Genomic DNA, 57,671 nt, shown 5'->3' with positions numbered 1-57,671 from the left:
AAGGCAATGGTCTCCCCCTGCTCCTGCAGCGTTGATCCCGCAAACAGGGCGGATACGGCTTCCGCCAGCCACTTGGCTTGCAGGAGGATGGCCATGCTCTGTGCCAGGGTACATACGGCGACAAGGAAGAATACCGTCTTGGCGCCTTTGTATCCCAGCAGGTCTTTTCCCATCAGTACTCCAGATGCTCCTTCTCATGTACCCGTTTGTGGAAAACGAAGTAACTCCAAATTTGATAGCCTAATACGAATGGCAGCAGCGTTACCGCCACAATCGTCATAATCTTGAGGGAATACGGTCCGGAGGCCGCATTATAAATAGTCAGATCAAATGCAGCATGGATGGAGCTGACCATCACGCGCGGGAACAAGCCCACGAACACGGACGTTACCAGCAGGGCGATAACCGCCCCGGTCATCCCGAAAGCCCAGCCGTCCCGCTTGATATTCATGAAATATCCGCCCAGCAGGAATGCGAGCAGAGCCAGTACCAGCAGCACGGTTAACACCACGCCACGCTTCTCGAAGATATCGGTCATGAAATACGTCATCACACCAAAAGCCACGAACAGGGCCGCTACGGGAAGCAGGAGTCTCCGGGCCATACGGCGCGCGCGTTCCTGAAGATCCCCCATCGTGCGCAGTGTTGTGAACATCAAGCCATGCAGCAGGCAGAGCATCACCATCGTCAGTCCGCCAACAACAGTATAGCCATTCACAACATCGAACAATCCGGCATGCAGCTGCATCTCTTCGTTAATGGGGAGCCCCTGAATCAGGCAGGCAAAAACAACGCCGAGCAGGAATGGCGGAAGCACGCTGCCGGTGAAGATCGCACCGTCCCACACCCGTTTCCAGCGGACATCGCCCACCTTGCCGCGGAATTCAAAGGCCACCCCGCGGCCGATCAAGGCCAGCAGAAGAAAGACAAGCGGAATGTAGAACCCGCTGAACAGCGTGGCATACCAGTTCGGGAAGGCGGCGAACATGGCGCCGCCCGCCGTCAACAGCCAGACCTCGTTGGCATCCCAGAACGGGCCGATCGAGTTGATCAGCACCCGGCGCTGGGTATCATTTTTGGCCAGCAGCTGCGTGGACATCCCGACCCCAAAGTCGAAGCCCTCCAAGAAGAAGAACCCGATAAACAATACGGCAACAAGCACAAACCACAGTTCGTTAAGAGACAGCATTGTAGCCCTCCTTATTAAACGGATCGCTTGCGTGGTGGTCGTCTTCCTCCGCCGCATACGGTCCTTTCTTAATGACTTTGATGAACAGATACGCCATGACGGCTGCCAGCACCGCATAAATGGCGGTAAACATGATGAGCGAGAACAGAATCGAGCCTGCGCTCACGTTCGGTGAAACACTGTTCTCCGTAGTGATCAGCCCGAATACCGTCCACGGCTGTCGTCCGATCTCCGTCATAATCCACCCCGACGTGTTGGCGATGAACGGCAGCGAAATACCGAACAGCATCAGTCTGAGGAACCATTTGCCAGCCTTCTCGACCTTTTTGCGCAGCATCAGCCATGCTCCGTACAATCCCAGCAGAATCATGATGCTGCCTGCGGCCACCATAATCCGGAAGCTCCAGAACGTGGTACGGACCGGCGGGATATAGTCTCCAGGGCCATATTCCTGCTCATATTGCGCTTGCAGCTCTTTCATTCCGATGACTTCGCCGGAAAATTTGCTGTAGGACAAAAAGCTGAGCAAATACGGGATTTTGAACTCCATCGTGTTCTCCTGCTTATCCGGATCGATGGCTGCAATGACCGTCCAAGGCGCAGGATCGTCACTCGTTTCCCACAGGCTCTCCGCAGCGGCCATCTTCATCGGCTGCGTATCCACCAGATACTGCGCCTGCTGGTGACCGAATACCGCAACCAGAATGGAGGTGATGAGGCCAATCACGATGGCGATGTGAAATGATTTTTTAAAGAAATCCAAATCCTGCTTCTTCATCAGCTTGTAGGCACTCACACCTGCTACGAGGAACGCCCCGGTTGCCAAAGCTCCGAAGATCGTGTGCGGGAACTCCACCAGCAGCTGACCGTTCGTAATCAGTGCGAAGAAATCGTTCATCTCCGCCCGCCCATTGTTTATCTCGAACCCGACGGGACGCTGCATGAACGAATTCGCTGCCAGAATCCAGAAGGCGGACATCAGGGTGCCGAAGGACACCAGCCAGATGCTGAGCAGATGGACCTTCTTCGATAACCGGTCCCACCCGAATATCCACAGCCCAATAAACGTCGACTCAAGGAAAAATGCCAGCAGAGCTTCGATCGCAAGCGGTGTGCCAAACACGTCCCCGACAAAGCGCGAGTAATCCGACCAGTTCATGCCGAACTGGAATTCCTGCAGAATCCCCGTCACAACCCCGACCGCAAAGTTAATCAGGAACAGCTTTCCCCAGAACTTGGCCATTTTCTTGTAGACTTCCTGGCCTTTGACAACATACATCGTCTCCATGATGGCAATCAGAAACGCCAATCCGATGGACAACGGTACGAAAATAAAGTGAAAAATGGTTGTCGATGCGAATTGAATTCGCGCCAGCATAACCGGATCCATATCAGATACCCCTTCCTTTAGCTCACGTGATCACTTCAAATTTGATTCTTTTTGTATTGTCGCAGACCGCGATGCAAAGGATTGTGATAAACATCACAATATCAGGACTGAAACCGGGGCAAAAAGTTATAAATTTGTGACGAAAATCACTAAGTGGACAACGGTATAACTGAGCATCGAAAAAATGGAAACGGCTCGCTGCCTCTGCCGGCGGTCAAAACGTTGTATTTACGATACAAAAAAGCAGGTTCGCCATCAGGCCAACCTGCTTCGGTATGTCTGCAACCTTATTGAACCGGGCCAATCTCGGTCTCGATGAGCTTGAATTCCGTTACGTCCGCGATCCCGCGGTTGGTAATGCGGATTTCCGGAATCACCGGCAGCGCAATGAGCGAGAAGGTCATGAACGGTGCATGGATGTAGCATCCAAGCTCCTTCCAAGCTTCCTCCAAGGCAGCGACTTCCTCCGCTACGATCTCAACCGGACGGTCCGCCAGCAAACCAGCAATCGGCATCGCCACCTTCGCCAGCACCTTGCCGTCCCGTACCACGATCATGCCGCCTCCGCACGCCGCCAGCTCATTCGCCGCGAGTGCCATATCCTCGGCATTCGTGCCCATCACGAGCAGATTGTGGCTGTCGTGCGCAACCGTGGAAGCAACCGCGCCGGTCTTGAGTCCGAAGCCGTTCGCAAAACCGAGCGAGATTTGCCCGGTTGCGCTGTGGCGCTCGATGCATGCCAGCTGAACCACATCTTGATTCAGGTCCGGCTGGATGACGCCTTGCTCCACAGAGAGCACCGCGGTCATTTTAGCGGTACGGGCACTGTTCTCGATGACGCGCACCACATTCACTTCCGTACGCGTCGCATCGAACTTGCTGCGCTGCAGAAAGTCATCAGCGGTAAGCGAACGCTGCAGCCGAACCGATTGAAAGGCTTTTTCCGGGTATTGATATACCGGGAACTCCTTCACGAGCCGGCCGTTCTCTGCAACCACTTCGCCATCCGTGATCACGACTGAAGGTACCATGCTCAACAGATCATCAATCAGCAAAATATCCGCCGTTTTGCCAGGTGAAATGCTGCCCAGCTCCATGTCCATGCCGAAATAACGAGCCACGTTGATCGTTCCCAGCTGGATCGCCGTAACCGGGTCCACGCCCTCTTCTATAGCGCGGCGGACCACATGGTTCATGTGACCGAGCCTCAGCAGCGTCTGTGGATACACATCATCCGTAACCAGAGAAATATTGTCTGTTCGCACCTTATCTTCCGTTATGACCTTAACAACTTCCTTTACATCCTGCCAAGCCGAACCCTCGCGGATCATCAGGTGCATGCCGAGACGGACCTTCTCCAGGGCCTGTTCTCTCGTTACCGTCTCATGGTCGGAGCTTACGCCGGTTGCCATATATGCCTGCAGCATCCGGTCATCCTCGGCCGGAAAATGCCCTGTTACGGTCTTGCCTGCACGCAGCGTAGCTTCAATCTCCCCGCTCATGGTCGGATCGCCGTACACGACGCCCGGGAAGTTCATCACTTCGCCAAGCCCGGCGACGCCAGGCCAGGTCAGCCCTTCCTCGATGTCGGCTACGCCCAGCTGCGCACCGGCATCCTCCAGATCAAACGTCGCCGGTACGCAGGAAGGAATGGTGGTGAACACCTTCATCGGCAGCTGCTGCCCTTCCTCGTGCATCCAGCGCACGCCCTCCATGCCGAATACGTTGGCGATCTCATGGGGATCCATATAAACCCCGGTCGTTCCGCTAACGATAGCCGCCTTGGCAAACTCGGTCACGGTGAGCATCGTGCTCTCCACATGCATATGACCGTCGAGCAGACCAGGCGAGATAAACCGGCCATTCGCTTCGATCACCTGCGTCCCTTTCCCGATCGTATGATCGGCGTTGCCGATATAAGCGATGCGCCCGTACGCCATCGCCACGTCTACCCGTTCCTGAAGCTCACCCGTAAACACATTGACCAGCGTGCCGTTTTTGATAACCAGATCGGCTGGCTCTTGTCCTAACGCAACCTTCCCCAGCTGCCGGCTGACCTCGTATCGTTTCTGTCTTTTAATTGAACTCATGATGAATGCACGCTCCCCTTTTTTTAGATATCAGAACGTATAAACTTCGAAGCTCGTAACTTCCTGATATCGCAATAAAAACTTCATCTAATCGCGGTCTGTCATCTGTGAAAGTGCGTCGATAGACGTTTTTCTTATAGATATCAGAACGTATAAACTTCGAAGCCTGTAACTTCCTGATATCGCAATAAAAACTTCATCTAATCGCGGTCTGTCATCTGTGAAAGTGCGTCGATAGACGTTTTTCTTATAGATATCAGAACGTATAAACTTCGAAGCTTGTAACTTCCTGATATCGCAATAAAAACTTCATCTAATCGCGGTCTGTCATCTGTGAAAGTGCGTCGATAGACGTTTTTCTTTTAGATATCAGAACGTATAAACTTCGAAGCCTGTAACTTCCTGATATCGCAATAAAAACTTCATCTAATCGCGGTCTGTCATCTGTGAAAGTGCGTCGATAGACGTTTTTCTTTTAGATATCAGAACGTATAAACTTCGATGCTTGTAACTTCCTGATATCGCAATAAAAACTTCATCTAATCGCGGTCTGTCATCTGTGAAAGTGCGTCGATAGACGTTTTTCTTATAATGAACCGGTAAAAATACAAAATCGATCCGCTCTATAACACGCCAAACACCCCGGGCAGCGTATCTGCCCGGGGTGCCTGTACTATATCCATAGAGGAAGAGAAGCCCTGTGCATCAGCAATGTATGCTATCAGTCTGCACATCACCTCAGCCGTTAAAACCTGCCGGATTCCAATCAAGGTGATCTTCCAGCCCGGCCTCCATCATTATGCGAAGCTGGGCGGGGTGGTGGGATTCTCAACCTTCATGTAGTCAAGTCATTTACGGTAACCTGGTAGAAACGCCTGGGCCCTATTCCCCGGCATATACATCAAGATTTGATTTTGAACAACATTACCCTTCGATTCTTTGGTCATTTCATTTGTTGTATGAATTATAATCCTCCTGCCCGAGAAGTCAAGCCATTGGAAGGAACTGTACATCGCCGGCACTGTCCAATCACGCCAGTTTCCGTCCCATTCCTTGCACACGCTCGAGCCATTGCTTTCTTGCGGCCTCGGGCATTTTGCGAAGCTGGGTAATGTTCGTGGAACGGACCGTGCCTACGCCGCAGAACTTCAGAATGGAATGCTTCATCATCTGATGCCCCGGCTGGCCGAGGTAGAAACGGTAGTAAACGTAAGGCGAATCCATCGTGACGATCAGACGGGCCGTTTTCCCTTTGAGCAGCTGCTCCGGCAAAGGCGAGTTCCGGCGGTACTTAAACGCAAAGCCCGGCAGAAAAACCCGGTCGATGAACCCTTTGAGCAGCGCCGGCATGCCGCCCCACCAATTCGGATACACAAACACCAGGTGATCCGCCCAAGCGATCAGTTCTTGCGCTTTTTGCAGATCGGGTTCGAGCGGTTGTTTACCCTTATAGCCGCCGGACAGATTCAGGTCGAACTCCATCTCCGCAAGCACGAGCTCACGCACCTCCGCCCCGGATTCGGCCGCCCCCCTCGCATAGACCTCTGCCAGTTGACTGCCATAGCTGTTCTCAATCGGATTGCCTTGAATAATTAAAACCTTTTTCATATATTTCTTCCCCCTCGTAATTTGGTTAACGATCACTAACCTGATGGCAAAAAGAAAAGGTCACGCCGGACCTTTTCCCAAACCTGTTAATGCCAATAGATGCGCCGTCACTTCAGGTGCCAGCAGCGACAAAGGTTCCTCCAGCTCCCCTTGCATCGTTGAGATCGCCAGCTGGCTGAAGGCACCGATAATCAACACGGCGGTTAAACGCGTATTCTGCGGCGGAATATCCCGCTGCACCACCGCCTGCTCAAGCAGATCATGCAAAGCGTCAAGCGGCTGGCGTCCCCTGCTCTTGAGCACCTCCGTAAACAGCTCGTGATGCTGGGACAAGAGCAGCAAGCCGTATTTATCCTCGTCATACGACGCCAGTACCCGGACGACGAGTGCCGACAGCCTCTCTGCAAATAAGCCGGGCCGGGACGCATAATCATCCACCAGACGCGTATAGCTGCTGCAGTATTCCTCGAACGCTTCCGCAGCCACGGCATCCTTATTCGTAAAATGCTTATAGATCGCCGCATCCGTTACACCCGCCGCGGCGCCGATCTCCTTCACCGATACGCCGTCCACGCCCTTCTCGGCGAAGAGCTTCATGGCAGCCTGCAAAATATCCTTCTTCTTGCTATCGTAATGGGGTTTCTTTTTCATGCTCATATCATAAGTGAACGCTAACCAAATTGCAATCACCAACGCAAAAAAAGAGGCTCCCCCTTACTTGGAGTGCCTCTTCCATTCCTATTCTTACGCCTCCCGCAGCTTAAGGCGCGCTCCACCTTTGTTAGCCTTTGCCATGGGTTTAATCTCCATGCAGAAGCTAAACTCCGGCTTCGATCGGAGCTGCTGCCTTTACCTTTTTGCCATACAGCAGCATAAGCGGGATGCTGATCACAAATGCGCCGGCAACAAGCAAGAACGGAATTCTCGGGTCGATGCCATATGCCCAGCCCCCAATGATGCCGGAAGGCGAAATGACAATAAGAATGAGCACCTGGAGCAGGGCGAATATTTTGGCGCGGTTCTCATCGTCGATGGCATTGGCCACCGCCGTTTCCAGATACGGATACGTCATCATCGTGCCGATTGCGGCAATGACGGTGCTCAGACTCAGCACCAGCAGATCTCCTTGCGGCGCAAACACCAGTATGACATTGGACAATACCGATATAACAAATCCCCATACCATCGTCCGGTGTACATGCTGCTCCCCGATCCGGGGCATGATCCACCGCATGAATATCAGCATAATGACGGAGGAGAATGCCGGAAAGACCGAGATCAGGCCGCTGCCCAAATGCAGATATTCCACCATGAAGATGGAGACGTAGGTTGTCTTCACCGTCATCTGAAAATTAAACAAAATATAAACGCCGAAGATCATCAGCAGCAGCGGATTTCCGAGCATGCTCTTCATCACCAAAGCATAGTCGGTCATCCCTTCCCGCAGGCTCATCGCCTTCGTTTCTTTCATCTTGCGGTATCCGATATCCGTCTCCCTTGTCGCATAGTGACGCCCAATGAACTGGATCGTCATCAGGATACAAGCCAGCACGAACATGATGCGCACTCCGGGCACCAGCGTGAAATGATACACCAGCAGCCCGCCGATCGGTGCAAACAAGCCGCCTACGACGCTAATCAGCTGCAGCAGCGTAAAGACATAGGTTCGCTCCTTCGGTGCGGTGTCCTCCACCAACAAACAGTAAAAGGCGGTATGCGGCACCTTCTGAAAGCCGTTGATGACGGCCGCGATCACAAAAAACCAGAAGTTCTGCGAGACCGCCCAGAGCAGCGTTGCTACGGTCCAGCTTAGTACGTCGAAGTAGAGCAGCGCCTTTTTTCTGCCTAAACGGTCTGTTAAATACCCGCTGAGAAACGAAGAAAGCACCTGTACAAGCAAACCGATGGAGGTAATCCAGCCGATACCCGTCTCGGTTACCCCAAGTTGGTACATGTAGATGGAGGTGTACGTCGTGAACATGCTGTAAGGGATAAGAAACAGCGGCTCATAGACGAGACAGCCCCGCGCGTTGCCAGTCAATTGCCGAAACGAAGTTGAACCCATAATATCCTCCGGACCTAATGTTATCGTTGTTTAGCCATTATAGCGCAACCGGGCCGGCAGCAGGATAGGAATCTTGAAGGATTTTTTGAGATCATTCCGCTCATGACAATCCAAATCCAGGAAGAACGTCAACCTTTATCGCGTTGAGCAGCCCCTTCACCTTCTTGTGCGGCAGCCTCAGGCAATAGAACGGTGATGGTCGTCCCTCGACCCACTTCAGACCACACATTTACCCGGCCACGGTGCGCTTCGACAATCGCCTTGGCGATGCTCATCCCGAGTCCCGAGCCGTCCATGCTCTCTTCGGTATTCGTTCCCCGATAGTAACGCTCGAACAGATTGCAGCGGGTCTCTTCGTCCATCCCCACGCCTTGATCCGCCACCACGATTGCCGCACCGGCAGGGCGTCTCTCCACCCGGACCTCAACGTTTACCCCATCCGGATTATGCTTCACGGCATTCGTGATCAGGTTATCCATCAACCGCTGCAGCCACTTGGCATTGCCGTCGACGAGCAGCGCCCCTTCGCCGCCAATATAGTTAAAATTCGCATCCAGCGTGGCATCGTTGACGTATTTGAGCACGCAGCGGCGCACCAGCTCATTCAGGTCAAACCGGGTAAGCTCCTGGGGGCGGATCTCGCTTCTCAGACGGAAGACGAGCGAGAAATCATTGATCAGCTCCAGCATGTAGTCCCCTTTTTCCCGAATCACCGTTCCCATCTCCCGCAGTTCCTCCTGACTCCAATCCTGCGGTGCATTCTCAAGCATATAGCCGTAACCCTGGATGGAGGACAACGGAGTACGCAAATCATGCGATATCCCGGACATCCATTCTTCCCGGTTACGATCCAGCCGCTCCCGTTCCCGTTCGGTTTCGGCAAGCTGCTCCGCCATCTTGTAAAAAGAATGAATCACTTCCTTGTACAACTTGAAGCGCGTGCGCAGCTTTCCGTTCTTACGGAATACCCGCTTCCGGTCCTTCGGCGTCAGCACTTCCTCGTAAGCTCCGCTGCCCATCCGCTCAAACCACCCGGTAAACAGCAGCAGCGGCCGGCTGTATCGATATCCATGCCATATGGCGACCCCAAGTGACAACACAAGCACGCAAACCATCGTCCATAACGCCACGCGGATCAGTTCGTTCATCATCGGCCTTTTCTCCAGCGCCTCGTCCTGCGGCGTATGATATACCCAGGTGTTGCCGCTGGCCGCATCGCGATAGACCGCGATATGCGTGGAATACGTGCCCGGCTGCTCCTGCATCGTGATGATCTCCAGCGGGTGGTAGCTTACCTTATTGTCTGAATCGGTTCCAATCGCTTGGACAACGCGGCCCTCCCGGTCAATGACATGCAAATAACCGCCTAGACCGGCTAATTCGCGTTCGAGCTCCGCTTCATCCTCCGGCCTCACCCTGCCGCCGTTCTGATAATGGGCATACCATTCCCGAAGATGGTCCGAACCCTCATCAATACGTCCGATCAGATACAGCAGCGGTTCTTCATAGGTCAAATCCATCTGCCAATCCATCGTATACTCGCCGAGACGGCGCTCCTCCTTGATCTGAAGCAAGGTGCTTACCGAGTACTCCGACGGAACATCCAGAGCCGTATTGGTGGAAAGAATCACGTTTCCGTCCATATCCACCACTTGCAGCCACATATCCTTCTCTTGAAGCAGGAGCTTCCACTGTTCTTGCAGCAGGACCTCCCCATTCTCCGTCACCGTCTCGGTCACGATGCTGTTCAGGACACCTGTCGGAAAGTTCCGTTTGATCTCATCCTCGCTGATATGTTTGATCAGGAAGAATAAGAGCACGATCAGGAAGCAAAACATAAACGCCGAGAACGCAATCAATTGGTACGTAAAATGAAAGGCCAGCCTTCTGCGCAGTCTCATCGGGCTTTCTCCTTAACCAGCTTGTAGCCGAGCCCCCGGACCGTCAGCAAGTATTGCGGGTTGCTCGGATCCTCCTCGATGCGTTCACGGATGCGGCGGATATGTACCATGACGGTGTTGTCCTCGCCCATGCCGTCAATGCCCCACACGGCTTCGTACAGCTGCGACTTGGAGAATACGACCCCCGGATGCTTGCAAAAATAAAGCAGCAGCTGAAAGACCTGCGCCGGACAAGGCACAGGCTCTCCCAGCACCGTTAGCTCCCCGGCGGATTCATCGACCTTAAACCGGCCGAAATCCCATGCGCGCTGTATCACCGGCGGCTCGGCCGACACGGTGGCCCCGATGCCGCCACGACGCAGACGCGCCTTGATCCTTGCGGCAATCTCCAGCGGATTAAAGGGCTTGGTGACATAATCGTCCCCGCCCATCGCAAAACCGGTCAGCACATCCAGATCCGACGCTTTGGCCGTCAGAAACAGGATGTGCGGACTGCCATAGGAACGGATCTGCGGACAGAGATCAAATCCCGTGCCGTCCGGCAGCATGACATCGAGCAGCACGATATCCGCTCCATGTGCAGCGATTTCGCGAAGCGCCTCCTTACAACTGGAAGCCGTATATATGCGGTTAAAGCCTTCCTTGCGCAGCACCATCTGCAGCATTTTCACAATGGAAGGTTCGTCATCTACAATTAAAATTCGTGTTTCATCCATTTTATCCTCACCCGACATTTATGCTAGCACAACAACCTTAACAGGAGTTAAACAAATGCGGGAAGAGTTAAGAAAAAGTTAGGTTGCCGTTTCCGAGTTATTTCATTTCGAGCTTTATACTTGGTGTCAGAGGTGATTGACATGAATTCAAATAAACGTTCCACGGCCGTGGATGCGATTCGCGGCTTGAGCTTGCTCGGCATCCTGATGGCCAATATGCTTATTTTTCAATACGGCATGTTCGGCAAAGACGAGCTGCATTTCTTCCAGCCATCCACGCTGGATCTGATTAGCCATGACATGCTGAAAGTATTCGTAGAGGGCAGCTTCATGCCGATCTTCACGTTCCTGTTTGGTTACAGCATGATCAAGATGCGGGAAAGCCTGATCGGCAAAGGGCTCAAATACGGACGCAGCTTTTTCCGCAGGTCCGTGCTGCTGATCGTTCTCGGTTTGCTCCATTCGACCTTCATCTGGGAAGGCGATATTCTGCTGTTTTACGGAGCGATCGGACTCTTCCTGGTGCTGTTTGTGAAACGGAAGGCCAAAACAATCCTGATCTGGGGGATCCTCTTACTGGTGCTGATGTCCCTCCTCGGATATGGCTCCATGGAGCCTACGGCAGGTGAAGCCGAGCGTATGGAGAATTATGTGAAGCAGTCTATTGAGGTGTACGGCAATGGCACGTACAGCGAGATTCTGAACTTTCGTTCAACTGAGGAAATGCCCATCGACCTTCCGGACTGGTTGATGCTGCTGGTCATTCTGATTGCTCCGCTGATGAGCGCGCCAATGTTCCTGTTTGGTATGGTCGCCGCCAAACGCGGGCGCTTCCTCCATCCCTCCATGGAGATCAAGCTGTATCTAAGATGGTCTCTGCTCATACCGGTCGGGCTTGGACTAAAGACCGCAGGGGTTATGCTCGGTTCCACCAACGGCTGGAGCGGCATCTTTACGATGCTTGGCGGACCTCTGCTCGCGCTGGGCTATATACATCTGTTCGCTTCCCTATATGCCTTCTCATCTAAACAATCGGTCATCATCCGGGCGTTTGAAGCGGTTGGGCGAATGTCATTAACGAACTATCTGACGCAAAGCGTTGTGTGCGTACTGATATTCTACGGATTCGGGCTGGGTATGTTCGGCAAGCTCGGCGTGCTGCAAGGAGCGGTGCTGGCCGTCCTGATCTATGCTGTACTGGCAACGGGCAGCCTGCTCTGGTTGAAACGGTTCCGCAGCGGACCCGTTGAACGGCTGCTGCGCATCGGCACCTATTGGTCATGGAGCGGCAGGGCGAAACCCAAAGCGGTAGTGCCGGCTGCCGCCGTACCAGCGGCAGAGTTTCCGGCGGAAGGTCCTCCGGCGACCTGAGAATTCCATAGCTTTCGGCATGAAGCACGGTTCCTCCCAAGATGAAATCAGGACGCTCGTTCATGTATAATGGACATATCTGCAAGGGGCTGAACATTTCCGGAATTTATCCGGTCATCACCGAAGGAGGAATCAAGCATGCTGGTTGTTACCAACTCGATTAAGATTAAACCGGGCTTCGGACAAGAAATTGCGCAGCGATTCGCTGAAGCGAAGGGCGTACAGGAGATTGAGGGATTCGTGCGGATGGAAGTATGGCACGAAGCCAAAGAAGGCGCAGAGGCTGAGGAACTGAAGGTCTCTACGGTATGGGAAGACGAGGAGGCGTTTAAACGCTGGACTTCCAGCGAATCGTTCCGGCAATCCCACGGTCAGGGCCGCAACGAGAATATTTTGGGCGCATCCTTGAACAAATATGAGTTGTTAATCAGTCATAAGAAGTAATATATAAAAACGTCTATCGACGTACCCGGTATGAAAAAGAACCTAGTTCCGAGATCGTCATACCATTATACGGGGTCCCCATCATAAATACCCTGCCCGGGCGTTTGCCTGTGGCAGGGTATTTTTTTGCCGTGATATGTCACACGCCTTCTCCGTTCGTTCACGATCCCTGTGATACCAAAGAGACCTACCTCAAGGCTCCTGATCGTTTATCGTGTAACCCGGCAGCAATTCAGGGTTGTGGGAGCGACCCAGCTCGACCATGTAGCTGTTCAGATCGTTCAACTCGGGACCCGTCAGTACATACGATTGTCCATCCACCTCAAACTCGTTTGCCACGCGAACCTCCTGCTCACCTTGCACGACGTCCATAAAGAACAGAAACCCCGGTTTCTCCTTCCCTGTGATCCGCTTGGCTTGAAGACTGTCCACTCGCTTCATAACCGGTTCTATGTCCTGTTCCTGATCCAGCACCATTCGTGTGCCATCCCCGTAAACCACATGAATGGCCCTCACCTTCGCTGCATCCAGCTTCATCAGTGTCATGACGGAGTACAGGCTTTGGTCTGCAGACTCCGCATCCTCGTCGAATCGGCTGCAGCCGGCCATACCCAGAACAACGATAATTGCTACCATCATGATGAACGCGAGCTTACTGGACATCCTTTCATCCCTCCAAACGAAAATCTCACCATCCGTATCCGTTCCAAAGTCACCAAATATGATCACGCCGAAATGGTTATATTAAGCACGATCAGGCAAAGCCATACATTCTGAGCAAAAGGAGCTTACGTCCTATGGAAAGCACGCACGATTTTGTGGAAAAAATGAACGAGAATGCGGAGAAGGCCCGTCGCAACAAAGAAAATCACGGCAAAGGAACGCCAAGCGACAAGCTGCCGACCAAGCAGCACGGCACCAAGAAGTAAAATGAAACATACCGCGATCCTCATAGGATCGCGGCTATTCTATCAGGAACGCTTCGAACACCGGTTATCCGCGCTTCCCTATTCCATATGATTTACAGTCCTTCGGATGCCTGCTTCAGCAGAGATCCAAGCGCATCATAATCGACCTGCTGCCCGGATGATATTTTGATGGTCTTTCGTTCAGGCGGTCCTTCAAACAACGCTTCAGGCCAATCCAGGCCATCCGCATTGAAAATCGTAAAGCTCACGGCGCTCTTCGCGACGCTGATCACCGCCGCATATTTTCCATTCTTCAGAAAATGGGGCTTTTTATATTGAAGCCGTTCCGAAACATCCGGGATCGTGCCGTGCACGAGCTCCCGAAGCTGCTTGCTGACCTCCACCTTCCAGGTATCACTGATGGCTGCAATGTAATCCGTTACTTCTTGATTCATCTTATGGACTCCTTCTGTATCATAGTATGGTATTTTTCAGCTCAGCCCTGATGAACCATCTGCCAGGTCATGCCGTACCGGTCCACCACTTCACCGTAGTAGGCTCCCCAAGGCTGCAGGGCAAACGGATATTTCTCGGTACCCCCATCGCTAAGATGGCGATAGGCGGCGCGGGCTTCTTCCTCGTTATCAAACGTGATGGCCAGACCCATGCTCGTGCGCTTGCCGGTTTCCTGAAAAGCGTCGGTGAGGATTAGCTTATTGCCGTCAGCCAGCGTTAATGACATATGCATAACCTTATCCTGATGGGCTTCCGGTATGCCCGGCATGTCCTTGAAGGTAGTCAACAAACCGATCTCTCCACCCAGCGCTTGCATGTAGAAATCAGCCTGACCTCTTGCATCCTCCGAAATAATAAAAGGTACCATTTGTGCTTGCATGTTCATCTTCCTCTCGGTTTATTTTTTTGGTTTATATCTAAATGACGAACGAGATTTTATGTAATCGACACATCTTCATATTTTTCCGAAAAAATTTTTAAAAAATTTTCTCCAGCTTGTCTTAACACTCCGCTGACAGGCATTCTGCCGCACGGTCAAGCAGCAGAGAACGTTCCCTCAGGTTATCCGTCAGCGATGCGGCCAGCTTGAACTCCGCGCAGGCTTCGTCCAGGCGCCCCACCTTAAAGAGCAGGTCTCCCCTTACGCTCGGGAGGAGATGGTATCCCTTCAAGGCGGGCTCGCCACGTAAAACATCCACGATCTCAAGCCCGATCTCCGGACCGAAAGCCATGGAGAGGGCCACGGCCCGGTTCAACTCCACGATGGGCGAAGGAGAAACCTGGGCCAATGCCTCATACAGTGCGGAAATTCGAATCCAGTCGGTCTCTGCGGCACTGGGCGCTCCGGCATGACATGCGGAGATGGCAGCCTGTATGGCATAAGGACCCGTCATTCCGCCCAACCGCTCGATCCGATCCAGAGCGGCAAAACCGCGTCGAATCAATAAATAATCCCACAAGGCCCGATTTTGATCCATGAGCAGGACAGGCTCCCCCTCCGCGTTGACCCGGGACTTGAATCGGGAGGATTGAAATTCCATTAACGCAACCAGTCCATGCACCTCGGCTTCCGTCGGCGCGATCTCTGCCAGCACCCGCCCGATACGAAGCGCTTCCTGACACAGCAGCGGACGAATCCACTGGCTGCCCGATGACGCTGCATACCCCTCATTAAACATGAGGTAGATGACCTCAAGGACCGATGACAATCGCGGTTTAAGCTCGGCTCCCTGAGGAATCTCGAATGCCACCCGGGTCGCGGACAGCGTCCGTTTGGCACGAACGATTCGCTGCGCGATCGTCGGTTCAGGCACAAGATAAGCGTGGGCAATCTCCGCTGTCGTTAAACCGCCGAGCAGACGCAGCGTCAGGGCCACGCGGGCTTCAGGGGAAAGAACCGGATGACAGGTCATGAAGATCAACCGCAGGAGATCATCGCTCACTTCCCCCGGCTCCGGTACCTGAATATCCGATTCCATCCGGGAATCCATTTCGCGTCCCAACAGCTCATACTTCTGATCGCGCACTTTATTCCGGCGCAGCAGATCCAGTGCTTTGCGCTTCGCAGCGGTCATGAGCCATCCACCGGGATTGTCCGGTATTCCGTCTATCGGCCAGCGTTCCAGCGCAGTGATAAGCGTATCCTGAGCAAGATCCTCGGCGATCCCGACGTCACGGACCATTCGAGTCAGGTAGGCAATGATTTTAGAGGATTCGATTCTCCAGATGGCCTCGATCGTACGATGGGTATCTGCCGCTGACATTACGGATTCTGCCTTTGAATGTGTTCTCGCATTTCGTATTGTTTGGCCTGTGCTTCAGGGTCCTGCGTTAAGTCAGTCGGTTCAAACACCTGGCGAAGCTCAATCTGGCCTGCACCGAAGCCGTGTGGATCCGGCATGCGTTTAGCCCACTCGATCGCCTCTTCCCTCGTCTTTACTTCGATCAAGGTATACCCCGCGATCAGTTCCTTCGCTTCCGTAAAGGGGCCATCGGTAATTTTCGGCTTGCCCCCCGGCTCCGGATAAGATATCCGGATGGCGCCCGAGCTTGGATGGAGCCCATCGGCAGCAAGCAGCACGCCCGCTCTGGCCAGCTCCATGTTGTACCTCATCATGGCATCCAGCTGCTCTGCGCTTGGCAGCACGCCTGCCTCGGAATCCTCGGTTGCCTTTACAATCATCATAAATCTCATTCTTATTCCCTCCTGGTTATCGAGACTAAACTTAAAATTTTCGTTCTATGCTTAATCAACGAATAGAGAATCCCCTAATCGACAAAGACGTCAACATTTACAAAAAAATAATAGGTTACAATCATTTCGTTACGGAATCGTTTATTCCTGTTGGAATGATTCGGCTCTATAAAAAAAGACCAACCAAGGCAAACACTTGATTGGTCGATGGAGGGGCGATGATCCTAATCCAAGCCCGTTCCTATGGCAGGCAGTTCATCCCATGGACTTGGCTCGCCCCATTGCCGAGCAAATCGCGGCATTCTTCAAGCAGCTTTGTGATACGCCGCAGGAAGCACTATAATTTTACGACTAACGAAACAAGGACATCTCCGCTCCGGTACCGAAGTGATTAGCTACCATTTCTCATGAATGCGGTGATCTCTTATGGACACTAAGATCCCGAACCGGATCCATATTATCGGCTCTGTCGGCAGCGGCAAAACAACGCTTGCCCGGAAGCTGTCCGCCCAGTTTAATCTCCCTTATTACGAGCTCGACAATGTCGTATGGGAGCGGGCCGAGCCAGACGATATTAGAAGGTGTGAGGCGGATCGCGATGCGCTATTGTTAAGTATCGTGAACACGAATGGCTGGATCATCGAGGGCGCTCATCTGAAATGGGTCAGCCCCAGCTTCCACCATGCGGATCTTATCGTTTTTCTGAACCCGTCCTACTCCACAATAACCTACCGGATCATCACAAGGTTCATCAAGCAGCGACTGCGACTTGAAGAAGCGCACTATACCCCCAGTTGGGATATGTTCAAAAAAATGTTCGAATGGAGTGCCGCCTATCAGCGGGAGGGTAGGTATCAGATTCAGGACACGCTTGCGGATTATCCCGGCAAAGTGGTCGTCGTGAAGAGCCATGAACAACTCATGCAGGAGCTTAAGCAGCGGATGCCCGCCATAGAACAGCAAGAAAGGACCTCCGGTTAACCGGAGGTCCTCTTCTCTTAGAAAATATCCATGCTCAAATACCGCTCTCCCGTGTCCGGGGCAATGCAGACAACCCGTTTCCCTTCCCCCAGCCGCTTCGCCACGCGAAGGGCCGCGAATACCGATGCGCCGGAGGACGGTCCTACCAGTATTCCTTCCTTGCGGGCCAAATGCCGGGCGGTCTGTAGTGCATCCTCGTCGGCGATCTGGATAATCTCGTCATAAACGCCCGTATTCAGAATCTTCGGTACAAAACCGGGGCTCGTGCCCACCAGCTTGTGAGGTCCCGGCTGTCCGCCGGAGAGCACGGGCGAGCCCTTCGGCTCGACCACCGCGATATGCAGGTCCGGCAGAGACTTCCTCAGCTCTTCCCCGGTTCCGGTTACGGTGCCGCCCGTTCCCGCCGTTGCCACAAAGGCGTCCAGCCGCCCTTCCATCTGCTCCAATATTTCCGGCGCTGTCGTCACCCTGTGTATGTCCGGGTTGGCCGCATTCTCGAACTGCTGCGGAATGAAGCTTCCGGGAATCTGCTCCCTGAGCTCAAGCGCTTTGGCAATGGAGCCCGGCATGCGTTCGCTGCTCGGTGTCAGCACGACCTCCGCACCGTAGGCCTTCAGGATGTTAATCCGTTCCTTGGACATGTTATCCGGCATAATCAGGATGGCCCGATAGCCCTTGGCGGCCGCAATCATCGCCAGACCGATGCCGGTATTCCCGCTCGTCGGCTCGATAAGGGTGCCCCCAGGTTGGAGCAGACCCTGCTCCTCCGCGGTATGAATCAGATTGTAGGCCGCGCGGTCCTTCACGCTGCCGGAAGGATTGAATCTCTCAAGCTTTACATAAACGTCTGCTGATCCTTCCGGGACTAGCCGCCGAAGTTTCACCATTGGCGTCCGACCGATCATATCAACTACACTATTATAAATCTCCATGATGTTGATCTTCTCCTTTTATATATGAAGTGAAGTCATTCTCCGCTAAACCATATGACTCACAAAGACAATAAGCTTACTCGGATTATAACAAAAACGTTGATCGACGTACATTCGCAGATGACAGACCGCAGTTAGAGGAAGTTTTTCTTGCGATATCAGGAAGAACATGCTTCGAAGTTATACCTTCTGATATCTAAACAAAAACGTTGATCGACGTACATTCGCAGAAGACGGCCGCGTTTAGTCGATGTCTTTCTTGCGATATCAGGAAGAGCATGCTTCGAAGTTTATACTTTCTGAAATCTAAACAAAAACGTCGACCAACGTACATTCGCAGATGACAGAGATCGACGTACATTCCCGAAAGACCGCCGCGTTTAGTTGATGTCTTTCTTGCGAAATCAGGAAGAACATGCTTCGAAGTTTATAATTCCGATATCGAATGGGGGTTCCTCGCTCACTGACAATGAACCCTCGTTAAGCGCTATTAAGCTGTCAGGCTGACGCCGCCGATTGCCGGATGCTAGCTCAAGGAGCGAAGCCCTCGCACTGCCAGGCTAGGCTCGCCGCTTCATTATGAATTTGTGGTATGCTGTTCATTGAAAAAGATTCGATCGGGCTTTACTTTACCCTACCCCTATTTCAAGGAGGCGCAACAAGCGTGAACATTCCGCTGATACTACCTGAAGACCAACCCGTCCTGCTGCTCGACCGGACCGATAATTTATCGCATCAGGACGTGCTGTATCATTTTGCGCTGGACGAGCTATTATGCAGGCTGACCGGAGAAGGCGGGCCCGCCATCTGCCATCTGTGGCGGCATCCGCGCGCCTTTGTCTTGGGCGTGCGGGACAGCCGTCTGCCCAAGGCGCCGCAAGGGGAAGCCAACCTTCGCTACCTCGGCTATGATACCGCCGTGCGCCATTCGGGCGGTGCCGCGGTACCCTTGGACGCCGGCGTGGTGAACCTGTCCCTCATCCTCCCCTTTTCCTCCGCCGGACCGGCGCCAGATTTTCATCAAGACTTCGAGATCATGGTGGAGCTCATCCGGGAAGCCCTCCGGGACACCGGGCAAAGGGTGGATACCGGCGAGATTGCCGGCGCCTTCTGCCCCGGAACGTTTGATCTAAGCATCGGCGGCCTCAAATTTTGCGGCATTGCCCAGCGGCGGCAGCGGAAAGCCTTCATCATCCAGGCTTTCATCATTGCCGAGGGTTCGGGCAGCGAGCGCGCCCGGCTGGTTCGTTCCTTCTATGATATCGCTGCTGAGGGAGCCGATCCCAAGCAGTACCCTCTGGTAGAGGCCGACAGCACGGCCAGCCTCGAGGAGCTGACCAACATCGGCAGCGGCTTCGAAGCGGTACGTCAATTTACGGCAGCCGTCAAAAAAGTCATTCGAGGATGGCAAGCAGGCAAGGATATGGCCGAAGCAGCTTCCAGGTTTACGATGCCTGGGGACGAGGATATCCGCTTTATGGCTGACCAGATGCGTCAGCGGTATAACCTTAATTAAACATAATAAAGAACCATATAGGCTGATTAATCAGTCTATATGGTTCTTTATACTGAAAGGGGAGTCCCCTTATTATTATATATTGGACCCGCACTTAGTTTGGATCCTCCGTCCTCAAAACGTTGCACCAGTCCAACACAAGCCCGTACCTATAAACTCCGCTTGTATTGCAGTTCTGCCGGGAGCATGTAACAGTTCTTGCAGTTCTTGCAATTCTTGCGGTTCTTGCAGTTCCTGCAGTTCTTGCAGATATCCAAGAGACGAATAAACAAACCAATGGACAATAGATCCGTTATTTCGAAAAAACAGCAACTTTCCCCGGACTTCCGGACTCAGAATCCGCTATCTACTATAAATACCACGATTAACAGCCCTATTCTATGTAATAACGGATCTGATGTCCTCATTAAACACCAAACCCACCAATCGAGACGTAATAGCGGAACCCCTGTCCTCAAATCATTACAACAGTCAACACGCTCAAGCAGCGCCTGGTATTCCGCGGACAAACAAACCTCGCCCTATCGATACAATACGTCCATCAATCCATTCGCGTCCTTCGATTCATTCTATCCGTACGACACAGTAGGTTAATCGTTACAAATCGGACCGTCGGACGGTCGGACGGTTCACACAATCCATCCATCCGTCGATCGATCCACACAATCCATCAATACAATCCAATCAATTCACCCTAAAGCCCAAACTGAATCTGTTCATTTTGGCACCATCACCTGGCAGTTAGCCAAGTTATTAAAATTAGAACCGTGTATCACACCAAGATGACTTTATTTTTACAATTCCACCATTTACCGATGATATTCCCTTAACACTTCCCCTATAAACTTGTCCTGATGGCAACTTATACATTAGGGGTGGATAAGCTTGAGTAAAACGATGGACCGCAAAACGTTTCTGTCTTATCTGGGTACGGGCGCAACCGCATTGGCAGCCGCTTCCGCAGGCTTAGGTGTACTGGAAGGGAAAGCTTCCGCCATGTCCGGAACCGCAAATCATCTGTTCGGATTCAAAACGAATCGGGTCAGCGGCTACTTCGAGCCAATCGAACCAACCAAAGCAGACCAGCTCGTCCTGCCTAAAAATTTTAAATATGATGTCATTGCGGCTTTCGATGACGTGATCAATCCGGCTGGCGAAAAATTCGGCTCCGGCTGCGATTACAACGCGTTTTTCCCGATTAAGGGTTCCAATGTCCGCGGCCTCTTGGTCAACAATCATGAATACTCCACCATCTTCTCGATCGGACCTGTGAAGGACGGGAAGATGACGGCGGATCAAATCCATAAAAACCTGTATTACCAAGGCATGTCGGTCATCGAGGTATACCGTGACGAGAAGGGCGTATGGAAAATGGACACCACGTCCACCCATGCCCGCCGCATCAACGGCTTCAGCAAATTCGATATCACCGGCCCGGCCAAAGGCATCCCTGCCTTGAAAGGCGCAACGACGGCTACCGGCACGTTTGCCAACTGCTCCGGCGGCGTGACGCTTTGGAACACGGTCTTGTCTTGTGAAGAGAATTTCGAGGACACCGCAGCGGTCTCTAACCTGCCGGATACGCATTACGGCTGGGTCGTTGAGGTCGATCCGTTCGATAAATCCTTCTTGAAAAAGCACACCGCTCTCGGCAGATTCAATCATGAAAACACCGCCATGGGTCTTGCCGCAGACGGCCGGATCGTTGTCTATATGGGCGACGATAAGAAGGATGCCTGCGTCTATAAATTCATCAGCAAGAACAAATATGACAAGAGCAAAGGCCGCGCCAACTCCGCGCTTCTGGAAGACGGAACCCTGTATGTCGCCAACCTGAAGTCGGGCAAATGGATGCCGGTCACCTTGGAAGCCGTAGCCAAGGCCGCCGCAGAGGATAAAGAGGCCCAAGCAAAATTCAAATCCCAAGGCGATGTGGTCACTTACTGTCAGGAAGCTGCACGTCTTGTCGGCGGAACACCAACGGACCGTCCGGAGGACATCGAAATTTCGCCGTTTGATAACACCGTGTTTGTCTGCCATACGAACAACGACAATCACGGCAACATCCACGGTCATATCACGCGTATCTTTGAAGCGGGCAACGATCTGGCCGCCATGGAGTTCGACTTTGAGATCTTTGCTGCAGGCGGACGCCAATCCGGATTCAGCTCGCCGGACAACCTCGCGTTCGACTCGAACGGCGATCTGTGGGTCGTAACGGACATCTCCAGCAGCAGCCAGAACAAAGGCGTTCACAAATCCTTTATGAACAACGGACTGTTTGTGATTCCAACCAGCGGACCGGATCAAGGGGTCGCACTGCAATTCGCCTCCGGCCCGGTGGAATCCGAGCTGACAGGTCCTTTCTTCACACCCGACGAGCAGACGCTCTTCCTGTCCGTTCAACACCCGGGCGAGAATACGGAGGACATCAGTAAACCAACCAGCACATGGCCTCACCGCTCCGGCGAAAACATGGCGCGCTGCGCCGTCGTGGCGATTAGCGGCTTCAAACTGGAATAATACCAATCGAAAGGAGCGAGGATCATGCCGTTTGGCAATATCGGAATCGGTGGTTTAATTCTTATTTTGATTATCGCACTCATCATATTCGGTCCCTCCAAGCTTCCCGAGCTCGGTCGCGCTTTCGGGCGGACCTTAAGCGAATTTAAGGGCGCAACCCGCGGCTTGATGAACGGAGACGACGAGAATGGGAAAAAAGACGATGCTCCGCAAACTGCTGCAGCGGTCAATAAGCAGCACAGCTAATCCGAACGACCAGAGCGCGATCGAGCATCTGGAAGAAATGCGGAAGCGCCTGATCCGCACCCTGCTTGCGTTTCTCGTCGCGATGGTGGCCGCCTTCATCTACGTCGAGAAGATCTACCACTGGCTGGTACGAGGCATGGACAAGCAGCTCGTTCTGCTCGGTCCCTCCGAAGTAATGTGGGTGTATATGATCATTGCGGGCGTTGTGGCCGTCACCGTCACACTTCCCATTGCCGCTTATCAAATATGGCGGTTTGTGCAGCCGGCGCTGCCTGATGGGAATCAACGCTCGGCTGTGCTGCTCATTCCCGTAATCAGCGTATTATTCATTGCTGGCATCTGTTTTGGATACTTCGTGCTGTTCCCGATGGTGCTGCAGTTCATGCAGCGTATGGCCGAAGGAACATTCCAAACGATGTATACCGCGCAAAAATACTTCACGTTCATGATCCATATGACCGTACCGTTCGGATTCCTGTTCGAAATGCCCGCCATCGTCGTTTTTCTGACGAAGCTCGGCATCGTGAATCCGCATCGGCTGGCCAAGATGCGCAAATCAGCCTACTTCCTGCTTTGCATCGTGGCTGTCACCATCACGCCGCCGGATATCATGTCCGATCTGATCGTGATCGTCCCGCTGTTCCTGCTGTACGAAATCAGCGTTTCGATCTCCAGATTCATCTATCGCAAGCAGCTGCAGCTCTCTCAAGCGGAGGGCAGCGCAACCTAATCCACGTCCGTTTCCCCCGAAGCTGGACGGAACCTTCAAGAACCCGTGACTAGACAGCCTAAGCAAGCAGGTTGTCATGAACACGGGTTCTATTTTGTGTAAGATTATCTAACATAATATTTTATAAAAATCTCATAAAACGATTGACACCTTCAAAAAAAACCATTAACTTTACTAATTAACAAAGAATTCAACACCATCTTGTCATTAATATGTTATGAATCAGGAGGTGAAATGTTCTAAACCACTTGTAATTTGTCATATTTATGTTATAAACACTTACATTCACGCGGTTCAGTTCCTTGATAGCCTCTAAAACCGCATGGGAGATGCGAGAAAACGACGAATGGGGGAAATGATGAATGATGAAAAAACAAACCAAGATGTTCAAACGCGTGTTGTCCATGGCGCTCCTGCTTGGATTGGCCATGAACAGCATAACCGCTGCGGCAGCTGAACGGTTTGCCTATGAGGAAATTACATTGAAAGAGCTTGAGAAGGGTTACACGGAGGGAACGTTCAAGACCGAAGAGGTTGTGAAGGCATACCTCGACCGGATCGGCATCTACGAATCCAATTACAATGCGTTCACCATGATGAATGCCGGCGCGCTTCAGGAAGCCCGCGAGGTTGACCGGCGCCGGGCGGCGGGCGAGAAGCTCGGCCCCCTTGCAGGTGTGCCGATTGTCATCAAGGAAGCCGTCGACGTCGCCGGCTTCCCGTCCACCTTCGGCTGGGCCCCGCTCAGCAAGGAGCTCGGCGGAATCGAGCTGATCCCGGAGAAGGACGCCCCCGTCGTTGCCCGCTTGAAGGCGGCCGGCGCCATTATACTGGGCAAGACCAATATCCCGGCATTCAGCTCCGACGGTACGCGCGCCAGCTCCAGCTGGGCTGGCGACACCTATAACGCCATTGATCGGAAGCTGGTCCCGGGCGCCAGCAGCTCCGGCACGGCGATGTCCATATCAGGCAACTTTGCCGTGCTCGGCATTGCCGAAGAAACCGGCGGATCGATCCAGAATCCGGCGGCAGCGCAAGCGCTGGTCGGCATCAAGCCAACCTTCGGATTAGTGCCAAATGCCGGGGTCGTCCCGCTCGCAGGAAGCACCAGAGACGTTGTCGGCCCACATGCCCGAACGGTTCACGACGCCGCCGTCATGCTGGACGTCATCTCAGGCTACACGGCCGAGGATGCCAAGACCGTTGCATCGATCGGCAACATTCCCAAGAAAGGCTACACCTCCAAGCTGAATCCGTTGGGCCTCAAGAACAAACGCATCGGTCTCTATGGCCCGGGGTGGCTTGGCGAAGAACTGACGGCGGAGACCCAAAAACTATATGACCGAGCCGTGAAGGAACTGGAGAGCCAGGGAGCCATCGTGGTTACCGATCCGTTCGCCGACACGGAATTCGCCGAATTTGCCAAGTCGTCAGGCTCCATCGGCATTGAATCGATCGTGTACGATATGGAGCAGTATCTGAAGCGTCTGGGTCCGAATGCCGCCATTCAGTCGGTGGATGAGCTGATCGAGAAGACGGGCGAGACCCCATCGGCGCTCGCCAGGTATCCGGAAGCCTTGAAAAATCCTGGTGCCGTCCCTGATCTCTCAAAATTCACGGAAATCCGAACGAAATATCTCCATATTTTTAACGACGTGATGGATCAACACAAGCTGGACGCACTTGTATTCCCTCAAATGTATAAGGAAACGCCGCTGCTTCACAGCGAGGACAAAATCGCTGACACTACCGTTCCCGAGATCAACATCGCAGGCGTTCCTCTCATCACGGTGCCGGCTGGATATTATAAGAGCGGTTCTCCGTTCTCCATCGCCTTTGTCGGCAAAATGTGGAGCGAAGCCGACTTGCTCGGCATGGCCTACGATTACGAGCAGGCGACGAAGCATCGCGTCGCGCCAACGCTTGTCGCCAAGCCTTAATCCCTGCCTGCTCAGCCTAAACCAAATCAACCGGAGCCGCAGCGGCTCCGGTTTTTTCAAGCAACGTATGCAATGATAAGACAAGCCCGTCCATTGAAGCAACCCGGCAACGGCCTATAAGCATGCATTACCTTCGTTATTTACATTCCGATTTTGAATTTTTGGCATGTTTCCAATTAATTTTAGCAATGATCCATTGATTTATTAGTCAAGTTCTCCTAGTATTTTCATTAGGAACATCCGGCGGCTCATTATGAAAGCTACAGCCTTGCCTTTATTTATGATAGCGCTATCAGATGGTGGAAAAGGTCAAACGTCTATCGACGTACCTTCACAGATGATAGACTTATGCCCAGAGGAGTTTTTCTTGCGATTATCGAATGGTTCAGCTTCGCTGTAAACTTATCATTCCATAATCTTAAAATACCGGGAGGTTGCAGATATGAAATGGAATCACTTCAAGTCCAAGCTTCTGCTTAAATACACACTGTCCTACATATCCATTTTCCTGATACCTCTTGTTATATTAACCATCATCATTTACCACAATGCCGTGGATACGCTCCGTTCCGAGATCGAGCAGACCAACGTCAATCAACTGACCCAGGCTAAAACCGTCATCGACGAGCGCATGAAGGAGCTGCAGGACATCGCCTTTCGAATCGCCTATGACGAGCAGCTGACCCGCTATTGGACTCACCATCCTTACTACAGCCGGGAATCCATCGGAGCCTTGGTCAAATACAAAGCCACCAGTTCCATCATCGATGAGCTGTTCCTCTTCTTCCGCGGAGATAACAGCATTTACTCGTCCCAGGGCTTTGAGAACCTGAACGTCTTCACCGACCGCTACAAATTCAAGAGCTGGAACGAAACGGAGATGGTCCGGGATTTAAACTCCGTCCAGATCCCGACCATGCGTCCGGCGGAACAAGTCGTGCAAGGCACCAAAACCCAGAATTCCATGCTGGCATACCTTGTGCCAATCGCACCCAACAATACGCCGGCTCACGGCACCGTCATGTACTTTATCCACGAATCCAATCTAACGGGATTGATCGACTCCATCCTCAGCGATTATCATGGGATGACTTATATTTTCGATAATTACGGACAAGTCCTGGCTGCCAATTACAAAGGAGAGACCATTACCGAGCAGGAAGTCAACGCGCTGTTCTCGCTTGAGCCGGGAACGCACAGCCTTTCGTTGAACCAAGAGCCCCATTCGGTTGTGTCCGTCAAATCCGACGCGGGCTGGACTTATGTCACCGCGATGCCAAGCAACCAATTTTTCGGCCGCATCGTTCATATTCGCACTTTTATCGTTCTGGTATTCTCCTTCGTGGTGATGATGGGCACCATTCTGGCGATTATGCTGGCCCGCAGGCAATACCATCCGATTTCGGATTTGATGGAATTCATTCGCTTGAAGAATGATCCCGAACCGTCCACACCCAGCAACGAGCTGGAATGGATCAAGAAGACGCTGCATGATTACAGCCAGCGCGTCGATCTCCAAGAGCCCTATGCCCGAAATCATATTCTGCTCATGCTGCTGAAGCACGGCCATACCGGGGAATTCCCGGCCGAGTATACGGAGAAGCTGGGCATTCGCTTCAGCCGCTCCCATTATTTTGTTGTAACCATGGGCTGGGAGGCGCACGCCCTTCCCATTGGAGACAATCCGGAACGGCGGCCTGTCATGCAGCTGATGAACGATGTGGAGCTGACGGCATTTTCCGCATACGCCTATGGAGTGGAGCTGCCGCAGCCTGATCAGTTGGCCCTCATCGTCGGATTTGATGCGGAAACCGGGCATGAGGCGAGCCTTAACGCCCGGATGGAGCCGATCGCCCTGGCCCTGCAATCGATCGCTGCCGAGCACACCGGCGTCTCTCCCGCGATTGGGGTAGGCAACCGCTACAGCTACCCGGAGCAGTTGAATCAATCCTTCATTGAGGCAACGACCGCGCTGGAAGCATCCATGCTGCATGGACAGGGCAGCAGCACCTTCTTCAACGCTCTTTCGGGTTCCGGTGCGCAGGATTCGTCCTTCTGGGTCCCTAAGGATGTGCTGCTGAAGCTGGTTCAGAGCTTGAAGCAGGGCAGTTACGATGTGGCGGTTCAGATGGTATCCACCGCATTGAATAACCTGAAGACGGAAATGCCGTCCGTACCGCTGCTGCGCTGCATTTGCTTCGATATTCTGAATACGATGCTGAAGACCGCGTCCGAGCTTGGCATCCATCATGTAGTCAATCAACTGCCACGGGTCACTTCCTATGACTCGCTGGAGGATTTGGAGAAGAAGCTGGCAGGCCTTGCCGCGGAAATCTGCGCCCATGTCGAGGCGAAAAGCGAGACGGAAGAGAGCTCCCTGATGGATGAAATCGTCGCTTATATCGACGCTAATTTCACCGATTACGACCTCAGCCTGGGTACGATCTCGTCCAAATTCTCTATCTCTTCATCGTATTTCAGCCGCTCCTTCAAGGAGAAGATCGGCATGAATTTCACCCAATACATCTGGCAGAAACGAATCGATGAGGTCATCCGGCTGCTGCTGCACACAACCGATCCATTGAAGGATATCATCACCCGGGTCGGTTACCTGGATACGCCGAACTTCATTCGTAAATTCAAGAAAGAAACAGGTTACACGCCTGGCCAATATCGCAAAATGCACAGCCCCAACGCTGCCGACTCCGCGGATGATGACGACGAGGAGTACATCGGATAACGGTTTCCGACGTTGGCGTCGAGGAATGCGTCGGATAACGACTTCGGACGTCGGCGTCGTGGAGTGCGTTGGATTACGATTCGGACGTCGGCCTCGTGGAGTGCGTTGGATTACGATTCGGACCTGGCGAATAAGAGTGCCGGTTTTGCCGGATAAAACAGAAACCTCCCCTGAGCAATCAGGGGAGGTTTTCGTATGTTTTAAACTCATATCGAGCGATCCGATGATCACGCACCGCCAGCTTTTCCTATTTCCCAACAGGGTTGCTCTGAAGTCCTTGATGCATAGCGCCCAACAGGCGATGGGTCGGGTCGCATCCGTATTCCCAGAACATAATCCCGGCCAAGCCTTGTTCCTTCACATAATCGCATTTGCACTGAATCGATTCCTCATCGTCATAAGAAATCAGGCTGGAGCCATTAAAGAGGTACGGTGCACAGGCTTCCTCATCCCAATAACGAACGTAGCCGTTCTTGTTGATGTAATCCGCAGTTAGCTCGGCAAAGGCCGGACCATAGCCGCCCGTGCTGCCGGCCATTTGGTGAAGGCCGTTGTTCCGGTCCGGCACTTCATTCCATACGCGGGAGTAGAATGCGGCACCGATGACGATCTTCTCCTTCGGGACGCCGGCTTGGACGAACAGGTTCACGGAAGCATCCGTACTGATTCGGAACAAATCACCGGTTGGCGTATACAGATTCGTATGATGTCCAGTCAGGACCTGAAATCCGCCTCGCATATCATAGGTCATCAGCTGTACAAAATCCAGGTACCGCTGCACCTCGGCCATCTCTGTGCCATCTACATAGTACTGGTCAGCCCCCGCCGCAATCGTAAGCAGATAATGCCGGCCATCCTGGGAGCCCTTGGCATCCAGCGCCTCCCGGATCGTCTGGAGCAGCAGGGTGAAATTCCGTTTATCGTCCGGGCTGGACGCTATGCCGGCCTCGCCGTAACAAGGATACTCCCAGTCCAGGTCGATCCCGTCAAAAGGGTATTCCTCCAGCACCCGTATGGCGGAAGCGGCCATGCTGCCCCTTCCCGTTTCGGTTGAGGCAGCTTCCGAGAAACCGCCCGCACTCCAGCCGCCAACGGACAGCAGCACCGTAAGATCCGGGTGGTCCCGTTTGATGTTCCGGACAACCTCGCCATTCTTCAGATGCTCGGTCGTGATCTCATCGTTCTTGACATGGCCGAAAGCCACGTTCAAATGCGTCAACTTCGATAGATCCTCATGTGTCATGTCGGGAAGAACCGAATCGACGGCGTATCCCGCCGTAATATACTTCGTCATTACTCTTCACTCCGATCCCTTCTAGGGTTGTAATATCGCGGATGCAATCTGCAGGGCTTCCTTCCCGGTGCCGATCTTGTATCCGGAAGCCGTGTAACGGATTTGATCCTGACGGTCCAGGACGAACAGATGAGGATAACCGGCTTCATGGGCTGCAGGATTCGGGATGAAACCCGACAAGGAAGCGTAACTGGAATCCCGTACAAACATGGTGCGTGCCGGCAGCTTCGGATAGCTTGCCGGATCAAAGGAAGCCGTCCATTCCGCATCCCCGATTACCAGCACAATCGGCAATCCCAGCTTATCCAGCGGCTCGGCCAGCTCGCTGAGCTCGCGGAACAGATGCTTGGTCGGCTCCCGCTCCGGTTCGATCCAGGCAGCGATAGCGCCCTCGGACCCCAGAAGATCCTTAAGATCCGCTCCCGTTCCGTCTAATCGGGTAAGCGTACTGCCCGGCGCCAGTTTGCCCAGCACCGGAATGTCGACCGCCGTCTCACGATAGGTCAGCGCCACGCGCGTGGTGTCTCCGGCACAAACGGTAAAGTACGTGAAGCGCACTCTTACCGTTCCGTCCTTCAGCCGGATGCCCGACGTTAGACGGTACGAACCCGGCTCAACCTCATACGGCTCGTCGTAAACGTCGGTGCTGCCATAAGGATACACCAGCGTTTTGTACACGCCGTCTTCCAGGCGGGCGAAGGTAAAGTTCTCGGCATAGGATGCGGCCGGCGTATCCTGCGAAACCTCCGGATCCCTGAGAAGCTGCAGCATCCCCCAGCTTGAGCTCTCCTGATTCCGAGGGGAGTCCAGACGGAAGGCTGCATCTTCCCAGCTTCCATCACGTAAGTACTGCGGCTTCTGCTCGCTCGGATGCAGTCGGGCGGGAATCCCCAGACTACGGCATACAGCCACAAACAGAATGTCCAGCGACTGCTCGTCTCCCTTCATGAGACTGTACGTGCCTGCCGGATTTCCCTTACCCTTCAGGTTGGGAAGGTCCTCAGCATAGGCATAGCCCTGCTCCAAATGCCCGGCAACCGTAGAAGGATCCTTCCTGAATGCCGCAGTCTCCGCCTCCGTAAAGGCATCAACGAATACACGGCGATACGGAACCAGCATTTCATAAGAAACCCGCGGACACAGGATGTACTTCACGAAGGTATCCTCATCCCACTGTCCACGCTGTGAGAGGGCACCCATCAGATGATCATCCAGCGTAGGCCGGAAGGTATCAATCAAATCCTTTTCGTTCAGCGACTCCAGCAGCCGCAGCGGCCACTCGCCATATTCGCCGGAACGCTCCTCCAGGAACGCGGCGATTTCCTTGCTGTTGCCTCTGGCTTTTCGAAGGACGTCCCACACCCGCTCGGGAGGCAGTCCTGATGACTGGGCTAGTGTGAACGCCTCTTCTTCGCTCAGGAATGTACCCTCATATTCAGTCCGGACCTTCGTCCCTTCCTCCAGACGGTGGTTATGAGCCTGGCTCTTCTCCTCGGATAACGCCGTCGCGGCGTCCCCTTCTCCTTCCGGTGGAGGAACCATATCGAAATCCACGATCCCTGACGGCTGTTCGGATGAATCAAGGACAAGTTCGATATGTCCGCCGTCCTGGGCCTTGAACAGGACTTCACTCCACTTGCCGCCGCTGACCGCACGAACCAAGAGGTCGCCATAACCGGTCTTAAAGGAAGCCTTCCCTTGCTCATCGGTCTTGATTTCGGCAATCGGATAAAACTCAGCCATATTATACAGCTCAAATCGAATGCTTGCGCCGGATACAGGCTCTCCCTGCTTATCCTTCACGCTCACGTAAAGGGTTCGAGCCGGTGCATAGTTCTCCAGCAAATTAATCTCCGTAAACCCCTTTTCGCATAGGGTAATATCCTCCGGACCGGGGTAATCGGCAAAAATTCGCGTATTGATCAGCATCGCCCTGCGTGCCGGCGGACTGAACCAGCCTTGATTCAAGCGGGCTTCCGGTTCGCATGCCCCGATGTAATACCACTGGCCGTCTGCCCATGCTTCCACCCAGGCATGGTTGCTGTCGCAATGAGCCCAGCGCGGCGTATAGACCTGACGCGCGGGGATGCCGATGCTACGAAGCGCGGCCACCGCCAGGGTGGACTCCTCGCCACAGCGTCCGCGTGCGTTCCGGATCATCGTCAGCGGCGAAATGGTTCGCAGATCGCTGCCGATGTAGGTTGCCTTCTCATGGCACCAATAATTGGTTTCCAGAATGGCATCCGCCATCGATAACTTCGCCGTCCGTTCGGCCAATTCGTTGTAGAGAATACCACGGTAATCCTCAATATTCTCCGTATTAACCCGGTAAGGAAGCACAAAATGCAGGAACAGATGATCCGGCACGCGCTCGCCCCAAGGCACGCGCTTACGGATGTCCAGGGCTTGGCGCACATGATTCAAGAACAATTCTCCATCATAGTCGGCCATGTCGTTCACCGGCATGTAAGCAAACAAATATTTCAGGGCCCAAATCTCTTCATCGGTCAGTTCCTGCTCAAAAACATGAAACAGCTTATCCTTGCGGGCTTCCGCAAAAATGATCTTCTCCTGAAACTTGTGCTCGATCCGCTCCAGCGTCTGCGAATCCAGCGAGAACACCATGGTTTGGCTGGTCATCCTCCGTTCACTCCCTCCATAACTTTCCGTCTTCCCGAATGCAGATGATAGCCGTTCCGTCCGATGAAGGCGCGCTAATCTGGAACAGGCTCCGGGTCGTTTCAATCACGGGCTGGATGCTCCATGAATCCTCGCCCATGAGCTGCTTCGTTTCCTGCGTAAATTCACCATGGGCTTCATAGTAATTACGCAGCCGGTAATAGAGCCTGCGCAGCTCCCATTTGATCCGTTCGTCCTCCGGAAGCTTAAACGGCTGGTGCCCCTCGCCATCGGCGAATACGACGTAACCCCACAGCTCCGGGTAATGCATATTGATGATGCCCATCGGCGACCATACCCAATTATCCTCCGGATAAGGCTTGCCTGTCTCCGGATTCAGCACCTTGCGATATTCGCCGTCCTGTACCTCGGTCTGCCATTCCACGCGCGAGAAGTTGACGCGCCAGAACTCACCCGGCGCAGGACGGCGGCCGCCTTCGGCACATTCCTTGAGACTAGCCCAAGGAATCGCCACCTCCACGCTCCATTTCCGGTTATCGGCGCCCGGTCGGTTCAACTCCCCGTCGATAAACACCGCCGTCTTAAGACCGCTGATGTCCCAGCCGTTGACCGGAGGTCCGCCATCCCGGTACGGTTTCACGAGCAGCAAGTCCCACACGGTGTTCAAGGCATTGATCTCGAATTCATAATATTGATGGCTGTCTCCGTCCGGATCAATGAATATTTCAAAGTCATTATCATAGAAAATAACCGAATCGCGTTCCGTCAACGTCGCCCATATCTGATCCTCGATCAGCTCGGCGGCAAAATAAAAATAGTCGTCGTCCCACAGCATTTTGACCCGGGTCCGTTTTCCCGGCTTCGGACGAAGATCCCCTTCGATATCAACGAAATCGTCGGTCCACTCCGCCGCATCCCAGAACGCCTTATCCACGCGGCCGTCCAGCACGAGCGGCTGCCCCGCACGCTTGCATATATAATGCTTGGGAGCATACTCAATCCTCGGCTCCGGCACTCCACTTCTGTTCATGTCATTCTCTCCGCTTCATGAGGGAGGAATGCGCACTTATCAAGCGCTCCCTCCCCGTGATGGTTAGTTATGCGTGACTACGGCTCCCGAGCCGCCGTACATCTCCAGCTCTTCGTCAAACTCCAGCTTAAGAACCGTCACCTGCTCATGCGCGTCTTCAGGAGTCATCTTGATCCACGTCGTCCCCGGGATATTGAACCAAGGCACACCCCCATGGATCTCGTGGGTAAGCTCTTTGCCGGAATGCAGCACGGTAATTTTCTTGATCGGGTTGCACAGCCCCTTGATGCACACATTCTCTTTCGGATCGTCATAAACAAACAGGTACAATGTCTTTCTGTCCTCGGAAATCGTGCTTCCCCCCAGATAATAGCGGGTCATAATGCCCTCGCCCGTTCCGAATACGGCCTCCTCATGGGTCCGGATCCATGCTCCCAGCCCAAGCAGAATGTCCTCCTGCCTTGGATCGATGGTGCCGTCCTCGCGCGGACCGATATCCAGCAGCATATTGCCGCCCATCGAGATGCAGTCGCAGAACATCCGAATGATCTGGTTCAATGATTTGTATTTATGATCGGTCGGCACATAACCCCACGAACTGTTGATTGTCGTGCAGAATTCCCAAGGTCCCTGCGGTCTCGTGATCGGAATGCCCTGCTCCGGCGTTTTATAATCACCGTGGCCCTGCAGGCGCGAGTTGATAATGATGTCCGGATTGAAGGATCGCAGGTAATGCTTGAACTCCGGCAGATTCCACTGCTCGGCACTCCGTTCCCAATCGCCGTCGAACCACAGCAGATCCACCTTCCCGTAATTCGTCAGGATCTCCCGCAGCTGGTTGTTATTAAACTCCAGGAATTTCTGCCACTTCTCCTGATCCTGAACACCGTCCACGGGACTGGTGTGCGGGTTGACCCCGCTGAGATCCTCCGGTACCCTGCCTCCTTCGAACACGCTCGGATAATCCGGATGCGACCAATCAATCAGAGAGAAGTACATGCCCAGGTGAATCCCCTTCTCCCTGATCGCTTCGGCATACTCCCGCACGATGTCCCGATTTGCCGGCGTCCGCTTGACCACGTTGAGATCGCTGTACTGCGTATCCCACAGCGCAACGCCATCATGGTGCTTCGTTGTCAGCACGGCATACTGGGCACCGGATTTCTCGATCAAATCCGCCCATTTCTCCGCATTGAATTTCGATGCCGTAAAACCGTCCAGCTGCTTCATGTACTCGTCGTAAGTGATCCTCCCATTATAGAAGGACCAGGATTCCGAGACCCCCTCCACAGCATAAATGCCATAGTGAATGAAGATGCCCAGCTTGGCTTCTTCGAACCATTTCTGCATTTTTTGTCCACACCTCTTCTTAAAGTCCTTGGTAAGTGAAAAATACGTTTATATAAACCGCTTCTTAACGAAACCGCAGTACGTGCGCAATCGGCGCCGGTCCCTGACGTTCCTGATCCGGAAGACGAACCGCAACGCCACCGTCCGTGCGGCGATAATCCAGCGCCTCCTGACCCCCGACCAGATCAATGCGGCTGAACGCCGTTTGAATTGGAATGTGCAGCTCCTCAGGGACGGCTTCTTGCTCATTTCGATACAGATGGATGGCATAGGTCGTATCGTCTTTTTGGGTAAACTGGACCGCGCCGGAGGAATACGGCTCGCAGATACGTGTGCCATAAATGGCTTCTCCATAAACTTTCAGCCATGCGCCCATGCCCTTCATTCGTGAAATAGCCGTCTCGGGCAGCCTTCCGTCCGGCTGCGGACCCACATTGAGCGCGAGATTTCCGCCTTTGGCCACGATCTCGACCAACAGATGAATGAGCTGACGCACCGTTTTATAACGATCTTCGTAGCGGAAAGAGAAGGAAGTTCCCATCGTGATACAGCTCTCCCAAGGCACATGAAGGGCTCGCTCAGGGAGGGTCTGCTCCGGCGTAATCAGATTCTCGTAAGGCCCGCCGACCGTACGGTCCGCCGAGAGGAGCCAAGGCTGAATCTCACGCGCCTTCTCTACCACTTCACCCAGCCGGATATTCTGGTCCCGGTAATCGTTCACCCAGCCTGCATCCAGCCACAGCACATCGATGCGGCCGTAACGGGTCATCAGCTCCATGATCTGCTCATGGGTAAACTGGACAAACTGTTCCCACAGCCACGGGTATTTCTTCGGGTCGTAGCTTGGACCGCGTGACGTAAAGCTTCCGGCCTCCATTCCCGGGGCCCAGTAGTATGGCGTATGCCAGTCGGCCTTCGAGAAATAAGCGGAGATGCCGAGTCCCTTGGCACGAAATGCCTCGAACAGCTCCTTCGTGATATCGGCGTATTTATGCCTATGGAACGGACATTCCGTTCCGGTGACACGGTAATCGGTTGTATGCGTATCCCACATGCAGAATCCGTCATGATGCTTGGTGGTAAAGTTCAAATATTTGAAGCCGTTATCGGCTGCCAGGTCAGCCCACAGATCAGGCTGAAAGCGAAGCGGGTTGAACGTCTTGTTCAGGTCGAAATACTGCCGCTTAAGCTCCTCCGCTTCGATATCCCAGTCAATGCCGTCACGCGACCAATCCGCGTCTTTATCACTCAGTGCCCATGATTCAACAAGGCCCAGCTGGGAATACGGTCCCCAATGCATCATCAGGCCCAGCTTCTGGTCCTTGAACCATTCCAGGCGTTCCAGGAGCAGCGGATCCTCCGGCTTGACCCATTTGTCCTCACTGCTGAAATTGTGCACGCCCTGCTCCACTACCGCTTGTTCTTCCTCTACCAGCTTGTTCTCCGACATGGTGTACCTCCAATAGTCATTTGTTGATAACGATATCTTTGAAGACCGTTGGAACGGGCCTTCGCCTGCCCCCTAAAAACAATAGCCAACCCCCGGTCATGAATCGACCGGGATACGTTGGCTCTTTGTTTTTCATCTATGCATCTGATTATTGCTCGGCATTCCAGCGATCATATGCGCCTTGATAAAGCTCGACGAGACGGTCGCTGCCCATTTTCTTGACTTGTGCTACGTATTTATCCCAATTTTCAAGCGGCTCTTGGCCTGTCACGAATTTGGCTTCCATCTGTTTCACGTACGTTTCCAAATCGGACAACAGCGCGGTTGCCTCGCTCTGCTCTTCATTCGTCAAATAAACGTTAGGGAACGGTGATTTACCGATCGGCACCAGCTTCTCTTGATTCTGCTGATCGATCCACTCATCAAATTCGGTGCGAAGACCTTTCGCAACATCCGGATCATTGACGCCAGGCGTCAAAATACCGTAGTTCGGCGTGATTTTGCCGCGATATTCTTCACGATCTCCGCCGCCTGGCACTGGGAGCCATTCTTTCACGCGGTTTGCCTCATCCTTGAATTTCCACAATGTGCCTTCAGGCCCTTGGTTAAACAGCGTGGCGCCTTCATAGCTGTACAGGTAATCGATCCAGCGCATGGTCGCTTCCGGAGCCGGGTTGCTGCTCGAAATGGCGAAGGTGCCTCTTGCCGACATACCAGGGTGCATACCGTATACAGGAGAGTCGGCGATTTCACTCTTCACCGGCGTCATGAGCGGATGCTCGCTGCTCGGCTCGCCACCGAGCGTGAAGTACGCATGGTAGTCGTTAAACAGGGCCAGCTGATTGTTTTCTCCCTTGGCTTTTTTCTGATCGCCTGTTTGCGAGAAGGTTTCATGATCCAGCAGTTCTTCCTTCCACAGACGGTTCATGAACGTCAGATAGCCTTTGTAGCCTTCTTCCTGGTAAGGATAGTGCACTTTTCCGTCCTTGTCGGAATAGATGCCTTCGTTGTACATTCCCCAGAAGCCGAAGAAGTACATACGCAGGTCATCCAGCTTGACCGAAGTCAGCGGAATTTCGTCTTTCTTTCCATTTCCGTTAGGATCTTCTTCCTTGACGCGTTTCAAGAATGTATATAATTCCTCGGTAGTCTTAGGTTCGGACACGTTTAATGCTTTTAGGAACTTGCCGTTGTACCACATCGGGCCTCTGTACCATACGGCAGCCTTATCGACAAACGGCAGGGCATACATATGCCCGTCCGGGGTCGTAAAGGACTTGCGGACATCCGGATTTTCATCCAAAATCTTTTTGATGTTCGGTGCATAGCCTTCGTCAATGTACTTCTCCAGCGGAATGAGGATGCCTTGGCTGCCGTAAGTTACCTGCTCAGCCGGCTTCAGATCCGCCGCATAAAACATATCGGGCAAATCTCCGCTCGCAAACACCAGATTTTTCTTCGTTTCAAAGCTGTCTATCGGAGAAAGCTGATATTCCAGCTTGATGCCTGACAATTTCTCCATCTCTTGTAGTACGGGCATCGTATTCCAATCGGCTACACCGGCATCCTGTGACATGACCGTCAGCGTGATCGGCTCATCCACAATCGGGAAACCTTCCTTTTTTACCCCTTCCGTACTGGCCGTCCCGGACGGTGCTGTAGCAGCGCCGTCTCCTTTCGGTGAACCACAGGCTGCAAGCATGGTTGCTGAGAGGGTGAGGCAGAGTAAAATAGATGATGCCTTGCGAAGCTTTTTCATGACAACAACTCCCCTTTTTTGGTGTGGATTGTATGGTTTAAGATCAGCCCTTAACGGAACCAATCATAACACCCTGCACAAAGTAACGCTGAAGGAACGGATAAACCGCAATAACCGGAAGTGTCGCAACGATAATGACCGCATATTTGACCAGTGCGGCAATTTCCGCTTTGGAATTCATCGCTGCTGCGGATGAGGCGTCAATCGCCCCGCCGCCCTGTGCCGCCATCTCCTGAAGAACCAGGATTTGACGCAGGAAGAGCTGCAGCGGGTACTTCGCGGCATCGTTCAGATAAATCATGGCACTGAAATAACTGTTCCAATGTCCGACGCCGTAGAAAAGTGCCATGACGGCAATAATCGGCATCGAGAGCGGCAGTACGATTTTGATGAATAACCGGAAGTTCGTACAGCCGTCGATATGGGCCGCTTCCTGAAGCTCCTTCGGAATGGTCGATTGGAAGAACGTCCGGGACACAATGATATTCCATATGGACGCAGCTCCCGGCAGAATAAGCGCCCACATGCTGTTGACCATGCCAAGATCTTTAACGAGCAGGTAACTCGGAATCAGTCCCCCGCCGAAAAACATCGTAACCAGGAACACCGCCATAAAAAATCCTCTGCCTACAAAATCGGAGCGGCTTAGCGCATAGGCTGCAGGCAGCGTGACAATCAGATTCACGATCGTACCTATCACTGTATAAATAATCGTGTTCTTGTAGCCAATCCAAATGTTGGCATTCTCAAACACCCGGGCATATCCATCAAACGTGATCCCTTTCGGAATCAACCACATTTCACCTGAGCTTACGTACTTCGGATCACTGATGGAGGCGCTGACAATGTACAGCAGCGGGTACAGTACGATAATCAGTGCAATCGTCAGATAGATGTAGTTGCATAGCAGGAATAATTTATCCCCTTTGCTTTCCCTTACCGTGGATGACATATGTTATTCCCCCTTCTACCACAGGCTGTTTTCGCTGGTGCGACGAGCGATTTGGTTCACCGCAATCAGCAGAATCGCATTAATGACCGAATTGAACAATCCGACGGCGGTAGAGAAGCTGTACTGTGCGTCAACCAGACCGGAGCGATAAACAAAAGTCGAGATGACATCGGAAGAGCTCATATTCAGCGGGTTCTGCAGCAGCAGGATTTTCTCGAATCCGACGCCCAAAATGCTGCCCATGTTCAGAATCAACAGGATGGTGATCGTAGGTACAATCGCCGGAATGTTAATATGCAGAATGCGTTTGAATCGGCTCGCACCGTCCACGACGGCAGCTTCATGCAGCTGCGGATCGACACCCGACAATGCAGCCAGATAGATAATGGTACCCCAGCCCGCGCTCTGCCAGACGCCAGACAGCACGTACACAGTCTTAAACCAAGCGGGATCTGTCAGGAATTGCGGCGGCTGAAAGCCCAGCATTTCCACAAAATTTACGATCATGCCGGACGAAGGCGACAAGAAGGTAATGATCATACCGGACATAACCACGACGGAAATAAAATGCGGCGCATACGTGACGGTCTGTACCGTACGCTTGAAGAATGAATCCTTCACTTCGTTGAAGGCCAATGCCAGAATGATGGGCAGCGGAAATCCGATGGCCAGCTCATACAAGCTGATGCTGAGCGTATTCCAGAGCAAGTCCCAGAAGTAATAAGAGTTAAAGAAGCGTTCGAAGTGGTCGAATCCGACCCACGGACTTCCCGTTATTCCCAACGTCGGGATGAAGTTTTTGAAGGCGATTTGGATCCCGTACATCGGACCATAATGGAAAATGACAAAATACAGAAATGCCGGAGCTATAAACAAATACAGCTCCCAGTTTCGAATCATCCTCCTCCATAATGTATTTTTCTTACGATTCGGCATCGTGTTAACCGATAAGCTTTGCGACAGGGCGGATTGACCATCTTGCTGCATAGGTTGCCCCCTCCTTTTCTAATGAAAATCCGGCCATTTTGTTCGGAAAAGCACCCCTGTTTAATGTATAAGAAAGAGCCTTTCTGACCACTCCTCAGCGTGCGGCTTTCGCCCGCTTTATAAATGTTAACGCTTACATCCCAAGTGTATGGACCGCGGCACCATCCGTAAATATGTCATTTTCAATGGTCTACTCGAAATGGCTCTATGCATTGATATGACGGGCTTTTCACGCCCTTCCCACTCTTGTCATTGTCGTTTTCGGGTAAGAAAACATGTGGTTTTTGACCCCGTTTCCTCCGGTAAATTGTCATCTAGACTATTGGGATGATCCTTGACAGATGTCAAATCTGACCGTAAGTTGGAAAAATAAGCCGTAAAAGCAAAACTGACATATTCTAAAAGAAATGAGGTATTACGCATGCAGCCATCATCCTGGATTTTAGCCGGCTACGCTGGACGCAAGATCTTATCCGAGATCACGGCCGAAGATGCCAAGCGGCTCACTCACTTGAACATCGCTTTCGCCCATATCCAAGAAGACAAGATTACGTATACCGATACGAACACCATTCACGAGACCCAACGCCTGAAATCCATCAATCCCGAATTAACCATACTATTGTCTGTTGGCGGCTGGGGCTCCGACGGATTCTCGAAAGCTGCAGCTACTCCGGAAGGAAGAGAAAGCGTATGTGAATCGGCGATCAAGCTGCTGCAAGAGTTTCCATTCGACGGCATTGACCTGGATTGGGAGTATCCATGCTACTCGATCGCCGGAACGGCGGCATCGCCAAGCGACAAGGAGAACTTCACGCTGCTGCTGAAGGAGCTCCGGGAAACGCTGGATCAATACGGACGGGGCAAGAAGCACTATCTGTTGACCATCGCGGCCGGAGCCGATCAATATTATATCGATGGCACCGAAATAGGCGACATCCACCCCTATCTCGACTTCATTCAGCTGATGACGTACGACATGCGCGGCAATTTCCAGACGCTGACGGGCCACCACACCAACCTGTACACCTCCACCGGCGATCTGTTCCGAATCAGCGTTGATGCTTCCGTCCGTTTGTTTACCCTAGCCGGTGTGCCGCCCGAAAAAATCGTGATCGGCGCCGCATTCTACTCCAGGAAATGGAAGGATGTGCCGGATGTGAACAACGGCTACCTCCAGCTCGCTCCATCCTCCGGTGGTTATGGCCCTACCTATACTCAGCTCGCTGCCGAATATCTCAATAAACCTTCATATAAGCGGTACTGGGACGACGAAGCCAAAGCGCCTTATTTATTCGACGGCAGCAGCTTCATCACTTACGATGATGTCGAGTCCCTGACTCATAAATGCAAATACATACAGGAGCAGGGACTGGCCGGCATCATGTTCTGGGAATACAGCTGTGATGCGACGCACAGCCTGGTGGATGCCATGTACAAAGCATTCCGCGCTCCTAAATAGAGCGGGAACCTGCCTGAGTCGTAACAGCCTCACTCCCCTCCATCATCTCTCTTTATCTAGCTAATCGTTCCGGACTCTTTCCTAATGGTGAAGGAGTCCTTTTTCACTGCTCACGCAAAAAAGAGGCTGACGACAGGTGACGTGTTATGTTATCTGTCATATCATTAACTTCTGATGCTTGCGCTGCAATGGCTTGGCTTTATTTTATGAGTTCCTTCCGAACTCCGTAAATATGTCGTTTTTATCTTTAACTATAGAGCATGCAAAGCCTTATAAACACTGGAAATTTCATACTGTATATGTTGATCTTGCACCTTACATGAGAGTTCCAACTCACCGACAATCTTGGAATTTGACAGAAAAAAAGCCGTTCCCGAATACGGAACGGCTTTTTTTCATCTATGAGAGTATGGATTTTTCTCTTTACTTATGTCATTTATATGTCATTAAATGTAACTTATCTGGCTGTATTTCGATCGTCATTCGTAACATCACCAAAGAAGCGGATCGAGTACAATGCACACAGACCGACAATCGTATAGATAATGCGGGAACCTACGGAGCTCTGTCCTCCAAATAATGCAGCTACCAGGTCGTACTGAAACAGGCCGACCAAAAGCCAGTTAATGCCCCCGATAATCAATAACAGCAAAGCAATTGTATTAAATGTTCTCATCGTTTAACCCCCCTTACGTCCGATTTTCACATCATTCGTTACATGGTTTGTTTTTCTAGGATTTTAGTATCTATTTTTAACCAATTATTGCGTTTGTAATCATGTCCGAATAAAAAAACATCCCCTTAATGGGGATGCTCTTGCACCGAGATCATTCTCTCTCTTTAGACTTCTTTGGGGAAACCGCGTTTATGGTGCAAAAGCTCGAGAAATACCTCAACGGCCTTGGTATGATAAGGTGTCCTCTGTGTAATCCAGGAGAACTGCCGGGCCACCGGCTTGCCGTTCGGTACCAGCATATGCAGCGTCCCAAGCTGAACCTCCTTGCGCACCGCCCATCGAGACAGCAGCGTTACGCCAAGGCCTGCCTCCACGGATTCCTTGATCAGCTGGGTGCTTCCGAACTCCACGATATGCTGAGGGTGAATATGATACCGTGAGAACATCCGCTCCGTTGCCTCGCGGGTGCCTGATCCGGCTTCCCTGACAATCCAGGTCTCATTCGCAAGCTCGGACAGCGGCAGCTCCTGGAGATGGTCATACCGCCCGTCTCGGGGAACCATCACCACCATGTCATCCTCTGCAAAAGCTTCGATATGCAGCTTCTCATCCTGATAATCCCCCTCCACGATCCCGATATCCGCCTCATGGCGCAATATCATCTCCGCCACCTCCGTGGTGTTCCCGATCGTGATCGATGGGCGGATCAAGGGATAATGCTCCCTCATATAAGCGATCATATGCGGCAGCATATATTCCCCGAAGGTGTAGCTGGAGCCAATAGACAGATTGCCGCTTGCCCGATGCATCAAATCGTCCACAAGCGTGTTCATGCGGGTGTACAGACCCAGAATGTCCTTCGCATGATGATACACAATCTCACCGGCTTTCGTCAGCCGGACATATTTATTGGTTCTCTCCAGCAGCTTGGTGCCGACGGACCGCTCGAGCGCTTGGATATATTGACTTACCGCGGGCTGTGTCATCAGCAGCTCCTCGGCTGCACGGGTAAAATTCCCCTTCTCTACCACCGTAACGAATACCTCCAATGGTTGATCCACGCTTTTGGCCTCCTTCGTTCGCAATATTCACGAATGGTTAAGAGTTATATTATCATAACTTTTTACTTATGATGATCATCATAATGATTTATTTTTCTTATCCAATGGAATGAGCTACGATGGGATCATACCAACCGAACGAATCGGAGGTTACATCTTATGACAGAGCCAGCCTATTCCAATTCACAAGAACACGTCCATCGCCTGATCCGATGGACACAGCATACGCTGCCCGCCGCCGCAGGCGGCATTGCCTTTACCTTTGTCATCGCCCTTATCGGTTACGTATTAGCAAGCGTGCCGGGCCTTGGCTACCTTGGCCAGCTCGCCTGGGCGATTCTCATTGCCGCGTTATACCGGCAGCTGCGCGGTTACCCGGAGAGACTGCGCATTGGAATCCAATTCACGGCCAAACGGCTGCTTCGCCTAGCGATCATTCTATATGGCTTAAAGCTGAATATCGGCATCGTGTTCCTGCAAGGCCTCGGTTTAATGATGAGGGATGTAATCAGCGTCGTATTTGCCATCGCTCTTACCCTGCTGATTGCCAAATGGCTGAAGGCCGATATGTCCCTATCCCTCCTGCTCGGCATTGGAACCGGTGTATGCGGTGCGGCGGCCATTGCTGCCGTGTCCCCGATCCTCAAGGCAAAGGAGAAGGACACTGCGCTTGGGGCAGGGCTGATTGCCTTTCTTGGAACCATTGTTGCTATCGGTTATACCGTCGTTCAGCCGCTGCTTCCCTTAACAGACACCCAATACGGCGTGTGGTCGGGCGTAAGTCTTCATGAAATCGCCCATGTGGCACTCGCAGCCGCTCCGGCAGGGGAGGACGCCCTTGCGATTAGCCTGCTTGCCAAGCTGGGACGCGTATTTCTGCTCGTACCGCTCAGTATTGCGCTCATGGTCTGGATGAAGCGTACCGGGCGCTTACAGAGTCAAACACGGATGGAGTTTCCCTGGTTTCTGCTGGGCTTCATGGCAGCGAGTGTACTGGGAAGCTGGGAATTTACCGGACAACCGATCATTCCCCTGCCGATCAAGGATTGGATTTCTCAGGCGGCCTCCTTCATTCTTGCCATGGCCATGGTCGGACTTGGCCTGAATGTCCACTTGAAGGATGTACGCGGTGCCTGGCGTCCGCTGCTGGCCATGTCCATCACCACCGTGCTGCTGATCCTGCTTACTTATGCCATGGCATAAACAAGCGGGATGCGCGGTCGGTATTGTACCAACAGAAAACCATCCCCTGCGTCGGATTCCCCGGCTGGGGATGGTTGTTTGTGATGAAAACCGATGCCCCATTCCTATCCTCTAACGCTGGACCCAAGCTATTTTAGGATGGCTGCCAATACGACAATCCCTGTCTTTTTCTTTCCATTTTAGGGTAAAACTAAATGTATGCGGTCCACCCATTCCAGGTGGAAGGTTTAGCTCCCCTGCTTTCTTGGGTATTTGAGCTTAGTATGCAGTAAATATGCAGAGCTATCATGATAGAGGAGATGGAAGTATGCAACGAAATCATACGATTATGCAATTCTTCGAATGGCATGTTGCAGCCGATGGCTCGCACTGGAACCGACTCAAGAACGCAGCCCCCGAGCTGAGCAAGGCTGGGATCGATGCGGTATGGATTCCTCCGGTGACAAAAGCATCGTCCGCCGAGGATAATGGTTATAGCGTATACGACCTGTATGATCTGGGAGAGTTCGATCAGAAGGGAACGGTTCGCACGAAGTATGGTACCAAGCAGGAATTGATCGATGCCATCGCGGCCTGCCACAAGAACGGAATTGCCGTCTATGTGGATCTGGTCATGAACCATAAGGCGGGTGCTGATGAAACCGAGCGGTTTCGGGTTGTGCAGGTCGACGAGATGGATCGGACCAAGGATATATCCAAGCCATTCGAGATTGAAGGCTGGACCAAGTTCACCTTCCCTGGCCGAGGGGATCAATACTCCTCGTTCCTATGGAATTTCACTCATTTTAACGGTACCGATTACGACGATTTCAGCAAACGTTCCGGCATTTACCGGATCGTCGGCGAGAATAAATCATGGAGTGATAACGTTGACAATGAATTCGGCAATTACGACTACCTGATGTTTGCCAACATTGATTACAGTCATCCGGATGTACGCAAGGAAATGGTTGCTTGGGGCAAGTGGCTGGTGGATACGCTGCAATGCAGCGGATTCCGGCTGGATGCGATCAAGCATATTAACCATGACTTCATTAAAGAATTTGCCACCGCCATGAAGAAAAAGCGCGGAGATGATTTTTACATCGTGGGCGAGTTTTGGAATCCCGAGCTTCAAGACTGTCGAAACTTTCTGGATACGGTAGATTACAAGATCGATCTGTTTGACGTGTCTCTTCACTATAAACTGCAAGCCGCTTCCAAAGCCGGCCGTTCCTTTGATCTGCGGACGATCTTCGACGATACGCTCGTGCAATCACACCCGATGAATGCCGTCACGTTTGTGGACAATCACGACTCGCAGCCGCAGGAATCGCTGGAATCCTGGGTGGAGGATTGGTTCAAGCAGAGCGCTTATGCGTTGATCCTGCTGCGAAAGGACGGTTATCCTTCCGTCTTCTATGGCGATTATTACGGAATCGGCGGCGAGAAACCCATTCCCGGCAAAAGGGAGGCGATCGACCCGCTGCTGTATGCCAGAGCGAATCGGGCGTATGGCGAGCAGGATGATTATTTTGACCATCCGAATACGATAGGCTGGGTTCGCCGCGGCATCCCGGAAATCGAATGTTCCGGCTGCGCGGTGGTCATTACCAATGGCGAAGCCGGCGATAAGCGGATGTTTGTCGGCGAGCATCGAGCCGGAGAGGTATGGGTGGATCTGACCCGTACCCGGAAGGATCGCATTACGATCGGCAAGGATGGTTTCGCTCTTTTTCCGGTGAACGGCGGCAGCGTGTCCGTCTGGGCACACCCGGATATTCCCGTAGAAGCGTAAACAGCGGCATTTTACATGAACAAAAAAAGGCCGGAAGGATCGGTTTCGCCAGGCACTCCTAATGTGTAGGAAAACACCTGCGAAAGCCCTCATCCTTCCGGTTTTTCGCGTTAATGGACACGCATCGATCAGCCTTTAACCTGATAACGGCGGCGCAGACCCTCGCCTAACAGGTTAAACGTGATGATCAGCAGCATCATGGCAAATGCCGGATAGACCACGAATTGGAACTTCCCTAGCCAGATCTCCGCCCGATGCTTGGACAGAATCGTGGCCCAGTTATACCCGGTCTCCACGAATTCCATGACATAATAGTTAACTTCCTTCCACTCATGACCAAGGAAGATGTTCACGATCGCAAGCTGGCCAAGCAGGAGCATGACCTTTCCCATATCCAAACAGAAGTTGACGATCACTTCGGGGAACATGACCGGGATATAGTAATTCTTCGTCAACGTCCTCGTGCGAAGACCTAACGCGGTTCCGGCCTCCATATAAGGCTCGCTTGCCATCTTGTGGGCCTGCTGCTGAATCGTGATGGCCACTCGCCCGGCCTCGACGCTGGCCAGAATCAGAATGGCCCAGCCCATCCGCTGCTGAGAGAAGAGAAAGAACGGAAGCGCAAGCAGCAGGGCCGAGGCAAAGACCGGCGGCAAATAGGAGCACAACTGGTTCCAAAAGGTGATGAGCCGGTGGGTGAACCCCTTTTTCTTGCGGGCAATCAATCCCAGGGGCACCCCGATCGCATATCGGACAGCCGTAATCGCGAGCACCAGCAGGATCGTATCCTTGGCGGTCACAACCAGCTTGCTCAGGTTATCGACCCCCCTCTTATCCGATCCAAGCCAGTTCTTTGAGGAAGGCTTATAGGGCGGAAGGGTCAGCTTCTGCTTCCCGTCCTTCATCACCCATCTGGAGGGTTCATTCTTCAAATCCTTATCGATGAAGGGCATGTAAGGCCCCGCCAGCATAACGAAAACGAAGAAAGCAAGCAAAATACCGCCTATCCATAATGGAAAGTTCTTCAAGACGACTCACCTCGTATCTTTATCGTGGATCAAAGTACTTGCGTGCCGAATGACTGATCCATTGGACGATCATGAACAGCACCATGAAGGAAAATGCGATATAAATAATGACACCCGGTTCATAATTGCCGCCAGTGCCGCTGAACGTATTAAAATCCAGTGCCAGAAACAATCTCCACGCCGCCCCTGGATAGTTGCGGTAATATTCCACCACGAGCAGGTTGGACAAGATGAAGACAAGCAGGCCCGGAAGATGGGTCAGGATGGTCGCGATGCCGTTGCGCAGCATATGTTTGTAGACAACCTTTCGGTCGCTCAGCCCTTTGGCTTTAGCCAGCAGTATGTACATCTTGCCTTCCTGTGCAAGCAGCGAGGCCGACGTGATTCGGGCAATGAAGAAAATCGGGTAAATCGAGACAAGCAGCGAAGGCAGCACGAAGGCCTCCCAGCCGTCAACCGCAAAATAACGGATAGCCGGAACATGCCTAACGAGCACCCACTGCGCGATCAGCATCAGAAAAAAATCCGGAATGGACTGGAACAGCCATGTCGTCCAGTGCCCCAGCACGCTGAATTTGGTCTTGGACAATTTGTAGTCCAGGACTCCCTTCAGAATGCCAAACACGAATCCTATGAGTAAAGCGGATACAATAACGAGCAGGCTTTTGCCGACGGCTCCGAAAGCGGCCGCTTCCGAGGACTGGCCGATATACCGCGTTTCTCCCAGCGTCCCGTTCTGAATGGCATTTGCAAAATAATCGCGAATATACGTAACATACTCACCCAGATCAAAGGAATAGTTTGCCACCACTAAATAGCCGTCCACCGACAGATTCAAATCCCTCGGCACCAGGACGATGAGGACGATGAACATAAAAGCCAGCAGGCTGGTCACCGTCGTTTTGAGCATTTGCGTTTTTAATCTCATACCGTCCTCCCACACATGATTTCAGCAGTACCCCTCTTGGTTCATTCGATTAAGCACTTATTCTACTACTATCATACATCTCCTGAATAAGTCCAGATGAAAATACAAAATTTTACTTTTGATATTTCCGCATCAGGTATTGAAATTCATATATGGCCATGTACCTGCACTCATAAACCCTGGATGTCGCCCTATCAAATTGCAATCCGCCGTAAAAGGATATACTCTGAACGTAATACATCTCATTGGAGGAGGTTTCTACGGCGATGTCGATCTATGAATATGAAGTAAAAACGATACGCGGCGAATCCCAAACGTTGGAATCTTATAAAGGCGATGTCATGCTGATCGTCAATACGGCGACCAAATGCGGCTTTGCCCCTCAATTCGACGGTCTGGAGAAGCTGCACCAAACCTACCGCGACCAGGGATTGGCCGTTCTCGGCTTCCCCAGCAGCCAATTCATGAATCAAGAGCTGGAGGAGGATGCCGCGATCGAAGAGGCCTGCAAGCTCAATCACGGCGTAACATTTCCGCTGTTTTCCAAGATTGATGTGAACGGCACGAACGCTCATCCGCTTTACAAATATCTGACCAGCGAAGCCCCCGGCGCACTGGGCATCAAGGCGATCAAATGGAACTTCACCAAGTTTCTGGTGGACCGCAGCGGCAAGGTGATCAAACGCTTTGCGCCGACGGATACTCCAGAGAAGATGGAAGAGGATATCAAGAAGCTGTTATAAAAGCAGCTTAACACACATCCCATATCCTTTTCGGCTAAAAAAGGGCTTGCCCGAGGTCCATCGACCTTGGGCAAGCCCTTCATGTTATGCGGTTCGGCAGTCAAGCTTTGCCATTGCATCCTTTGTATGCTGGCTGCTCTGCCAACTCCCTATTCGGGGAGCAGACTGTACGATCTTCATACCGTGTGCGGCAGCTCGCGCACCCAGACGGCCATTTCATTCTCACCGCGGTTGCCCCATAAATAGTACGGAATGGCCTTTAATGCCGCGGGAAGCACCTTTTTCGGAGAGGAACGATACAGCTCATCACCCCAATCATCAGACTCTTCAAGCCATCCATCCCCTTCAATGACAACGGCCCCGCCGAGAAGATTCGGATCGAATCGCGAATGAAGCTTTGGATCGCCTGCGAGTGACAGCGAGGATACCGGCGCTCCATGATCGTCGCTCTCCAGGCAGTATACGAGCGGCCCGCGCTGAATCGCGGCCTTGCCGGCATTCCCCCGAATGTGGGGATTGGCTCTTACTTGATGGATCTCCATGGAGAAAACCAGTTCCACGGTGTCTCCCGGTGCCCACACTCTCTTCACGTAGGCATAACCGTCTTGGGTAATATCCTCCACGATCACCTCTTGCCCGTTCACCCGCATAATGGCTTTGCCGCGCGACCAGTCCGGAATACGGAGAGCGACGGTCCACTCGGCTGCCTGCTCAGGCTCAATCGTAAGCGTAACATTCCCGTCCCATGGCAGCGCGCTGGTCTGGGTTACCTTCACCGGCACGTCCCCGAACCGGATCTCCGATTCACCGCCGATATACAAATGGGTATACAGCGTATCGTCATTCATCGTATACACGTATTCACCCAGCGACGACAGCAGTCTCGCCACGTTCGGCGGGCAGCAAGCGCAGGCGAACCATCCCGGCCGAACCGGCTTCACATGGAACTTGCCCGGATTATGACGGCAGGCTGTAGGCCATACCTCAAGCGGATTCACATAGAAGAAATGCCGTCCGTCCTGAGCCATGCTGCCAATGACCGTGTTGAACAGCGCACGCTCCATCACGTCCGCATACTCCGATTTGGGTGACAACTGCAGCATACGCTGGGCAAAAAAGATCAACCCGATGGATGCGCAGGTCTCGGAATATACGGTATCGTTCGGCAGATCGTAATCCGTCGTAAACGCCTCGCCATGATGAGTGGAGCCGATCCCACCGGTAATATACATCTGTTTATGGACCATGTTGCGCCACAAGTTATTGCAAGCCTCAAGCAGAGCCGGGTCCTTCGTTCTGGCGGCCAGATCCGCCATCGCCGTGTACATATATACGGCCCGGACCGAATGCCCGACCGCCTCCTTCTGTTCCCTGACCGGCAGGTGGCTCTGATGATAAGCCAAATGCGGTGCGTTCAGTACCGAGCGATAGAAGGATTTCTTCCCTCGCTGTTCCCACTCCTGAAGGAAGAAGTGGGGTTCTGTCCCACGCTCATCTATGAAATACTGACTCAGACTCAAATATCTCGGCTCTTGGGTTACCTCATACAATTTGACAAGTGCCAGCTCAATCTCCTGATGGCCGTCAAACCCATGGATTTTCCCATCCTCGGGTCCAAAGACGGTATCGATGTAATCCGCCAAGCGGCACACCACATCCAGCAGCTTCCGCTTGCCCGTCGCCCGGTAATGCGCAACTCCGGCTTCTATCATGTGGCCGGCGCAGTACAGCTCATGGCAATCCGTCAGATTGGTCCAGCGCTTCTCCGGCTCCTTTACCGTAAAATACGTATTCAGATAGCCATCCGGCTGCTGGGCAGCGGCCACAAGATCGATCAGCTCATCCACCTGCTCCTCCAGCTTCGGATCCGGATGAATGGCAAGCGAATACGCCGCAGCCTCAAGCCATTTCGCGACATCGCTGTCCTGAAACACCATACCGCCAAACTCCCCCTCGTCCCTGCCGGCAGCAATTCGAAAATTGGACACGCCATAACTCGGCTCCACGCCCGGAATTCGATCATGGAGGGCTTCATATTGGTATGGGATTACCACTTCCCTTACCAGCTCTATGTAACGGGACCAGAAAGGATCCGTCAGTTTCACTTGCTTAAGGGGGACGGCAGCTGAACGCGAAGTAAGAGTTATCATCTTGGATACACACTCCTTTTGGAATTCGATAGGATAAAGCCTCGACACTTCCCATTCTACGTTCTATGATAGGATGAAAACGATAACAGAATTGACCTAATTTCTTATACGATTTCACACTTCCCTGGAGGTGTCACTATGACGGAACGGAGTGTTCTTACCTTTCCTTCGCCGCCGCTCCCCTACTTCCTTGAATGCGGAAAAACGCATTATATGCCAGGCGAGTCGCATCCCAACCGGAGAAACCTTGGCGTCTTCGACCTTATCCTCGTTCAACGCGGCTGCTTGTTTCTGGGTGAGGAGGACATGCAGTGGGCACTGCGTGCCGGGGATATGGCCGTATTGATGCCGGACGCGCACCACTACGCTGTACAAGGGTGCCAGGAGGAAACCTCCTTTTATTGGCTGCATTTTCAGTCCGCGGTTTCGAGCACTGCCGATCATGAGTCGATCTCACACAATATCAAGCTGCCAAGACAAGGCCCTGTCCCTTATCCGGAGCAAGCCTATCATCTGTTCGATTCCCTGCACCTGCTGGCAACGGAACCGAGATCCACGGCATTTTGGCGGGAACAAACGCTGTTTATCGAGCTGCTGGAGCTGCTGGACCCGTCGAGATCGGATCAGGAACAATCGCGGGTACGTAAAATCGCGGAGCAGGTGGAGTCCTATATCAAAATGCATTACCGTGAGCCCATCAGCAACGCACGTTTATCGTCCGACCTCCATTTCCACTACAATTACCTGACACGCTGCATGAAAGAATCGCACGGCTTGACGCCAACGGAATACCTGCTGCAATACCGCCTGGACCAGGCGAAGCGGCTGCTGCTGACCACCCAGTGGTCCATGGCGCGTATTGCGGAGCATGTGGGATTTCAATATCCGCCCTATTTCTCGCGCCGCTTCTCCGCGCGTTTCGGCCTATCGCCGCTGCAATTCCGAAAGCAGTACACGGAATAAGAAGCCGTATGGGACCTCGGTCTGCGCCATTTGCAATATTCTGCCGTTCGGTTGACTTTAGGATCCGCGGGGCCTTGAACGCGGAGCAGTGGGCTAGCGATGCGTTATCAGCGCAAAAAGAGACGGATCCCTCGCGGGCCCGTCTCTCATGGATCGATGACGTAACGTTATTACGCTTCATTCGGCAGATTAAGCTGCCAGGATACGCCGAACTTGTCCGCGATCCAGCCGAATTTTTGGCTAAAGCCATAGTTGTCCAGCGGCATCATCGCACCTCCGCCATCCATTAATGCCCCGTACACCTTCTCGATCTCCGCTTCCGATTCGCAAGTCAGATAGATGGAGAAGGAAGGCGTGAACGTGAAATCATGCTTCACATTGCTGTCGATGCACATAAACGTTTGCCCCTTCAACGAAAAGGCGGCATGCATAACGCTTCCCTCAGCTCCCTGCTGATTGGGGCCATAACGGACAATGCTTGTAATTTCGGAATCCTCGATAATGGAAATGTAATGGTTCATGGCTTCTTCGGCATTACCTTGAAACATTAAAAACGGGGTAACACTCTTCATGGCAAAACACTGCTCCCTTGTTCATCAGATTAGGATGGGTAGTTTATCTTTCCTGTCTCAAGCAGCTGCTTCAATCCCTCAAACATATAACCCCATCCATGTTCGGTCTGAGTATGATACTCCGTCAGCGCCTTCTCGATATCCTCTGCGGTCCAATCTTCCTCGTGAGGGACAACGATCTCTTGCGTGAATGTCATTTCGCATCCTGCGTCCACGGCTTTGAACTCGACCGTTATTTGGTCCACAGTTTCGCTGAACTGGGGCATCCTGAAGGTAAGCACCAGCTTGTGGGGCCGATCGATTACAAGATACTCCCCAATGGCCCGGTACTCCTTGCCTTCCCGAACGTCAACAATCTCCCAGGTTCCGCCTACCCGAGGATCATTACGGGCGATCTTGTTCGTCGTTTCCAGCGTAAACAACCATTTGCGCATCATGTCGGGGTTTAACCAGGCATCAAATACTCGTTCCGGCGCTACCTCAAACAAGCGTTTCATGACCAGCGTGGTTGTAGAGGCATTCTCCAATGTTAATCATCCTTCTCATATTCAAAGTGGTATTCCGTCTGTTTCCCTACGTTATCATCGTTGTCCAGTATGTCCAGCCGTATTCCTAATGCTCCTCCTTCTTCGCTTTGTTCAGCTCGCGTTCCAATACATCAAATTGCCGGGTCCAGAATCGTTCGTAGAATTGCAGCCATTCCAGCGCCCTGGACATGACGCCCGGATTGAGGCGACAGGTATGTGTCCGCCCCTGAATGGATCGATCCAGCAGGCCGGAGCGCTCCAGCACCTTGATATGCTTGGAGGCTGCCGCAAGCGACATGTCAAACGGCTCGGCCAGCTCGGATACGGTCATCTCCCGCGCAGCGATCATGCGCACCATCTCTCTTCGGGTCGGATCAGCCAGCGCGTGGAAGATGTGATCCAGTTGTTCTTCGTTATTTTGTTCAACCATATGGTTAACTATAATGAACGGAACTCAGAAAGTCAACCAATCGGTTGAATATTAAGCAGCAAAAAAGCCAAGCCCTCCATTTAAAGGGCATGGCCACGATAATTCTTTAACTTAGTCCTGCTCCGGTAACACTTTACACTCGCCGCAGCATTTTTTATTCGATAACCTCATCAAGCAGCCGCTCCAGCTCGCCATAACTCGTCACGGTATGCTGTGGTTGATGCTCCGATTCCGGCCCTACGCTCCGGTGATTGAACCAAATCACATGCCAGCCCGCAGCCAGGGCGCCAACCACATCATTGCGCCATGAATCCCCGATGTAATAGGAGTCCTCCGGCACCGTTCCGGTCAACCGATTCACATGGTGGAAGATCCGCGGATCGGGCTTGTCCCAGCCCACCGCTCCGGATACGAATAGACGCTCCTCCGGTATGAGATCACCCAGCTGCATCGCTGCGATTTTGTTCATCTGGTGTTCTGCCGGACCATTGGTAATCAAGCCAACGACATGCCCGGTATCCGCCAATTTCTTAAGAAGCTCCCGGGCGCCTTCAAACATCGTGATGTTATACTGCCGGTCCAGATAGGTCTGCTGTACCGCCTCAGCCTCCTCGAGGGTCAGCTGTATGCCGAATTCGGCCAACGCGAATTGGAAACGACGCCTGCGCATATCTTCAACCGCTTCCCCGTAAGCAGCCGTGCCAGCCCCTCCGAGCTCTACGGACAGCTTGTCGCTGTAATAGCGCATCCGGTGATAGGCGGCTTCATAAGGAAACGCGCCATCAGGGCGGGCAACCTTCTGAACGGCATCGCGAAAAGGCGCCAGATGGTCATACAATGTATCATCCACATCGAAGAATATCCCCTTCGGTGATATTGGTGTCTTCATATGCATCCCTCTTCCTCATTCGATCTCTCTATTGTACCCGCATCGGCACTACCCGGGTCAAGCCTATCTGTTAATAAGTTCCTTTCCTATGATATGATGGCATTAAAGAGGCAGGATACATCAACTGGAACGTGCTACTTACCTACGCCAGCCAAGACCTCCAATTGTAATGCCCGATTATGTACCCGGATAAGGAGATGAATAATGATGACCAAGGATATGACCGAAGTGTGGAGTAAGGATTTCGTTCCCGAGGGTAACCGTGCCAGCAACGTGGATCGTTTCACCGGCTTTGAGGATACCTATGATCAGCATCGCCCCGAAGCTCCCCAGGAGGTTGTCGCCCTGCTGACAGGCTATTTAGAGCGCAAGCCTTCTCTCGTTGTCGACTTGGGATGCGGCACGGGACTGTCCTCGTTTGCATGGAAAGACGCAGCGGACCAAGTCATCGGCGTTGAGCCGAATGACGATATGCGGGGCAAGGCTATGGCCAAACTGCAATCGCTGCAGCAAGAGGGCGATGCCACTCACGGTGTGCAGCTTGCCGACATCAAGTTCGTCTCCGGCTACTCGAACCAGTTAGCGCTCCCGGATCAGTCAGCGGACATCATCACCTGTTCCCAGTCCTTTCACTGGATGGACCCGGCCAGCACGTTGAAGGAGGTTTCCCGCGTTCTGCGTGAGGAAGGGATATTCGCGGTATATGATTGCGATTGGCCGCCGAGCCTGACCTGGAAGGTCGAGCAAGCATACCAAGAGCTGATTGAACGGGCAGAGGCTATCATCGACCGCCATGTGGAGACACAGGAGAAGGCTTATAAAGGGAATAAGAACGAGCATCTGAAGCATATCCGGGAGAGCGGGGTATTCCGGTTCTCCAAAGAGATCGTATTCCATCATATGGAGCCGTTCACCGCCGAACGTTATACCGGCCTTGCCGTCAGTCAAGGCGGTATCCAAACCGTGTTCAAGCTGAAACAAACCGAATTGAACGATAAAATCGCACAGTTCCATGCCCTGGTCGAGGAGCACTTCCAAGGGCGGACTCTTCCCGTGATGCTCAGCTACCGTATGCGGCTTGGCATTAAATAAAGCAAGAAGCATCGAAAGGGATAATCCCGAAGTCCTCGCGCATCCTGCGGGGGAAGGGATATGAAGTATAACCGGCGTGTCTGAGAGGTTTGAGGTTCACCGAACCAACTCAGCGCGCCTTTTTCGTTAGCGAATAGGTCAGCCCTTCCCGCATCTACTCCCTATTAAGAATGATTACTTGCACAAGGAAATCATGAGACGGACGATATGCCCCGACGTTCTCTCCACGTTTAGCTGTTCGTTGTCCAGCGCCTCCGCTAGCGTAACAGCGCCTGGCACGATGCCAAAAATAGCGTCTATCCCTTGATCAACCAGGGACTGCATCGTACCCTCACCGCCGTCCGCCATGGGCACATGGATACAGGTCGCCTTCGGATTTCCCTTCTTACATGCCGCGTTCCATCGACTCACAGACTTCTTTGGCGGTCATGCTCTCCTTAAATGATTCGGGCGCGAGTACAATTACACAATCCTGCTTCAGCGTTATCCCCTGCCTCTCATTCATCATTCTTATGTAGGAAACGTTATCCCGGCTCGCGGGTATGAATCTCATCCGGGGCCATATGGGCAATGGCCTGCATCGTCTCAAACTGGCCGCTGGAGCCGACTTTGCCGGATAGCAGAGTACCGAGGATGCCGCCCGCGAAACCAATTGGAATGGACACGATGCCCGGATGCTTGAGCGGGAAGATCGCTTCCGCCCGGATCCAGCCGGCCCCGGGATCCATCACGTTAGGCCCCACGGCCATGAGCAGTAAGGAAGATATCAATCCGGCCGCAATGCTCGACATGGCCCCATACGTATTAAATCTCCGCCAAAATAGCGTGAACAGCAGCACCGGCAGGTTAGCCGAGGCAGCAACCGCGAACGCAAACGAAACGAGGAACGCCACGTTCAGCTTCTGCGCGCCGAGTGCGAGCACAATCGAAGCGGTGCCAACCACGATGGCCGAAAGCTTGGCCACTCTCATCTGCTGTGCCTCGGTCGCCCGTCCCCTTCGGAAAATGCTGCTATAGACGTCATGAGCAAATGCGGAGGATGCCGTCAGCACAAGCCCGGAGATCACGGCCAATATGGTTGCGAAGGCAACAGCCGATACAAAGGCCATTAAGAATTCGCCACCCAAAGCGCTTGCGAGCAGCGGCGCTGCCAGCTCAACACGCTCCGACAAAACGGACCAATCGACGAAGGCAGCCGCCCCAAAGCCAAGAAAAATGGTCATGGCGTAAAAGATGCCGATCGTAAACGTTGCCGTTTTTACCGATGAACGGACCGTACGCGGGTCTCTTACCGTGTAGAAACGCGCAATAATATGCGGAAGTCCCGTTGTCCCTAACACCAGCGCCATATTAAACGACAGCATGTCCAGCGGATGGTCGAACATATTACCCGCCATCAGAAACCGCTCCTGCAATGGGGTCGCCCGCTTCATGGATTCGAATAAGCCGAGCAGATCCCAATCGAACCTTGCCAGTACGATGAGACTCACGATAAAAGTACTGCTGACCAGCAAAATAGACTTGACGATCTGCACCCAGGAAGTCGCGAGCATGCCGCCGAACGTGACGTAGACGGTCATTAAGCCTCCGACCAGCACGATGGCTAGCGACGTTTCCAGCCCGAACAGCAAATGGACGAGCCACCCGGCACCAACGAGCTGGGCAATCATGTAAAAGACGGTGATCATCATGTTGTTGACGGCGATACATCCGCGCAGCCGTTTCTCGCTGAACCGGACCGCCACCGCATCCGCCATCGTGTACCTGCCCAGGTTATGAAGCGGCTCGGCGATGATGTACTGCACGATCACATAGGAGGCAAGGAAGCCGATCGAATAGAAAAAGCCGTCGAAGCCGTACACCGCAATGGATCCCGCGATGCCAAGGAAGGACGCCGCGCTCATATAGTCACCGGAAATGGCCAAGCCGTTTTGCAGCCCGCTCAGGCGATTGCCCGCTGCATAGAAATCATTCGTGCTTGTTGTTCGCTTGGCGGCATAATACGTAATCATTAACGTGCCGACCACAATCGCCAGAAAAAAAACGATGCCGGATATGTTCATGTGGCGTGCATGCCTCCTTCCGCCTCAGCCTGAAAGCCTGTTATTCCTTTATTTTACGATAAAATGACAAAAAAAGGGCGGTCCCTGCGCCGCTAAGCAGCTGGATACACCCTTTTTGGTCAAAGAATTAGATCCCGATTACGCGCCCGTATTGGCCTTGACCAGCACTTCGGCATACTTCGCTTCATCCTTGGAAGAGGATAACAGCGTGCCGATATAAGCTGCCAGGAAGCCAAGCGGAATGGAGATGATGCCCGGGTTGCTCATCGGGAAGATCGGATCGCCAATCAAAATCGCTTTGCCGGCCGGATCCCATATATTCGGACTAAGCGCCACAAGAATCACCGTGCTGATTAACCCTGTCAGCATCCCGGTAACCGCGCCTGTCGTATTAAACCTCTTCCAGAATACCGTGAACAGGATAACCGGTAAATTCGCGCTGGCCGCAACGGCGAAGGCGAGCGAAACAAGGAATGCCACGTTCATCTTCTGGGCAAACAACGCGAGCAGAATGGAGACAATGGATACGCCAATCGATGCGTACCGTGCCATCTTCAGCTGCTCCTTCTCCGACGATTCGCCGCGGCGCACGATCTGACCGTAGAAATCATGGGCGAAGGCCGATGCGGCGGACAGCACAAGGCC

General features: G+C 52.8%; 52 protein-coding genes, 1 pseudogene and 1 riboswitch (2 of these 54 cut by a window edge). Of the genes and pseudogenes, 18 read left to right on the top strand and 35 right to left on the bottom strand.

Annotated features, from left to right (window positions below; genetic code table 11):
• The 4 genes from cydD to ade form a co-directional block, all read right to left on the bottom strand.
• Nucleotides 1-173, bottom strand: partial view of a thiol reductant ABC exporter subunit CydD gene (cydD, locus tag OHJ21_RS29695; protein ID WP_486021980.1) — the 5' portion only. It extends 1,594 nt beyond the left edge of the window; 173 of the gene's 1,767 nt are visible here — the first part of the coding sequence; it begins with the start codon at nucleotides 171-173; the stop codon falls past the left edge of the window.
• Nucleotides 173-1,189, bottom strand: coding sequence for a cytochrome d ubiquinol oxidase subunit II (cydB, locus tag OHJ21_RS29690; protein WP_100541049.1), 1,017 nt, complete (start codon nucleotides 1,187-1,189; stop codon nucleotides 173-175). The genes cydD and cydB overlap by 1 nt, the downstream gene beginning before the upstream one ends.
• Nucleotides 1,176-2,579: a cytochrome ubiquinol oxidase subunit I gene (locus OHJ21_RS29685; protein WP_486021978.1), complete on the bottom strand. Its 1,404-nt coding sequence runs from the start codon at nucleotides 2,577-2,579 to the stop codon at nucleotides 1,176-1,178. Before OHJ21_RS29685 ends, cydB begins: the two co-directional genes overlap by 14 nt.
• Nucleotides 2,580-2,866: 287 nt before the next feature.
• A complete protein-coding gene (ade, locus tag OHJ21_RS29680) occupies nucleotides 2,867-4,669 on the bottom strand; it encodes an adenine deaminase (RefSeq protein ID WP_100541051.1) in 1,803 nt (600 codons plus the stop codon).
• Nucleotides 4,670-5,380: 711 nt separating this feature from the next.
• Here ade and OHJ21_RS29675 point away from each other — a divergent pair.
• Nucleotides 5,381-5,512, top strand: coding sequence for a hypothetical protein (locus OHJ21_RS29675; protein WP_486021976.1), 132 nt, complete (start codon nucleotides 5,381-5,383; stop codon nucleotides 5,510-5,512).
• A riboswitch (purine riboswitch) is annotated at nucleotides 5,490-5,591 on the bottom strand. (Overlaps the previous gene by 23 nt.)
• 107 nt (nucleotides 5,592-5,698) lie before the next feature.
• Here OHJ21_RS29675 and OHJ21_RS29670 read toward each other — a convergent pair.
• The 5 genes from OHJ21_RS29670 to OHJ21_RS29650 form a co-directional block, all read right to left on the bottom strand.
• Nucleotides 5,699-6,277 (bottom strand): NAD(P)H-dependent oxidoreductase, encoded by a 579-nt coding sequence (locus OHJ21_RS29670; RefSeq protein WP_100541052.1) that lies wholly within the window; start codon nucleotides 6,275-6,277, stop codon nucleotides 5,699-5,701.
• Between the two features lie 60 nt (nucleotides 6,278-6,337).
• Nucleotides 6,338-6,928 carry a TetR/AcrR family transcriptional regulator gene (locus tag OHJ21_RS29665; protein WP_486021974.1) on the bottom strand — a complete coding sequence of 197 codons (591 nt, stop codon included), beginning with the start codon at nucleotides 6,926-6,928 and terminating at the stop codon, nucleotides 6,338-6,340.
• A gap of 166 nt (nucleotides 6,929-7,094) precedes the next feature.
• Nucleotides 7,095-8,342 carry an MFS transporter gene (locus OHJ21_RS29660; RefSeq protein WP_100541053.1) on the bottom strand — a complete coding sequence of 416 codons (1,248 nt, stop codon included), beginning with the start codon at nucleotides 8,340-8,342 and terminating at the stop codon, nucleotides 7,095-7,097.
• A 128-nt stretch (nucleotides 8,343-8,470) separates the two neighbouring features.
• Nucleotides 8,471-10,243: a sensor histidine kinase gene (locus OHJ21_RS29655; protein ID WP_486021972.1), complete on the bottom strand. Its 1,773-nt coding sequence runs from the start codon at nucleotides 10,241-10,243 to the stop codon at nucleotides 8,471-8,473.
• Nucleotides 10,240-10,959 (bottom strand): response regulator transcription factor, encoded by a 720-nt coding sequence (locus OHJ21_RS29650; RefSeq protein WP_486021970.1) that lies wholly within the window; start codon nucleotides 10,957-10,959, stop codon nucleotides 10,240-10,242. Before OHJ21_RS29650 ends, OHJ21_RS29655 begins: the two co-directional genes overlap by 4 nt.
• A gap of 141 nt (nucleotides 10,960-11,100) precedes the next feature.
• Between OHJ21_RS29650 and OHJ21_RS29645 the strand changes: the two genes are divergently transcribed.
• Both OHJ21_RS29645 and OHJ21_RS29640 read left to right on the top strand, forming a co-directional pair.
• Nucleotides 11,101-12,330, top strand: coding sequence for a DUF418 domain-containing protein (locus tag OHJ21_RS29645; protein WP_486021968.1), 1,230 nt, complete (start codon nucleotides 11,101-11,103; stop codon nucleotides 12,328-12,330).
• A 138-nt stretch (nucleotides 12,331-12,468) separates the two neighbouring features.
• Complete coding sequence (locus OHJ21_RS29640) at nucleotides 12,469-12,774, top strand: antibiotic biosynthesis monooxygenase (RefSeq protein ID WP_100541057.1); 306 nt, start codon at nucleotides 12,469-12,471, stop codon at nucleotides 12,772-12,774.
• 192 nt (nucleotides 12,775-12,966) lie between these two features.
• Here OHJ21_RS29640 and OHJ21_RS29635 read toward each other — a convergent pair whose 3' ends face one another.
• A complete protein-coding gene (locus tag OHJ21_RS29635; RefSeq protein ID WP_100541058.1) occupies nucleotides 12,967-13,437 on the bottom strand; it encodes a hypothetical protein in 471 nt (156 codons plus the stop codon).
• A 134-nt stretch (nucleotides 13,438-13,571) separates the two neighbouring features.
• On the opposite strand from OHJ21_RS29635, the gene OHJ21_RS29630 reads away from it, so the two are divergent.
• A complete protein-coding gene (locus OHJ21_RS29630; RefSeq protein ID WP_009590359.1) occupies nucleotides 13,572-13,703 on the top strand; it encodes a DUF4023 domain-containing protein in 132 nt (43 codons plus the stop codon).
• A 92-nt stretch (nucleotides 13,704-13,795) separates the two neighbouring features.
• Here OHJ21_RS29630 and OHJ21_RS29625 read toward each other — a convergent pair whose 3' ends face one another.
• The 4 genes from OHJ21_RS29625 to OHJ21_RS29610 all read right to left on the bottom strand — a co-directional run bounded on the left by OHJ21_RS29625 (nucleotide 13,796) and on the right by OHJ21_RS29610 (nucleotide 16,392).
• Nucleotides 13,796-14,137, bottom strand: a complete 342-nt coding sequence (locus OHJ21_RS29625) for a DUF1801 domain-containing protein (RefSeq protein ID WP_326118683.1) — start codon at nucleotides 14,135-14,137, stop codon at nucleotides 13,796-13,798.
• A 41-nt stretch (nucleotides 14,138-14,178) separates the two neighbouring features.
• Nucleotides 14,179-14,577 (bottom strand): VOC family protein, encoded by a 399-nt coding sequence (locus OHJ21_RS29620; RefSeq protein ID WP_100541060.1) that lies wholly within the window; start codon nucleotides 14,575-14,577, stop codon nucleotides 14,179-14,181.
• Between the two features lie 121 nt (nucleotides 14,578-14,698).
• The gene (locus tag OHJ21_RS29615; protein ID WP_326118681.1) at nucleotides 14,699-15,961 is read right to left on the bottom strand and encodes an RNA polymerase sigma factor; all 1,263 of its coding nucleotides are present in this window, start codon (nucleotides 15,959-15,961) and stop codon (nucleotides 14,699-14,701) included.
• Nucleotides 15,961-16,392 carry a YciI family protein gene (locus OHJ21_RS29610; protein WP_100541062.1) on the bottom strand — a complete coding sequence of 144 codons (432 nt, stop codon included), beginning with the start codon at nucleotides 16,390-16,392 and terminating at the stop codon, nucleotides 15,961-15,963. The genes OHJ21_RS29615 and OHJ21_RS29610 overlap by 1 nt, the downstream gene beginning before the upstream one ends.
• Nucleotides 16,393-16,588: 196 nt before the next feature.
• On the opposite strand from OHJ21_RS29610, the gene OHJ21_RS29605 reads away from it, so the two are divergent.
• Both OHJ21_RS29605 and OHJ21_RS29600 read left to right on the top strand, forming a co-directional pair.
• The gene (locus tag OHJ21_RS29605; RefSeq protein WP_165789778.1) at nucleotides 16,589-16,735 is read left to right on the top strand and encodes a hypothetical protein; all 147 of its coding nucleotides are present in this window, start codon (nucleotides 16,589-16,591) and stop codon (nucleotides 16,733-16,735) included.
• Between the two features lie 83 nt (nucleotides 16,736-16,818).
• Complete coding sequence (locus OHJ21_RS29600; protein WP_100541063.1) at nucleotides 16,819-17,373, top strand: P-loop NTPase family protein; 555 nt, start codon at nucleotides 16,819-16,821, stop codon at nucleotides 17,371-17,373.
• A gap of 17 nt (nucleotides 17,374-17,390) precedes the next feature.
• On the opposite strand, the gene cysK is transcribed toward OHJ21_RS29600, so the two are convergent.
• Complete coding sequence (gene cysK, locus OHJ21_RS29595; protein ID WP_100541064.1) at nucleotides 17,391-18,305, bottom strand: cysteine synthase A; 915 nt, start codon at nucleotides 18,303-18,305, stop codon at nucleotides 17,391-17,393.
• Between the two features lie 664 nt (nucleotides 18,306-18,969).
• Here cysK and OHJ21_RS29590 point away from each other — a divergent pair.
• The 6 genes from OHJ21_RS29590 (at nucleotide 18,970) to OHJ21_RS29565 (ending at nucleotide 28,000) form a co-directional block, all read left to right on the top strand.
• A complete protein-coding gene (locus OHJ21_RS29590; protein ID WP_486022071.1) occupies nucleotides 18,970-19,821 on the top strand; it encodes a lipoate--protein ligase family protein in 852 nt (283 codons plus the stop codon).
• An 897-nt stretch (nucleotides 19,822-20,718) separates the two neighbouring features.
• Nucleotides 20,719-22,344, top strand: a complete 1,626-nt coding sequence (locus OHJ21_RS29585) for a PhoX family protein (RefSeq protein WP_486022069.1) — start codon at nucleotides 20,719-20,721, stop codon at nucleotides 22,342-22,344.
• 24 nt (nucleotides 22,345-22,368) lie between these two features.
• Complete coding sequence (gene tatA, locus OHJ21_RS29580) at nucleotides 22,369-22,590, top strand: twin-arginine translocase TatA/TatE family subunit (protein WP_096775768.1); 222 nt, start codon at nucleotides 22,369-22,371, stop codon at nucleotides 22,588-22,590.
• The gene (gene tatC, locus OHJ21_RS29575; RefSeq protein WP_486022068.1) at nucleotides 22,547-23,320 is read left to right on the top strand and encodes a twin-arginine translocase subunit TatC; all 774 of its coding nucleotides are present in this window, start codon (nucleotides 22,547-22,549) and stop codon (nucleotides 23,318-23,320) included. Before tatA ends, tatC begins: the two co-directional genes overlap by 44 nt.
• A gap of 362 nt (nucleotides 23,321-23,682) precedes the next feature.
• Nucleotides 23,683-25,260 carry an amidase gene (locus OHJ21_RS29570; RefSeq protein ID WP_326111054.1) on the top strand — a complete coding sequence of 526 codons (1,578 nt, stop codon included), beginning with the start codon at nucleotides 23,683-23,685 and terminating at the stop codon, nucleotides 25,258-25,260.
• A gap of 442 nt (nucleotides 25,261-25,702) precedes the next feature.
• The gene (locus tag OHJ21_RS29565; protein WP_486021964.1) at nucleotides 25,703-28,000 is read left to right on the top strand and encodes a helix-turn-helix domain-containing protein; all 2,298 of its coding nucleotides are present in this window, start codon (nucleotides 25,703-25,705) and stop codon (nucleotides 27,998-28,000) included.
• Between the two features lie 247 nt (nucleotides 28,001-28,247).
• Here the strand turns inward: OHJ21_RS29565 and OHJ21_RS29560 are convergent, their stop codons facing one another.
• The 8 genes from OHJ21_RS29560 to OHJ21_RS29525 all read right to left on the bottom strand — a co-directional run bounded on the left by OHJ21_RS29560 (nucleotide 28,248) and on the right by OHJ21_RS29525 (nucleotide 39,462).
• Entirely contained in the window at nucleotides 28,248-29,294 is a 1,047-nt protein-coding gene (locus OHJ21_RS29560) for a glycoside hydrolase family 18 protein (RefSeq protein WP_486021962.1), read from the bottom strand.
• Between the two features lie 21 nt (nucleotides 29,295-29,315).
• Nucleotides 29,316-31,934 (bottom strand): transglutaminase domain-containing protein, encoded by a 2,619-nt coding sequence (locus OHJ21_RS29555; RefSeq protein ID WP_486021960.1) that lies wholly within the window; start codon nucleotides 31,932-31,934, stop codon nucleotides 29,316-29,318.
• A 7-nt stretch (nucleotides 31,935-31,941) separates the two neighbouring features.
• Nucleotides 31,942-32,964, bottom strand: a complete 1,023-nt coding sequence (locus OHJ21_RS29550; RefSeq protein ID WP_486021958.1) for a carbohydrate-binding family 9-like protein — start codon at nucleotides 32,962-32,964, stop codon at nucleotides 31,942-31,944.
• Nucleotides 32,965-33,027: 63 nt separating this feature from the next.
• A complete protein-coding gene (locus tag OHJ21_RS29545; protein ID WP_486021956.1) occupies nucleotides 33,028-34,314 on the bottom strand; it encodes an alpha-L-fucosidase in 1,287 nt (428 codons plus the stop codon).
• Between the two features lie 64 nt (nucleotides 34,315-34,378).
• Nucleotides 34,379-35,764 (bottom strand): alpha-L-fucosidase, encoded by a 1,386-nt coding sequence (locus tag OHJ21_RS29540; protein ID WP_486021954.1) that lies wholly within the window; start codon nucleotides 35,762-35,764, stop codon nucleotides 34,379-34,381.
• 148 nt (nucleotides 35,765-35,912) lie between these two features.
• The gene (locus OHJ21_RS29535) at nucleotides 35,913-37,523 is read right to left on the bottom strand and encodes an extracellular solute-binding protein (protein ID WP_071218757.1); all 1,611 of its coding nucleotides are present in this window, start codon (nucleotides 37,521-37,523) and stop codon (nucleotides 35,913-35,915) included.
• 43 nt (nucleotides 37,524-37,566) lie between these two features.
• Entirely contained in the window at nucleotides 37,567-38,475 is a 909-nt protein-coding gene (locus tag OHJ21_RS29530; RefSeq protein WP_071218756.1) for a carbohydrate ABC transporter permease, read from the bottom strand.
• A gap of 15 nt (nucleotides 38,476-38,490) precedes the next feature.
• The gene (locus tag OHJ21_RS29525) at nucleotides 38,491-39,462 is read right to left on the bottom strand and encodes an ABC transporter permease (RefSeq protein ID WP_100541074.1); all 972 of its coding nucleotides are present in this window, start codon (nucleotides 39,460-39,462) and stop codon (nucleotides 38,491-38,493) included.
• Between the two features lie 421 nt (nucleotides 39,463-39,883).
• Here OHJ21_RS29525 and OHJ21_RS29520 point away from each other — a divergent pair, with 421 nt between their 5' ends.
• Nucleotides 39,884-40,924, top strand: a complete 1,041-nt coding sequence (locus tag OHJ21_RS29520; RefSeq protein ID WP_486021952.1) for a glycoside hydrolase family 18 protein — start codon at nucleotides 39,884-39,886, stop codon at nucleotides 40,922-40,924.
• Nucleotides 40,925-41,381: 457 nt separating this feature from the next.
• Here OHJ21_RS29520 and OHJ21_RS29515 read toward each other — a convergent pair whose 3' ends face one another.
• On the bottom strand, nucleotides 41,382-41,600 hold the full coding sequence (locus OHJ21_RS29515; protein WP_100541076.1) for a DUF378 domain-containing protein: 219 nt from the start codon (nucleotides 41,598-41,600) through the stop codon (nucleotides 41,382-41,384).
• Nucleotides 41,601-41,764: 164 nt separating this feature from the next.
• On the bottom strand, nucleotides 41,765-42,661 hold the full coding sequence (locus tag OHJ21_RS29510) for a LysR family transcriptional regulator (RefSeq protein WP_100541077.1): 897 nt from the start codon (nucleotides 42,659-42,661) through the stop codon (nucleotides 41,765-41,767).
• Nucleotides 42,662-42,820: 159 nt separating this feature from the next.
• Between OHJ21_RS29510 and OHJ21_RS29505 the strand changes: the two genes are divergently transcribed.
• Nucleotides 42,821-43,864, top strand: a complete 1,044-nt coding sequence (locus OHJ21_RS29505; RefSeq protein WP_326111060.1) for a YeiH family protein — start codon at nucleotides 42,821-42,823, stop codon at nucleotides 43,862-43,864.
• A gap of 307 nt (nucleotides 43,865-44,171) precedes the next feature.
• Entirely contained in the window at nucleotides 44,172-45,641 is a 1,470-nt protein-coding gene (locus OHJ21_RS29500) for an alpha-amylase (RefSeq protein WP_100541079.1), read from the top strand.
• A gap of 128 nt (nucleotides 45,642-45,769) precedes the next feature.
• Here the strand turns inward: OHJ21_RS29500 and OHJ21_RS29495 are convergent, their stop codons facing one another.
• Together OHJ21_RS29495 and OHJ21_RS29490 are read right to left on the bottom strand one after the other, a co-directional pair.
• Nucleotides 45,770-46,669 (bottom strand): ABC transporter permease subunit, encoded by a 900-nt coding sequence (locus OHJ21_RS29495; protein WP_100541080.1) that lies wholly within the window; start codon nucleotides 46,667-46,669, stop codon nucleotides 45,770-45,772.
• A gap of 19 nt (nucleotides 46,670-46,688) precedes the next feature.
• Nucleotides 46,689-47,597, bottom strand: coding sequence for an ABC transporter permease subunit (locus OHJ21_RS29490; RefSeq protein ID WP_100541081.1), 909 nt, complete (start codon nucleotides 47,595-47,597; stop codon nucleotides 46,689-46,691).
• A 266-nt stretch (nucleotides 47,598-47,863) separates the two neighbouring features.
• On the opposite strand from OHJ21_RS29490, the gene OHJ21_RS29485 reads away from it, so the two are divergent.
• A complete protein-coding gene (locus OHJ21_RS29485) occupies nucleotides 47,864-48,340 on the top strand; it encodes a glutathione peroxidase (protein ID WP_009592987.1) in 477 nt (158 codons plus the stop codon).
• Between the two features lie 176 nt (nucleotides 48,341-48,516).
• Here the strand turns inward: OHJ21_RS29485 and OHJ21_RS29480 are convergent, their stop codons facing one another.
• Nucleotides 48,517-50,490, bottom strand: coding sequence for a glycoside hydrolase family 127 protein (locus OHJ21_RS29480; protein ID WP_486021948.1), 1,974 nt, complete (start codon nucleotides 50,488-50,490; stop codon nucleotides 48,517-48,519).
• Between the two features lie 138 nt (nucleotides 50,491-50,628).
• Between OHJ21_RS29480 and OHJ21_RS29475 the strand changes: the two genes are divergently transcribed.
• Entirely contained in the window at nucleotides 50,629-51,453 is an 825-nt protein-coding gene (locus OHJ21_RS29475) for a helix-turn-helix transcriptional regulator (RefSeq protein WP_100541083.1), read from the top strand.
• A 170-nt stretch (nucleotides 51,454-51,623) separates the two neighbouring features.
• On the opposite strand, the gene OHJ21_RS29470 is transcribed toward OHJ21_RS29475, so the two are convergent.
• The 4 genes from OHJ21_RS29470 to OHJ21_RS29455 all read right to left on the bottom strand — a co-directional run bounded on the left by OHJ21_RS29470 (nucleotide 51,624) and on the right by OHJ21_RS29455 (nucleotide 53,877).
• Nucleotides 51,624-52,025, bottom strand: coding sequence for a VOC family protein (locus OHJ21_RS29470; protein WP_100541084.1), 402 nt, complete (start codon nucleotides 52,023-52,025; stop codon nucleotides 51,624-51,626).
• A 29-nt stretch (nucleotides 52,026-52,054) separates the two neighbouring features.
• Complete coding sequence (locus tag OHJ21_RS29465; protein ID WP_100541085.1) at nucleotides 52,055-52,552, bottom strand: SRPBCC family protein; 498 nt, start codon at nucleotides 52,550-52,552, stop codon at nucleotides 52,055-52,057.
• Between the two features lie 85 nt (nucleotides 52,553-52,637).
• On the bottom strand, nucleotides 52,638-52,982 hold the full coding sequence (locus OHJ21_RS29460; RefSeq protein ID WP_100541086.1) for an ArsR/SmtB family transcription factor: 345 nt from the start codon (nucleotides 52,980-52,982) through the stop codon (nucleotides 52,638-52,640).
• A gap of 154 nt (nucleotides 52,983-53,136) precedes the next feature.
• Nucleotides 53,137-53,877, bottom strand: a complete 741-nt coding sequence (locus tag OHJ21_RS29455) for an HAD family hydrolase (protein WP_100541087.1) — start codon at nucleotides 53,875-53,877, stop codon at nucleotides 53,137-53,139.
• A gap of 201 nt (nucleotides 53,878-54,078) precedes the next feature.
• Here OHJ21_RS29455 and OHJ21_RS29450 point away from each other — a divergent pair, with 201 nt between their 5' ends.
• A complete protein-coding gene (locus OHJ21_RS29450; RefSeq protein ID WP_100541359.1) occupies nucleotides 54,079-54,963 on the top strand; it encodes a class I SAM-dependent methyltransferase in 885 nt (294 codons plus the stop codon).
• Between the two features lie 306 nt (nucleotides 54,964-55,269).
• Here OHJ21_RS29450 and OHJ21_RS29445 read toward each other — a convergent pair.
• The 3 genes and pseudogenes from OHJ21_RS29445 to OHJ21_RS29435 all read right to left on the bottom strand — a co-directional run.
• A pseudogene (locus OHJ21_RS29445) lies at nucleotides 55,270-55,468 on the bottom strand (glycerate kinase); the annotation flags it as partial.
• 19 nt (nucleotides 55,469-55,487) lie between these two features.
• A complete protein-coding gene (locus OHJ21_RS29440) occupies nucleotides 55,488-57,026 on the bottom strand; it encodes a solute symporter family protein (RefSeq protein WP_100541088.1) in 1,539 nt (512 codons plus the stop codon).
• Between the two features lie 138 nt (nucleotides 57,027-57,164).
• Nucleotides 57,165-57,671, bottom strand: partial view of a solute symporter family protein gene (locus OHJ21_RS29435; protein ID WP_100541089.1) — the final stretch only. 1,005 nt of this gene lie beyond the right edge of the window; only the last 507 of its 1,512 coding nucleotides appear in the window; its start codon lies beyond the right edge, outside the window; the stop codon is at nucleotides 57,165-57,167.

The organism is Virgibacillus sp. LDC1 (genome assembly GCF_025792345.1).
Taxonomy (GTDB): domain Bacteria; phylum Bacillota; class Bacilli; order Paenibacillales; family Paenibacillaceae; genus Paenibacillus_AQ; species Paenibacillus_AQ lautus.
Note: the sequence above shows the minus strand (reverse complement) of the source record. Positions and strands in the feature narration are given on the sequence as shown.

Coding starts and splice junctions, on each gene's coding strand:
- cydB (WP_100541049.1), bottom strand. CDS start 1,189: ATGCTGTCTCTTAACGAACTGTGGTTTGTGCTTGTTGCCGTATTGTTT.
- OHJ21_RS29685 (WP_486021978.1), bottom strand. CDS start 2,579: ATGGATCCGGTTATGCTGGCGCGAATTCAATTCGCATCGACAACCATT.
- ade (WP_100541051.1), bottom strand. CDS start 4,669: ATGAGTTCAATTAAAAGACAGAAACGATACGAGGTCAGCCGGCAGCTG.
- OHJ21_RS29675 (WP_486021976.1), top strand. CDS start 5,381: ATGTATGCTATCAGTCTGCACATCACCTCAGCCGTTAAAACCTGCCGG.
- OHJ21_RS29670 (WP_100541052.1), bottom strand. CDS start 6,277: ATGAAAAAGGTTTTAATTATTCAAGGCAATCCGATTGAGAACAGCTAT.
- OHJ21_RS29665 (WP_486021974.1), bottom strand. CDS start 6,928: ATGAAAAAGAAACCCCATTACGATAGCAAGAAGAAGGATATTTTGCAG.
- OHJ21_RS29660 (WP_100541053.1), bottom strand. CDS start 8,342: ATGGGTTCAACTTCGTTTCGGCAATTGACTGGCAACGCGCGGGGCTGT.
- OHJ21_RS29655 (WP_486021972.1), bottom strand. CDS start 10,243: ATGAGACTGCGCAGAAGGCTGGCCTTTCATTTTACGTACCAATTGATT.
- OHJ21_RS29650 (WP_486021970.1), bottom strand. CDS start 10,959: ATGGATGAAACACGAATTTTAATTGTAGATGACGAACCTTCCATTGTG.
- OHJ21_RS29645 (WP_486021968.1), top strand. CDS start 11,101: ATGAATTCAAATAAACGTTCCACGGCCGTGGATGCGATTCGCGGCTTG.
- OHJ21_RS29640 (WP_100541057.1), top strand. CDS start 12,469: ATGCTGGTTGTTACCAACTCGATTAAGATTAAACCGGGCTTCGGACAA.
- OHJ21_RS29635 (WP_100541058.1), bottom strand. CDS start 13,437: ATGTCCAGTAAGCTCGCGTTCATCATGATGGTAGCAATTATCGTTGTT.
- OHJ21_RS29630 (WP_009590359.1), top strand. CDS start 13,572: ATGGAAAGCACGCACGATTTTGTGGAAAAAATGAACGAGAATGCGGAG.
- OHJ21_RS29625 (WP_326118683.1), bottom strand. CDS start 14,137: ATGAATCAAGAAGTAACGGATTACATTGCAGCCATCAGTGATACCTGG.
- OHJ21_RS29620 (WP_100541060.1), bottom strand. CDS start 14,577: ATGCAAGCACAAATGGTACCTTTTATTATTTCGGAGGATGCAAGAGGT.
- OHJ21_RS29615 (WP_326118681.1), bottom strand. CDS start 15,961: ATGTCAGCGGCAGATACCCATCGTACGATCGAGGCCATCTGGAGAATC.
- OHJ21_RS29610 (WP_100541062.1), bottom strand. CDS start 16,392: ATGAGATTTATGATGATTGTAAAGGCAACCGAGGATTCCGAGGCAGGC.
- OHJ21_RS29600 (WP_100541063.1), top strand. CDS start 16,819: ATGGACACTAAGATCCCGAACCGGATCCATATTATCGGCTCTGTCGGC.
- cysK (WP_100541064.1), bottom strand. CDS start 18,305: ATGGAGATTTATAATAGTGTAGTTGATATGATCGGTCGGACGCCAATG.
- OHJ21_RS29585 (WP_486022069.1), top strand. CDS start 20,719: ATGGACCGCAAAACGTTTCTGTCTTATCTGGGTACGGGCGCAACCGCA.
- tatA (WP_096775768.1), top strand. CDS start 22,369: ATGCCGTTTGGCAATATCGGAATCGGTGGTTTAATTCTTATTTTGATT.
- tatC (WP_486022068.1), top strand. CDS start 22,547: ATGCTCCGCAAACTGCTGCAGCGGTCAATAAGCAGCACAGCTAATCCG.
- OHJ21_RS29570 (WP_326111054.1), top strand. CDS start 23,683: ATGATGAAAAAACAAACCAAGATGTTCAAACGCGTGTTGTCCATGGCG.
- OHJ21_RS29565 (WP_486021964.1), top strand. CDS start 25,703: ATGAAATGGAATCACTTCAAGTCCAAGCTTCTGCTTAAATACACACTG.
- OHJ21_RS29560 (WP_486021962.1), bottom strand. CDS start 29,294: ATGACGAAGTATATTACGGCGGGATACGCCGTCGATTCGGTTCTTCCC.
- OHJ21_RS29555 (WP_486021960.1), bottom strand. CDS start 31,934: ATGACCAGCCAAACCATGGTGTTCTCGCTGGATTCGCAGACGCTGGAG.
- OHJ21_RS29550 (WP_486021958.1), bottom strand. CDS start 32,964: ATGAACAGAAGTGGAGTGCCGGAGCCGAGGATTGAGTATGCTCCCAAG.
- OHJ21_RS29545 (WP_486021956.1), bottom strand. CDS start 34,314: ATGCAGAAATGGTTCGAAGAAGCCAAGCTGGGCATCTTCATTCACTAT.
- OHJ21_RS29540 (WP_486021954.1), bottom strand. CDS start 35,764: ATGTCGGAGAACAAGCTGGTAGAGGAAGAACAAGCGGTAGTGGAGCAG.
- OHJ21_RS29535 (WP_071218757.1), bottom strand. CDS start 37,523: ATGAAAAAGCTTCGCAAGGCATCATCTATTTTACTCTGCCTCACCCTC.
- OHJ21_RS29530 (WP_071218756.1), bottom strand. CDS start 38,475: ATGTCATCCACGGTAAGGGAAAGCAAAGGGGATAAATTATTCCTGCTA.
- OHJ21_RS29525 (WP_100541074.1), bottom strand. CDS start 39,462: ATGCAGCAAGATGGTCAATCCGCCCTGTCGCAAAGCTTATCGGTTAAC.
- OHJ21_RS29520 (WP_486021952.1), top strand. CDS start 39,884: ATGCAGCCATCATCCTGGATTTTAGCCGGCTACGCTGGACGCAAGATC.
- OHJ21_RS29515 (WP_100541076.1), bottom strand. CDS start 41,600: ATGAGAACATTTAATACAATTGCTTTGCTGTTATTGATTATCGGGGGC.
- OHJ21_RS29505 (WP_326111060.1), top strand. CDS start 42,821: ATGACAGAGCCAGCCTATTCCAATTCACAAGAACACGTCCATCGCCTG.
- OHJ21_RS29500 (WP_100541079.1), top strand. CDS start 44,172: ATGCAACGAAATCATACGATTATGCAATTCTTCGAATGGCATGTTGCA.
- OHJ21_RS29490 (WP_100541081.1), bottom strand. CDS start 47,597: ATGAGATTAAAAACGCAAATGCTCAAAACGACGGTGACCAGCCTGCTG.
- OHJ21_RS29485 (WP_009592987.1), top strand. CDS start 47,864: ATGTCGATCTATGAATATGAAGTAAAAACGATACGCGGCGAATCCCAA.
- OHJ21_RS29480 (WP_486021948.1), bottom strand. CDS start 50,490: ATGATAACTCTTACTTCGCGTTCAGCTGCCGTCCCCCTTAAGCAAGTG.
- OHJ21_RS29475 (WP_100541083.1), top strand. CDS start 50,629: ATGACGGAACGGAGTGTTCTTACCTTTCCTTCGCCGCCGCTCCCCTAC.
- OHJ21_RS29470 (WP_100541084.1), bottom strand. CDS start 52,025: ATGAAGAGTGTTACCCCGTTTTTAATGTTTCAAGGTAATGCCGAAGAA.
- OHJ21_RS29460 (WP_100541086.1), bottom strand. CDS start 52,982: ATGGTTGAACAAAATAACGAAGAACAACTGGATCACATCTTCCACGCG.
- OHJ21_RS29455 (WP_100541087.1), bottom strand. CDS start 53,877: ATGCATATGAAGACACCAATATCACCGAAGGGGATATTCTTCGATGTG.
- OHJ21_RS29450 (WP_100541359.1), top strand. CDS start 54,079: ATGACCAAGGATATGACCGAAGTGTGGAGTAAGGATTTCGTTCCCGAG.
- OHJ21_RS29440 (WP_100541088.1), bottom strand. CDS start 57,026: ATGAACATATCCGGCATCGTTTTTTTTCTGGCGATTGTGGTCGGCACG.